The following is a 55,367-nucleotide window of genomic DNA, read 5'->3' as shown; positions in this document are numbered from 1 at the left end:
CCCCGACCCCCACGCCGACCCCCACGCCTTCCCGGACGCCGACCGTCTCGCCGAGCGCCACCCCGACGCCGTCGAAGACCCCGACACCGACACCGACCCCGACTCCCACGCCGTCGGCCAGCTCGGCGCCGGTGCTGGGGCTGCTCACCAGGCAGCTGTACGTCGTCACCCACCCCACCCAGGGCCACTCGCTGCTGACCCTGAGCAGAGGCGAGGCCGACAAGGCGGTGGCCCGTTACGGCTACGTCGACCAGGGCGTGTCCGTGTTCGTCTCCGGCCGCATGGCCGCCGGGCTCGCTCCCGTTCACCGGCTGGTCCACCCGACCTCGGGTGACCGCCTGTTCGCCCGCAGCGCCGTCGAACGCGACAACGCGGTGAACCGGTCCGGCTACGTCTACGAGGGCGTCACCTTCTACGCCGTCAACCAGAACACCCCGGGCACGATCGCCGTCTACCGCCTCAGGAAGGGCGCCTACCACAACTATGTCGTCGGCCCGCAGGCCCGCGACGCCGCCGTCGCCGACGGCTGGACCTACGAGCACATCGCGTTCTACGCCCGCCCGGCCTGACGCACCCCGAACAGCGCCCGCACATAGGGGATCCGCTTGACGATCTCGTACGCCGCCAGCGTCACCGCGAACGACACCGTGACGATGGCGGCGTACTTGACGAGGATCGGCGCCTGCCACCGCACCACGTAGTAGGCGGTCACCACCACGACGGGCTGGTGGACGACGTAGACGAAAAGGGCGGCCGCCGCCAGGTAGCCGTTCCGCTCGCTCCAGGCGCGCCGGTCGAGGAAGCCGAGGATGGCCACGCAGAAGAACCAGGCGGCGGCGCCGTAGAGGGCCCGGACGGCGATGGGAAGCGGCTCCAGGTCGAGCATCGGATTCCCGTCGAGGGCCATGAACCCGGGCATCCCGACGGCGAAGATGACCGCGCCGATCCCGGCGGCCAGCGGGGCGTCCCTGCGCATGGCCGCCCTCAGCCGGTCGTCGGAGGCCATGATGTAGCCGTACAGGAAGAAGACCAGGTAGGCCCATCGGTTCCAGGCGGCGAACTCCTCCTCCAGGCCGAGGAACGCGCAGATGGCGGAGATCGGCAGGAAGGGCAGCAGGATCATGCCCCGCCGGGCGAAGAAGCCGTGGTCGGCGGGGATCCACCGCGCGATCAGCGCCAGGATGAGCGACCAGGCGATCAGCATCACCACGAAATACAGGTGGCCGGCCTCGAAGTGCTCGCCGCGCACGACGAGGGGGAACTCCCTGATGTCCAGGTACACGTCGAAGAACTTCGGCAGGAACGCCCAGTAGCTCTCCGTCGTCCCGGCCCTGATCCACTGCGGGATCGGGATGATCGTCACGAGGGCGACGACGAGCGGCAGGCCGAGCCGGAGTAATCGGTCCGCGGCGAACCCGGCCGCGCTGCGCCTGTTGAGCGAGTGCCAGGCGGCCAGGCCGGAGATGAGGAAGAGCATCGGCATCGCCCAGATGACCATGAACCCGGCGAAGATCATCGTGACACCGGTGGTGTCGGCGTTCTTCACGTAGAAGTCGTCTTCCGAGTCGAACACCAGCGCGGCGTGGAAGAAGATCAACCCGAAGACCACGATGATCCTGAGCAGATCGAGCTCCGGCCGCCGCGTCGACACCTGCGGTGCGTCGTCCATGCCGCCAGTCTCGACCGGCGGGCCGGGATCAGTCGACGGTCAGCACGATCTTTCCGGTGGTACGGCCGGATTCGCCCAGTTCCATGGCCTTGGCGAGCTCCTCCAGCGGGAAGACCGCCGCGACGGCGACCCGCAGCCGCCCGGCCTCGATGAGCGCCGCGAGGCTCTTCAGCGCCGACAGGTCGGGCTCGCAGATCATCGACTCGACCCGCACCCCGTGTTTCACACCGTGATCGCGCAGGTCGGCGGCCTCCATCGAGGCGACCAGCGAGACGATGACGCCGCCGGGCCGCAGCACGGTGATCGAGCGGGGGCCGTAGTCGCCGCCGATCGTGTCGATCACCGCGTCGATCCCGTTGACGACGGTGGTGAAGTCGGCCGACCGGTAGTCGATCACCTCGTCGACGCCGAGGCGGCGCAGGAAGTCGTGTTTGGCCGCGCTGGCGGTGCCGTAGACGTAGGCGCCCCGGGCCTTGGCGATCTGCACCGCCAGGTGGCCGACCCCGCCGGCCGCCGCGTGGACCAGCACCTCGTCGCCCTCGCGGACCCTGGCCACGTCGACCAGCGCCTGCCAGGCGGTCAGCCCGGCCAGCGGCACCCCGGCGGCTTGGACGTGGTCAAGGGCGGCCGGTTTGGGGGCGAAGGTCCGCGCCGGGGCGGTGACGTACTCGGCGAACGCGCCGTGGCCCACCGGGTAGCGCAGCATGCCGAAGACCTCGTCGCCGGGTTTGTAGATCGCCACCCCCCGGCCGACGGACTCGACGACGCCCGAGACGTCCCAGCCGAGCACGAACGGCGGCTCCCCGATCAGGTAGCCGGTCGCCCGGTGTTTCCAGTCGGTCGGGTTGAGACCGGCGGCGCGCACCCTGACCAGGACCTCCGTCGGCCCGGGAACGGGCTTGGGCAGGTCGATCTCGTGCAGGACGTCGGGTCCGCCCAGGGTGTCCTGGCTGATGGCCTTCACTCGAGCTCCTCGAACAGGGTCAGTTGCAGTCCGTCGGGGGCGGTCAGCCGGGCGTTCAGCGAGTTCCACGGGGTCCGGGTCGGCGGCGCGAGCACGTCGGCGCCGTGCTCCTCCAGCAGCGCCGTCGTCGACTCGGCGTCGGGCACCTCCAGGGCGACCCTGATGTGACCGGCGACCCGGCGGCCGACCTCGACGTCGTCGATGTGCCGCGCCTGGCGGGCGTCGATGATCTCGACGGTGGCCCGGCCCGCCGACAGCAGCCGCACCTTCCCGTCGCCGGAGGAGAAGTCGGCGATCTCGGCGAGGCCGAGCACGTCGCGGTAGAAGTGGAGGGCCTCCTCGTAGTTCTCGGCCGTCACGACCAGCCGTAGTTCACGGACCTCAGTCACGGGGCATCGCCTCGATCGTCTCCATGTGACGATGGCCCCATTCCCCGAGCGGTTCCAAGGCAGCGTTCAGCGTCAGCCCGAAATCGGTCAGGGAGTAGACCACCTTGGGGGGCACCTGCTCGTACACCTCGCGGCGGAGCACACCGTTGCGTTCGAGCTCGCGGACCTGCTGGGTGAGCATCTTCTCGCTGATCCCACCGACCCGGCGGCGCAGCTCGCCGAACCGCAGCGGCTCGACGCTCAGCTCCCAGAGGATCAGCGCCTTCCACTTGCCGCCGACGACGTCCATCGCCGCGTCGAGGCCGCAGGTGTACGACCGCTTCTTCATACTTACAAAATAGTGGGTACTTGCCGGAAAGATAGCGTCCTGACGAAGATCGAACGCATGACCCCCGTGACAGTTCTCGGGCTCGGCCCGATGGGCAGCGCCCTGGCCTCGGCCTTCGCGGCCAAGGGCCATCCGACGACCGTGTGGAACAGAACCCCGGGCAGGGCCCCGGCGGGAACGCGCGAAGCCGCTTCCGTACGGGACGCGGCCGGCCCTCTGACCCTCGTCTGCGTGATCGACTACGCGGCGGCGGCCTCGATCCTCGACCCGGTCGCCCTCAAGGGCCACACCCTGGTCAACCTGACCGCCGACGCCCCTCATCGGGCCCGTGAGATGGCCGCCTGGGCCGCCTCCCACGGCATCGCCTATCTCGACGGGTCGATCCTGACCCCCGTGCCGACGATCGGGACCGCGAGCGGCGTGGTGATCTTCTCCGGCCCGCGGGAGGTGTACGCCGAGCACGAGGCCACCCTCGCCGCGCTCGGCGTCACCACGCACCTCGGCGAGGAGATCGGCCGGGCGGCGGCCTTCGACGTGGCGCTGCTCGACTTCTTCTGGACGTCCATGACCGGCCTCGTCCACGCCTTCGCCCTGGCCGGCCGGGAGGGCGTGTCACCCGGAGAGCTGGCCCCGTTCCTGACGGGCATCGGCGCGATCCTGCCGCCGATCGTCGAGGAGTTCGCCCGCGACCTGGCGACCGGCGAGCATCCCGGGGACGAGTCGACGATCGTCTCGGCCCGCGCCGGGATGGCCCACGTCGTGGAGACGGCCGACCGGCACGGGCTGGACGCCGCCGTGCTGCGGGCCGCCCTCGACCTGGCCGACCGGGCGATCGAGGGCGGGCGCGGGCGCGACTCCTATTCGGCGCTGATCTAGCGGCGGCTGAAGTCCATGGTCCAGTTGGTCAGCCAGGTCTGGCCGCCGTCCTGGGAGAAGGCCTGCTCCCAGTGGGCGGAGTCCTCGGTGATGTCCGACCAGATGAACCGGGCGTAGATCTCCTCGCCGGCGTAGAGGTCCGCGCCGAAGAACTCGCCCACCCCGTCGGTGAAGGCGCCGACGACGGGAGGCTGGAGGACGCCGTCCTTGGAGTTGGACCAGTAGAGCGACCACTCCTTCTGCTCGACGTCGAACAGGCGCAGCGTCAGGCCGGAGAACGTCGGGCAGACCATCTCGTCGATGTTGCCGCCACCCTCGAACAGCCGGCGGCTGGTGGACAGGCCGGTGAACTCCTCCCACTCACTGGCGGGGTCGAGGTAGTTCAGGCGGCGGCGGTTGAGGACGGTCCAGCTGCCGATGAGGAAGTCGAAGTCGTTCATCCGGTCAGGCCTTCCGGGAGGGAGTCGTTGAGGTAGGCGTTCAGGTCGGGGCGATCGGGGGCGAGCACGTGCCGCACCCAGGCGTTGCGTTCGTGGGTGATCGGCGGCAGTTCCCAGACGCATCCGATGAAGTCGGGTTCCAGCCGCACGAAGTGCGCCGGGTCGTCGTCGGGGCAGCCGAGGACCCGCTGGCCGCCCGCCGCGCCGGTGAACCGCAGCGCGTTGTCCCAGGCCCACGAATAGACGTTGAGGTAGGCGCCGGTGTCGCCGCCCCGGTGCAGCACCACGAACGAGGCCGACGGGGTCCCGTCGGGCTCGGGGAGCAGGTCGGGCAGCAGGGCGTAGGCGGCCTTCGCCACATGGGGTTCCGGCGAGCCCACGTGGTAGCGCTTGATGTGACGCCCGCCGAGTTCGATCGGGGGCGGCACGGTGAGGGTCTTCTCCGCGAAAGCCATACCTGGACGATAGGGAGGCTCCACTGCCAAGGTGTGTCAGTGAAGTCGAGCCGATTGCTCGCGACGGTGCTGCTGCTCCAGACGAAGGGCCGCCTGACCGCCGCCCAGCTGGCCGAGGAGCTCGACGTCTCGGTGCGCACCGTCTACCGCGACGTCGAGGCCCTGCACGCCGCGGGCGTCCCCATCTACGGAGACGCCGGCCACCAGGGCGGATACCAGCTGGTCGCGGGCTACCGCACCCACCTGACCGGCCTCAACCCGTCCGAGGCCGAGGCGCTGTTCCTCTCCGGGCTCCCGGGCCCGGCGGGCGAACTCGGCATGGGCAACGCGCTGGCCGGCGCCCAGCTGAAACTGCGCGCGGCGCTGCCCCCCGAGCTGCGCGCCCAGGCCGACCGGATGCGGGCGCGCTTCCACCTCGACGCCCCCGGCTGGTACGCCAAGGACACCTCGGTGCCCTTCCTCCAGGAGGTCGCCGACGCGGTGTGGAGCGGACGCGTCCTGAACGTGCGTTACCGCAGGTGGAAGACGCCCACCGACGTCGACCGGGTGCTGGAGCCGTACGGCCTGGTGCTGAAGGCCGGGCGCTGGTACCTGGTGGCCGGGCCGGGCCCGCGCACCTTCCGCGTCGACCAGATCCTCACCCTGGAGACCTCGGAGACCGAGTGCGCCCCGCCGGGCGACTTCGACCTCCCCGCCTACTGGCGCGAATACCAGGAACGCTTCCACACCTCGCTCTACCAGTCCGAGGCCCTGGTGCGGATCGACGGCGTCGAGCAGACTCTGCGCATCGAGTCGATCCCGAAGGCGGCCCGCTACCTGCTGTCGCTGGGCCCCGTCGCCGAGGCGCTCGAACCACCCGAGCTCCGCGCGGAGGTGGCCCGGCTGGCGACCGAGGTGGCCGCCCTCTACGCCCGCGACACCAGCGCCACGATCAGCGACGCGACCCCGCTCTGAACGATCGACAGCACCGCGTCGGTCGCTCCCCCGCCCACCGCGGCGGCCAGCGCCCGCAACCGCGAAGGCTGCTCCTGTACGGCCGCAACGACCGCCCCCGGATCGACGACGCTGCCGTCCGCCCCGATCGCCCCCTCGCGGTCGAGCCGCGCGATCAACGCCCGGAGCTCGGCCACCGCCGCCTCGACGTCGACCCGCTCACTGGCGTTGTTCACGGACACGCGGCCGTGGCCGGCCACGTTGTAGACGTCCCGACCGGCCTTGCCCCCGATGACGTGGTCACCCATGACCCGACTCCTCGTTGCCGACTAGTTGCCGACTAGTTGCCGACGCTCGCGCGCCCGTTGTTCCCGACGTTGTAGACGTCTCGCCCGGCTTTGCCGCCGAAGACCAGGTCGCCGTGGACCTGGATGACCCGCTCCGAGTCGGGCGGATCCTCGATGGCGCCGACGACGAGCCCCTCGATGCGGTGGATCTCCTGCCGGTCGGTGCCCGACAGGGCGGTGAACTGCGTCCCCGCGGTCTCGATCATCAGGGCGTATCTGGTCCGCCGGATGATCAGCCGGTAGAGGAACAGCAGCACCAGCCAGGCCCCCCAGATCCCGGCCACCGCCAGGGCGACCGGCAGGTACTCCCGCGCCTCGGGCAGCACCTCCTCAGCCACGAACGAGGCCCCGTAGGCCAGCGCCGCCACCACGACGAGCTCTCCGAGCGGATAGAAGGTCGCGAGCCGTCCCTTGTAGACGAGCCGCAACGTCTGCACACGCGAGATGTTCGCGAGCGGATACACCTCGTGCCCGATCCGCACGATCCGCTTGCTGATGCGAATCTCGCCGACACGTTTCCTGGCCATGGCCTCATGGTCGGCGCGTGTCCCACGGCGCGCTTGAGTAGCCCCCTACTCATCTCGCTCTAGCGTGAGACTGGTGCAGACCTTTCTGCCCTATCCCGACTTCACCGCGACCGCCCGCGTCCTGGACGCCCGCCGCCTGGGCAAACAGCGCGTCGAGGCCATCCAGGTCCTGCGGGCGACCTGCGTCGACGACTACGGCTGGCGGCACCACCCCGCCGCGAAGATGTGGCGCGGTTACGAGGAGGCGCTCGTCCGGTACGGCCTGGAGATCTGCGACGAATGGTGCTCCACCGGCCGGGCGGACACCTGCGCCGTGACGCTGCGCACCGATTTGGCCCGCTTCAGGGGCATCGAGGAGATCCGCCCGCAGGCCGCCCTGGGCGAGGCCGGCGAGCTGCCTCCATGGCTGGGCGACCCCGCCTTCCACCTGAGCCACCGGTCGGCGCTGCTGCGGAAGGACCCGGAGTTCTACCGTCCGCTGTTCGGCGACGAGCCAGACGATCTGCCCTATGTGTGGCCCTAGCCTGGTGCCATGACCGAGATCGAAGAGGTGGCCGCCCGGCTGCGGGCCTTCGCCGCCGCCCGCGACTGGGAGGTCTTCCACACGCCGAAGAACCTCGCGATGGCGCTGGCCGGGGAGGCGGGCGAGCTCCTCGCCGAGTTCCAGTGGCTGACCCCGGAGGAGGCGGCGTCGCTGGACGAGGAGTCGCTGGCCAGGGTGAGGTCGGAGATGTCCGACGTGGCCACCTATCTGATCCGGCTGGCCGACGTCCTGGGCGTCGACCTGATCGAGGCGATCCACGCCAAGATCGACGAGGTCGACAAACGCTACCCTCCGCTAACCTCGTAATGACCATGTGATGCGGCCCGACGGGCTTCCGGCGACGGATACGCCCCCACCCGCACGAGTGACTTCGTGCTGCCTGGGGGACGTCTGTGTCGGCGATTCGGCTGTCGGTGGAGAACCTGCTGTCCCCCGTCGAAACGGCGTTCACCGAGGCGCTGGCCGACCATCTGAGAGCCACCACCGGTCAGGGACCGTCCCCCGCCGAAGTGCGTTCGTGGCGCAACAGTCTCCCCGTGCTCGCTCACGACCTCGCCGAGGCCGGGCTGGGTGAGATCACGCTGCTGGCCGAGTACAAGCTGCCGCTCACCAGCCGCCGCGCCGACGTCGTGCTTGCGGGGGTGCATCCCGAGACCGGCGCCGACTCCTATGTCGTCGTCGAACTCAAGCAGTGGACCCAGGCCGAACTCTCAGAACTCGGCGACCATCTGGTGCTGACCGGCGGCCGGGAGGTCCTGCACCCGGCCGAGCAGGTCCGTCGCTACGGCGAATACCTCGTCGACTTCCTCGACGTGCTCACCCCTGAATCGGTCGCCACAGCCGCCTATCTGCACAACGCCATGGACTTCGACGTCGCCGACCTGGCCGGTGAGGTCTTCACCGGCAGCCGCCGCGAGGAGTTCCGCGCATTCTTACGCACGAGACTGGCTCCCGCGCCCGGCGAGACCGCCGCCGATCGGCTGCTGGGCAGTCACGTCGCGCCGAGCCGCCAGCTCATGGCGCACGCCGCCAAGGAGATCCGGGAGCGCGAGCAGTTCACCCTCCTCGACGAACAGCAGATCGCCTTCGAACTGGTCGTCCGGGCCGTCGACACCGACGAGAAGCGAGCCGTCGTCGTCACCGGCGGCCCCGGCAGCGGAAAGAGCGTCATCGCCCTGTCGCTGCTGGGCGAGCTGTTCCGTCAGGGCCGCACCACCCTGCACGCGACCGGGTCGCAGTCCTTCACTGAGACCATGCGGCGCTACCCCGCGAAGGGCAGCAGCCGTATCAAGAACCTCTTCGTCTACTTCAACAGCCTCACCGACGCCAAGCCCGACGCGCTCGACGTACTGATCTGCGACGAGGCTCACCGCATCAGGGAGACCTCGTCCCACCGCTTCACCCCGGCCGCCAAACGGACCGGCCGCCCGCAACTCGACGAACTGCTGAGCGCCGCACGGGTGCCGGTGTTCCTCCTTGACGAACATCAGGTCGTGCGGCCGGGCGAGCTCGGCACCGTCCAGGCGATCGAGGCCTTCGCGAAGTCCAAGGGGTACGCCGTCAGCCACGTCAGCCTCGACGAGCAGTTCCGCTGCGGCGGCAGCAGACACTACGAGCGCTGGGTGCTCGACCTCATGGGTCTGTCGGGTGACGGCCCCTCGCCGTGGGCGGGCGACCCCGACTTCGAGGTGCGTCTCGCCGGCAGCCCGGAGGAGCTCGAAGCGATCCTCCAGGCCAAACCGGGCACGGCCCGGATGACCGCCGGATACTGCTGGCCCTGGAGCGACCCCCGGGCCGACCTGACCCTGGTCGACGACGTGGTGATCGGCGACTGGGCCCGCCCGTGGAACGTCAAGAAGGACCGCGCGGTCGGCGACGCCCCGCCGAGCATGCTGTGGGCGACCGAACCCGCGGGCTTCGGCCAGGTCGGCTGCGTCTACACGGCCCAGGGCTTCGAGTACGACTGGGCCGGTGTCATCCTCGGGCCCGACCTGACCGTCGAGAACGACGTCCTGACCACCAGACGCGCCGCGAACCGCGACCCGGCCTTCAAGAGCACCAAGACCGTCCCGGACGCCGAGTTCGACCAGCTCGTTCGCAATGTCTACAAGGTTCTGCTGACCAGAGGCATGCGCGGCACCGTCATCTTCGCGACCGACCCGGCCGTCAGGGAGTTACTGGAGGGACTAATGCCCTGAGATGCTTCCGGGTCTGCTCGTCACAGGCGTAGATGACGACGCCCTTGAGTCCCCGTGTCAGCAGAACCTTGTACGTATTGCGGACCAGCCGGTCGAACTGCTCGTCGGAGACCGTCCGTTTTGCCAGGTCCTTATCCCGACTCGCCTCACGGACGGTGCGCAGACCGTCGCCTCGGGCGATGAGATCGGGCCCGATGATGACACCGGCCCAGTCGAACTCCAGGCCCTGAGCAGTGTAGATGCAGCCGACCTGGTCGAATCCGCCGGGCAGGGTGGCCCAGAACTGACTGGTGGGCGCCTTACCCACCCGGACGCTCTCGCCGTTGGCGTTCCACGGCCGGGCCCAGTCGCCGATCACCACGTCGTCGACCAGGCTCTTGTCCGGGAGCGGGTCGCTCCACGGCCAGCAGTATCCGGCGGTGATCCGGGCGGAGCCACCCTCGGCCATCCGGGCGCGGAGAAACTCCTCCATCTGCGCGGGTGAGTCGGCTGACCGCACGTCGAAATGCTCGTCGCCCGGCCACGGCTCCGCGCCCGGGTCGCCGTCCCACTGACCGTCGGCGGCGCCGAGGTTGAGCAGGCGGCGAACCCATCCGTCGTAGACGGCGCTGCCACCGCTGCGCCACTGCCCGTCGAGGCTGACCCGGTGATATTTGATGTTCAAGATCTGGGCCTGCGCCTCGATAGCCGCTACGGTCCCGACCTCACCAGGCTTGACTACCTGGTGTTCGTCGACGAGGAAGACCGGAACACGAGCCGCCTCCATGAGGCTCTCGATCTGCGGGCGGTCGCTGCGGCGGGCCGCGTTGTAGCGATCGTGCGACTTCGCCCGCACTCGATGCGCCTCGTCCACGATGATCATGTCGAGTCTGTTCTTGGGCGCGTTGGCATAGTCGTTGTAGTACTGGAAAAGCCCGGCGATGTCCTTGTCCCGGCCGCCGATCACCCGGCGGAACGTCTTGGTGAGCGTGCGGGAGCCGGTCACGTAGGCCACCCGATCCCGGGCGTCGGCGTATTCGCGCAGCAGCGACAGCGCGATCGCGGTCTTTCCGCTGCCGGGTCCTCCGGTGATGATGACGACCCGCTTGGTGTTGGCCTCATAGGCCGCCCGGATGTCGTGGCGGATCAGTTGGAGCGCCTCCTGCTGTTCGTCGAGCAGGACGAACTGGTCGCGACCCCGCAGCACGTCGGCGGCCCGGTCGAGCAGCTCACCGGTCGGCACCATCGCCCCCTGGGCCAGGATGTCACCGGCGACCTGACCGGGCTCGTCGGAGAATCGGCTGCGGAGGTAGGTGATGAACGCGCCGCGTTCGCTCCGGCAGAACAGCGGCACCTCCTCGGTCACCGACTTCTGGTAGAGGTCGCGGATGTCCTCGTGCTGCGCGTTCTGCAGGTAGACGACGGCGCTCACCGCCTCAGGGCGGCCGTCGAGCGCGGAGCACGTCTCTCGGAGCTGGTCGCGATATCCCCTTGCCTGGACGGCGGGGTGGCTCTGGTGCGGGCGCATCCCCGGCACGTCGACCAGCCGGTCGTTCTCCTCGAAGAGCGCGGCCTCGCTCCATTGCTTGAGTTCCACGACGACGTAGGAGACCTTGCCCCTGGAATCGAATCCGGCCAGCACGACGTCGGCCGAGCTGCGTTTATTACCCGGCATGGGGAATTCGACGAAGACTTCGAGTCTTCCCCGTTCGGCGTCCATCAGGGTCCGGGAGAGGTCGGAGAGGCTGTTGATCCAGGCGCGCTTCTCGGATTCACCCGGGGTCCGGCCGGTCACGGCTTTGACCTTGGCCGCGAGGGCCGCGATGAAGGTTCGCTCCACAATGGATTTCGGCTGAAGAAGCGAATCATAGAGACTTTTGGCAGACAACCGCTCGGCGGGAGCCGGAACGCTCGCCACGGATTCCCCCAGGCAGCACGAAAGGACTTCGTGCGGTATGGGGGCATGTCCTCAGAGGGAAGCCCGTCGGGCCGCAGCTTCGACCGGAAGAAGATATCTCACGAATTCGCGCCGAACACTAGGAATGTGCAGTCTGCGCGGCCAGCATGTCGACGACCGCCAGTGGCCCGCCCTCGGTCGCCGCCCGTCGTTGCCGGTCGGCCCCCGTGCCGGCCCGTTTGACCCAGTCGACCAGCCGCCGGGCCTCGTCATAGTCCCCCGACTCCTCCAGCGCGCCGCGCACGTGTGACAGCAGCCCGTCGAGGAGGGAGACCGCCGGGACCTCGCGGCCCTCGGCCGGGGAGACGCCCGCTCCGGCCAGGCCGTTGCGGGCCGCGTTGAACAGGGCCGCCGTGGTGACGGAGTCGGGGACGTCATGACCTTCGCGGCCCGCCGCCAGTTCGGTCAGGGAGGTCTCCACCAGCGCCCTGGTCAGCAGCGCCTGGAGCAGGGCGTCGTCGACCGAGCCGGCGGCGTCGGCGGCGCGGACCTCGATGGTCGGCTTGCCGACGCCCAGTCTGGCCAGCCAGAACGTCATGGCCGTGTCGACCAGGACGCCGCAGTCGACGAGCTGGCCGACCGTGCGGTCGTAGTCCTCCGGGGAGGCGAACCAGGGGGTGACGCCCGCGCCGGGGAACCTCATCTGCTCGGCGATCCGCCAGCTCGCGAAGCCGGAGTCGCGGCCCCTGTCGTACGGGGAGTTGGCCCCCAGAGCCACCAGTGTGGGCAGCCACGGACGCACGTGGTTCAGCACCGCCACAGCCGTCGACCGGTCGGGCACGCCCACGTGGACGTGGCAGCCGCAGCACTGGTAGTCGCTGATCGTGCCGCGGTGGGTGCTGACGATGTCCGCGAAGCGATCACCCGGGGAGATCGGCGGGATCGAGCCCGTCAGCACGGGGGTGCCCACCGAGACCAGGCGCAGACCGTGGGAGCGGGCCGCCTCGGCCAGGATCCGCCGCGCGCGGGTCAGCTGGTCGCGCAGGCCGGAGAGGTCGTGGCAGACGGCGGACGCCCCCTCGACCTGGGTCTGGAACAGCTCGGCGCTGAAGACCCCGCCACGGACCGGATAGGGACCGGCGTCGGCCAGCACCTTGTCGACCTCGGGGGCGGGTTCTCCCGTCACCCCGTCGACCAGCAGGAACTCTTCTTCGACGCCGAAAGTGCGACCCATGCGGGTCCCCTACCCCCTCTGCGCGGGTTATGTAAACGCGTAACCCATGGGTTACACTTCCTATCATGGACCAGGCCGCGGAGGCGATCGCCGACCCGATCAGACGGGCGATTCTGCGCATGGTCCGCGACGAGCGGCTCACCGCCGGAGAGATCGCCGCCCGGTTCCCCGTCAGCCGGCCCGCGATCAGCCGCCACCTGCGGGTGCTCCGCGAGAGCGGCCTGGTCACCGACGATCCCGACGGGCGGCACCGCTACTACTCGCTCAACCCCGAGGGCCTCACCGAGCTGCACCGATGGCTGTCGGCCCTCATGACCCCCGCGGGCTGGGAGCAGCGCCTCGACGCGCTGGAGACCGAGGTCCACCGGGCCCGCCGCGACCACCGCCGCGACAACAGGGAGACCGCATGACACCGACCGGACGGCTGTTCGGCGCCGACCTCCACCTGACCCGCACCTTCAAGGCGTCCGCCGCCGACGTCTGGGCCAGCGTCACCGAGTCAGACCGGACCGCCCGCTGGTTCGGGCCCTGGCGGGGCGACGCCGATCCGATGATCCAGGTCCAGCTCACCTCAGAAGAGGGCGCGCCCTGGACGGACATGCGCGTCGAGGCCTGCGAGCCGCCCCGGCGGCTGGCGATCTCCTCGGTCGACGACCACGGCACCTGGCACCTGGAGCTCTTCCTCACCGAGGCCGACGGGGTGACCGAGCTGCTGTTCGTGCAGCACCTGACCGACGTGACGGGGGTCGCGGACATCGGGCCGGGCTGGGAGTTCTACCTCGACGCGCTGGTGGCCTCGCGCGAGGGCGCGCCGAAGCCGGAGTGGGACGACTACTACCCGGCGATGAAGGCCTACTACGAGAGCCTGTGAGACGCGGCGGGGAGCCGCCCTTCGAAGGCGGCTCCCCGGTGCTACGGCAGTTCCTCCGCCAGGCCGCCCGCCGGAGGCCTGGGGTGACGTGGTTCGCGGACGCCCGCCGAGCCGCCCCCGCGGTCGCTCGTCCACACCTTGACGGTGCCCCAGCGGACCACCCGGGCGCCGGGGAGCGGCTCCTGCTGGGTCACGATGCCGTGCATGACCGATTCGGGGCCGTCGGGAGACGGGCCGATCAGCAGGACGCCCGCGTCGTGGCCCGCCAGCCATGCGTTGAGTGCCTGCATGCCCCGGAAATCCGGGACTTCCACTTCGATCAGGTTCATGCGACCTCCCGAACCCGATCGTAAGTGTCATTTATTACATGCACCCTTTTTGAGGAGTGGCCCTCCGGTCACCTTGTTGTCACACGCGATGGTGTTTCCGCCGACGGTGTCGTTGATTCCGACACCCCTCGCGCCGGAAAGGTTGATGACGTTCTTCCGGAAGACATTCCCGGTTCCCCAGCCGTCGACGATCTCGTGGGTCTGAAAACCGTCGAGCGGGGTCCGGCGGCCGCGATTGCCCTCGATGACGTAGTCGTTGCCCTTCACGTCGACCCAGGAGTCGTTGGTACCGTCGTCGACCAGATCGGAGCCGTCGAAGACGTTGCCCACGATCCAGCCGCCGCGGGTGCCCTCTTTGACGTCGATGGCCTCGGCGGTCGATCTGATCTCGTTGCCGCGCACCCAGTTGCCGTCGCTGCGGTCCATTCTGCCGCCGGTGTAGGTCTTCCAGTTCGACTCGGCGGTGCCGATGTAGACGCCCTCACCGAATTGCGGTTTGCGCAGCCCGGTGTTGTAGACGCGGTTGTACTGCACGATGTTGGACCTGCTGAAATTGCGCAGATGAATGGCCTCGTCGCCGATCGAATGGACCGTCAGCGACTGGATGACCGACCCGGTGGTGCGGTCGGCCATCACGCCTTTCTGGCTGTTCTTCACGGTGAATCCGACCAGACGCCAGTAGTTCGCCCGGTCGATGTGGAAACCGTAGCCGCCTTTCGGGCCGCCGCCCTGGATCACGGAGGCGGCGGTGCCGCAGAGGAAAACCGGGCGGTTCTTCAGGCCTGATTTCCTGGCGACGAAATTGCCCCGGTAGACGCCGGGGCGCATCTTGATCACATCTCCCGGGCGGGCCGAGGCAAGCGCGCTTTTCAACTGGCCCGCGCTTCCCACGGTCTTGGTCGGGCGCGGGCATTTCACCATTCCCGGCCCGGACGGCGCGGCCTGGGCGGGGCCGGCGACCAACACTCCACTGCCGGCGATGATCAGCGCACCGGTCCAATATTTGATCCTCACCGTGAGCATCCTGTCAGCGGAGTCACACGGGTCACAAGTTTCGCCGACCCGTTCTAATGATCAGAATCCTGGGAAAACCTTGCGAAGTTCGTCCAAAGTGACCGAACCGGTCAGCTCGACGACCGGCGGGGTGTGCTCGGGCGCGTGCCGCCCGGTCACCAGCCGCAGCCACCACTCGGCGGGGGCGGTCAGGACGCCGTCGGGCTCGGCCGGGACGTCGACGATCTCCGCCTGCTCCCCGATCGCCAGCCCGAACGACCGCTCCGGCGAGGTCACGTGGACGGCCAGCGTGACGGAGCGGCCCAGCCGGTCGGCCTTCGCGGTCCAGCCGAGCATCCCGCCGATCCGCTCCAGCAGGATGTCGACGGCGTCCTCGCGCAGCGACGCGGCGGGGTCGAAGGCGACCTGGACGTCCCAGGTGTGCAGGGCCAGCTCGCTCAGCCGGAACTTGGCGAAGGTCTCCACGTCGAGCGGGTCGGTCGGGAACCACAGCGCGATCCGCAGGCTCTCCCGGGTCGCCGGGTCGAGCCCCTCCAGGCGGCCGATGTGGTTCTCGTTGGCGTCCAGGAACGCGTTGGCGCGCTCCGCCGGGGACATCGCGTCCCAGCGCGCCCAGATGGCGCGGATCGCGTCGCCCTCGGGGGCGCCCGTGCCGTTCAGCGCGCCTTCGAGGGCGGCGAGGTTGATCTCCGCGCCGCTGCCGAGGTGGCTCAGGACCTGGGAGACGTCCCAGTCGGAGGCGCCCGACTGGCGGACGAGGTCCTCCGGGGCGAAGGCGCGGACCTGCGCGGCGAGCTCGTCGTAGGTGGAACGCAGGGTTTTCGTCGCCTGGTCGGTCATGAGTGGGGTTCTCCGTGTACGGGGGAAGGGGTCCCCAACGCGAACGCCGCGGACCCCGCAGATCATCCCTAAAGCTTCACCGAGGGGACCTCGGCGACCAGCCGCGAGGTCCACGGGCACCAGAAGCAGCCCGGCAGGAACGCGCCGCAGGCCTCGTCGAGGTGGTCTTCGACGTACTGGGTCGTGGAGTCGCAGACCTCGATCGCCATCTCGAAGAAGTCGATGGTGGAAGGGTCGAGGTGGAAGCTCCACTGCGGGTTGTACGCAGCCGGGCGCTTCGCGATGCGGCCGAAGACGTGGATCCGGTTCTTCTCCTCACCCTTGAGGATCTTCCGGGCGTGGTCGATCTTCGCCTGGTCGGTCAGCTCGATCGTGAACCTCCGCCGTTCGACCGTCTCCATCTGGAAGCGGACCGGCGCGACGGCCTTCCCGGTGATCGGCGTGGCCGACGCCGCGGCCCTCTGGGCGGACGTGCACGTACCGGCGGAGACCGCGGCGGCGGGAGCCGCCGTGACGAGGCCCGCGGCGAGGACGGTGAGGGCGACGAACGAGGCCTTCAGCATGAATGCTCCACAAGGTCAGGGGTCCCGTGGGGGGACCCACCGACCCCTGTCTCCCTCCGTCGCGTCAGCCCCACACGTCACTTGACCGAATCATGATCAACAACCCAGGGCCGCGCCGATCCGGGCCCGGGGGTCGGTCGCGCCCGCCAGCATCCCCGACGGCAGCACGTCGATCAGATGGGCATGGCCGAAGCCGTCGCCGTAGTTCTCCTGGACGACCCGGTGACCCCGCTCCGCCAGCTCCCAGGGAGCGCCCTTCTCGACCTCGACGACCTGCTCGCCGGTCCGCCAGGTGTCGAAGCCGGTCTCCGAGCCCAGGACCCACCGGGACGCGCCGATCACCTCGCCCGGGGTCTGGCCGTGGACGAGGAGCCGGGTCACCAGCTGGAGGAGGATCTGCGGCTGGGCGTCGCCGCCCATCGTGCCGATGACGGTGCGGAGGGAGCCGTCGTCGTTCGTGATGAGGGCGGGCGACAGGGTGTGCGGCGGGCGGCGGCCGGGGCCGTACTCGGCCGGGTGGTCCTTCTCCAGCGAGAAGCCGATGCCCCGGTTGTGCAGGTTGATGCCGGTCGACGGCTCGAACAGGAGGCTGCCGAAACCGGCGGCGTTCGACTGGATCAGCGAGACGCCCATGCCGTCGGAGTCCACGGCGCACAGGTAGGTGGTGTCGCCCTTGGCCGCGGGGGCCCGCAGGCCCGTGCCGACCAGGGACCGGCGGGCCCCGGCCGAGTCGAGGGGGGCGGTCGCGTCCTCGTGCAGGACGTCGAGACGGTCGTGGCCGGCCGCGCGGGCCGACTCGATCAGGAGGTGGGCCCAGGCCGGGTCGGCGGGGTCGGCGGGGAGGTCCAGGCCCTCCAGGATCTCGAGGGCGAGCAGCAGCAGGTAGCCCTGGGAGTTGGGCGGGATGGTGTGGACGTCGTGGCCGAACACCCGGGCCGACAGCGGGGTCACCCAGTCGGCCTGGTCCCTGGCCAGGTCGTCGTCGGTGTACTCACCCGCGCCCAGCTCCAGCAGGCCCTGGCCGAACTCGCCCTGGTAGAAGGCGGCGCGGCCGTCCTTGGCGACGGCCTCCAGGGTCCTGGCCGCGCCCGGCCGCCTGATCGGGTCGCCGACCGCCCTCACCGACGCGTAGTCGCTCTGCAGCGAGCCGATGAACGCCGCGCCCGGGGCCAGCAGCGGGGAGGCCGGGAAGCCGTCCGCCGCCAGGCGGATCGCCGGGGCCAGCACCTCGGCGAGCGGCAACCGGCCGAACCTGCCGTGCAGGGCCAGCCAGCCGTCGACGCAGCCGGGGACGGGGACGGATCTGATGTCGTACAGATGCGGCATCACGGTCTTGCCCTCGGCCCGCAGCCGCTCGGGGTCGGCGCCGCTGCCGGCGCGGCCCGAGGCGTTCAGGGCGTGGACGCCCGATCCGTCGTGGACCAGCGCGAACAGGTCGCCCCCGAGGCCGCACATGTGCGGCGCGGTGACCGCCAGCACCGCGTTGGCCGCGATCGCCGCGTCGGCGGCGCTCCCACCCTTGCCGAGCGCACCGACCCCCGCAGCGGACGCCAGGTGGTCAACGGTGCAAACCATGCCGTTCGGTGCATACCGGGTGGAAGTCATAGCAGGACTTTACGTGGCGGCTGATTGAACCTTTCATCCGCCACCACCGCACCTTTCATCAGGAAAGTCCCTATCAATCCGAAATAGTTGAAACATCTAATAATGACGGCACCGCACCACAAGCATCCTGGAGGTGTCAGTGAAATCGCTCAACCGTGCCCTGACCGCAGGTCTGCTCATGGCGACGTTCGCCGCCGCCGCTGCCCCCGCGTCGGCCTCGACGTGGACCCTGCGTGATCTCGGGCAACGCATCTGCGTCGACTCGGTCTACGGCCGCTCGACGTACTTCCTGGTCTCCGTGGACGGGACGTGGTCGTCGACCATCGGCGCGACCATCCACGACCTCCCGCCCGGCTCGACGACGTCGGGCACGTCCCCCATCCCGCCCGGCTCGAACAGCTCGGGAACCGTGCAGACCGCCGTCGGGGTCAGCATCCCGCCGACACCGGTCGGCGTCTACACGGCCCGGCTCCAGGCCACTGACGGGACGGACACCCAGAACGTCCCCCTGACGGTCGACGTCCGGGCGAGGTGCTGATGTGTGACAGGAAAACGGGCCCGGCGGAGAACCGCCGGGCCCGTTCACCGTCGGGTGACTACTGGACGGTGATCTTGTCCACTTCCTGGGTGACGCCGTTGACCTGGTCGGTGACCACCGAGGTGGTGACCGAGCCGACGCCGGTGATGGCGCCCTTGACCTTCATCGTGTAGGTCAGGGTCTCGCCGGGCGCCCCCGGCGTGCTGGCGATGGTGTAGTCGGACGACGGGCCGGTGCCGGCCGGGATCTGGCTGCCCGCCGTGCCGTCGGCGTTCTCCGCGCCCACGGTCAGGCCGTACGCGTCGCCCGGGTAGGGGTAGGCGCTCGGGTAGGCGAAGCTGACGTCCTCGGTGCCGTTGACGCCGATCCACGTCTGGAACGTCCGCAGGGTGTTGGTCCCGTAGAGGTTCAGACGCCACTCGACGACGATCCAGTCGCTCACGCCGTCGGTCAGCGTGGTCGCGTAGACGCCGGGGGCGGCGGTGCCGTCGAGGTCGGTCCAGAACGGCGCGAGGACGCCGTTCGGGCGGGTGACGTCGGGCAGCGTCTGCGGGGTGAACTGGATGTCCGCCGAGCCGTTGCTGCCGCCGGCCACGAGGTAGCCGTTGGACGTGATGCCGATCCGGTTGAACGTCTGCCCGGCGAACTTGAACGACGGGACGTTGAAGTTCACCGCCTGCTCGTCGCCGACCGGGGTCGGCGGGGTGCCGAACGCGTCGAGCGGGATGTAGCCGAACAGCCCGCCCGGCGTGATCACCGGCGCGTCCGGCTGGCGGCCGTCGAGCGTGGTGGTGACGGTGGCCTCCTGGCTGCTCACCTGGGTCGCGCCGGTGACGCTGTTCAGCCGCAGACGGCCGTCGAGCACGCTGGTGGCGGTGACCTCGGTGTCGTCCAGGGTGCCGTTGCTGACGGTGACGGTGCAGGTCGACTCGCCGGTGTTCTTGGCGATGGTCGACGGGGCGCACGTCTGGTCGACCGGGATCGCGCCTTCCTGGCGGTAGAACGCGACCGGGATGTGGTGGTCCTTGTTGCCGTCCTCCTGGCGGAGGTCGATCTCACCGAAGTACTGGCCGTCCGGGACGTCGGTGGCGCTGATCGTGATGGTCAGCTCCTTGGTCCCGCCGGCCGGCACGGTGAAGCGGGCCGGGGTGACGGTGATGGAGGTGCCCGGCGAGGTGTTCTTGCCGCGCGCGGTGTACTCGACCTGCTGGCCCGTGACGTTCTTGACGGTACGGGTGGTGGTGATCTGGCCCGGCATCGTCGGCGCGTTCACCGACGGGATGTTCAGGTCGATGCGGTTCAGCGGGTCGGCGGCGGAGGCCGCGAAGTCGGCCGCGGTCTCGTCGATGGTCAGCACCGAGTTGTACGCCTGGCTCAGGTCGATCCGGCCGCCGCCCATGTCGAACGGGTCGGCCGGGGTGACCCGGTCCTGCTTGGTGACGTTGGTCCGGGCGGTGGTCTCCAGGGCCGACTTGACCTGGCCGGGGGTGAAGCCGGGGTTGGCCGCGAAGACCAGCGCCGCCGCGCCCGCGACGTGCGGGGACGACATCGAGGTGCCGGCGATCACCTGGTAGAGGTTCCCGGGCGGGCCCTCCAGCGGGGACTCCGGCGTCGGGGTGTGACCGGCCAGGATGTGCAGACCGGGGGCGGTGACGTCGGGCTTGAGGAAGTCGCCGCCGGGGCCGCGCGAGGAGAACGTGGTGATCACGTCGCGCTGCCAGTTGGTCTTGGTGCCCTGGGTGAAGCTCGCCGTCGCGCCGGGGGTGGCGGCGAGGTGGGCGAGCAGGACGTCGGTCGCCGGCTTGTCGATGTGGACGGTCGGCAGCCAGTGGTTGTCGGTCATGATGTCGAGCGGCGTGCTGTTGTACAGGATCATGCCGACCGCGCCGCCCTGCTTCACGTTGAAGCCCTTGAGCACGCGGTTCGGGCCACGCTCACACGCCACGATCTTCCCGCTGAACAGGCCGGCGGGCGCGGGGGTGGTGCACAGCGCGTTGCTGTACGGCGGAGCCGAGGCCAGCACGACGGGGGTCGCCGCGGCGACGCCCGCGGTGATCGAGGCGCCCTTGATGACCGGGCCGCCACCGCTGAAGGTGATGGTCGACTCGAAGGTCCGCTTCTGGGTGTTGGCCGCGACCGTGGTCACCCACGGCGAGCGGTGGTCGGTCGTGGACGCGCCGGGACCGGAGTTGCCGGCCGAGGCCGCCACGAACACACCGGCCGCGTAGGCGTCGAGGAAGGCGAGCTCGACCGGGTCGGTGTACGGGTTCGCCCCGCCGGAGATGGAGAAGTTGATCACGTCGACGCCGTCGAGGATCGCCTGGGCGACCGCGGCGGCCGAGTCGGTCTGGTAGCAGCCCTCGGCGCCGCAGACCTTGTAGACCGAGACCATCGCGGCCGGTGCGATGCCGTGGGTCGCGCCGCGCGAGATGCCCAGCGGGTTGGCGTCCGTGACCGGGCCGCCGGCGGCGGTGGTGGCGGTGTGGGTGCCGTGGCCGTTCGAGTCACGCGCCGAGTCGGGGTAGACGTCGCCGCCGACCACGAGGTTGTAGGTGTCCAGGAACGGCTGGCCGCCGATCAGCTTGTTGTTGCAGACGAAGACGTCGGTCGCCGGGGTCAGCGGGTTGTCGCCGAAGTCACAGGTCCGCGGGGTGCCGTCGGCCTTGGCCGGGGGCGTCGGCAGGCCGGGCTTGTCGGCCATCATGGGGTGCTCCGGCCAGAGACCGGAGTCGAGGATGCCGACGATGACACCCTTGCCCGAGTTGGGCGCGCCGCCGAGCGAGTTGTAGACGGGCGTGGCGTCGATGGCCTCGCTCTCGTCGGTCGACAGCGGCTTCTCCAGGCCGTCCCGCTGCACGGCCGCCACACCGGGCAGCTTCAGCAGGTCCTTGGCCTCGTTGGCCGGGACGGTGAGCGCGACGCCGCCGTACACCGTCCGGAGCTTCTGGCCGACCTTGGCGCCGGCGACCTCACCGGGCAGCGCGGCCAGGAACTTGTTCTCGATGCTCTCGATGTGCTTCACGTACTTCTCGGCCGCGGCACTGTCGGGGTCGAGATTCTTGCCGGTGACGCTCGGGCTCGTGGCCGCGAACCCGCTGATCCCGCCCTTGTAGGCGGCGAGCGAGTCGTAGTCGAGCTTCACGGCGACGTTGACCGGCGCGGACGAGGTCTCCTTGAGCAGCGCCTCGTCGCTCTCGGCAAGCTGGCCGGTGAGCGACTTGGCCCCGACCACCACATCGGTGGGGGTCAGCGGCGTCGCGGTGAACGACGGGGTCGCAGACGGCGTCGGGTCGGCGATGGCCGATCCGGCCGGGACCAACGCAGCCACCAGGCCGACCGCTGCGGCCGTGGCGACGGTCAGTCTTAACCTTGACACGAAACCTCCATGGGTGCTGAGGGACTCGTCACCACACGCAGAGGAATCGCGCCACCCCCGGGGACGTCCGGAAAAAGGACGTGCGAAAGGGCCGCAACCCTCCCCGGTGGTTGACGATAACCAGACCGTTCGGCTTAGAACGTTCCGATCTGTCACGGAGTTTAGTTAGATCACATATGTCCCGCTAGATGAGATATTGCCAAGTGGTGTGTCCACATTGGGACGGTCCGCGTTTCCCTTAAGGGATAGCGCTCCACCTGCTGTTTCGGGTACGGACGGGGCGGTGTGTCGGCCACTGGGGGGACATGTCGACCGGCAGCATTGACTCGTGAGCAAGCGTGCGAGTGAGCAGAATCTGCCGAGGCGCGAAGGCGCGGCCACGGTCCTGGGCGGCCCCACGACCGTCATCGACATGGGCGGCCTGCGCATCGTCGTGGACCCCACTTTCGACGACCCGGGACCGCACGGCTACCTGACCAAAACCCTTCCTCCCGTGGCGGACGAGGCGGCGCTGGGCCCCGTCGACGTCGTCCTGGTCAGCCACGACGCCCACCCCGACAACCTCGACGACCGAGGCCGCGCGTTCGCCCAGGCGGCCCCGCTCACCCTGACCGTCCCCGGCACCGCCGCCCGCCTGAACGGCCGGGGCCTGGAACCCTGGACGACGTTCACCGTGCTCCGCCCCGACGGCGGCGGCGACCTTTTCTTCCTGGCCGTCCCGGCCGTCCACGGACCGGAAGACGGAGAACGCGACGCGGACGGCTTCGTGAACTGCGAGGTGACCGGCTTCGTATTGTCCGGCCGTGGCCTGCCGACCGTTTATGTGAGCGGCGACAACGCGTCAATGCGCGTTGTGGGCGAAATCGCCCGCGGTGTCCCGGAAATCGACGCGGCAGTGCTGAACGCGGGCGCGGCACGCGTCCAGGGCAAATTCCGGCAGCGCCCGGTGTCGATGGACGGGCGACTGGTGGCCGCGGCGGCGGCGGTTCTGGGCGCGGACGTGGTGATTCCCGCCCATTACGACGGCTGGACGCATTTCACCGAAGGGCGCGCGGAGGTGGAGAAGGCTTTCGACGAGGCGGGCCTGTCGTCACGCCTCCGCGCGGCCGACCACGGGACCTGGTCGGACCTACGCGCCTGAGAGCCGGGCCAGCTGCGCGGCGTCCCGGCCAGGAGAGACACCGAACGCCTTGCGATATTCGCGGCTGAACTGCGACGCGCTCTCGTAGCCGACGAAATAGCCGACCTCCGCCACGTTGCCCGACCGGGTCATGAGCAGGGTCCGGGCCGCCTGGAGACGGATCTGCTTCTGGAACTGGACCGGTGTCATCGACGTCGCCGCGCGGAAGTGCCGGTGCAGGGACGACGCGCTCATGCCGCAGAGATCCGCCAGATCGGCGATGGACAGCTGCTCCCGGTAGTGGTCGCGGATCCAGCGGATCCCCCGGGAGACGCGGGCGAGGTTGCCGTCGACGAGGCCGATCTGCCGCACCAGCGCACCCTGGTCGCCGTTGATCAGCCACCAGAGGATCTCCCGCTGGTATCCGGGCGCGAGCACGCGCAGGTCGTCCGGCCGGTCGGCGACGCGCAGCAGGCGTACGACGGGATCCAGCAACTCCGGCGTGGCGTCGCTCACCGCCATCCCGGTGAACGCCCCGGGTTCGCCGCCCGCGCCGTGCTCCAGCAGCAGTGGCGCGATGGCGGCCGGGCTCAGCGACATGCTGAAGACGGTGAACGGCCGGTCGGGGCTGGCCTCCAGGGCCTGGCCGACCACCGGCAGGTCGACCGACACGACGAGGTACTGACCGGCGCGGTAGTCGTAGGGGACGCCGTTGAGCACCGTGCGCTTGACCCCCTGCGCGACGATCGCGAGCGACGGCTCGGAGATCGCGCCGACCGGCGGGGTCGGCCGGTCCACGGACGCGAGGGTCACCCCGCCCGGGATCTTCCGCTGGCCGCCGTCCGGGGTGAGGCGCACGACCAGCCGCCGCATCTCGTCCAGGAGGTCCATGCGCGCCAGTCAACCATGACAGGATCGGGCAACGCCGCGGCAGGATCGGGCTCACGGCAGGGCGGGCCGGCTTGGTGAGATGGCCAGGTCAGCAGCCCTGCGATCCAGAAGGCCCATCCGAGATGAAACGCAGAACCCTCGGCGCGACCGGGATGTCCGTCAGTGAACTCTCCCTCGGCGCGATGATGTTCGGCAGCATGGGGAACCCCGACCACGACGACGCGGTCCGCATCATCCACCGCGCGCTCGACGCCGGGATCAACGTCGTCGACACCGCCGACGTCTACTCCCACGGCGAGAGCGAGGAGATCGTCGGCAGGGCCGTGAAGGGCCACCGGGACGACGTCGTCATCGCCACCAAGTTCGGCCTGCCGATGGGTGAGGACCCCAACCAGCGGGGCGGCTCCCGGCGCCGGATCGTCCGCGCGGTCGAGGACAGCCTGCGCCGTCTGGACGTCGACCACATCGACCTCTACCAGATGCACCGCCCCGACCATGAGACGGACGTCGCCGAGACGCTGTCGGCCCTGACCGACCTCGTCCGCGCCGGGAAGATCCGGGCGTTCGGCTCCTCCATGTTCCCAGCGGAGCTGATCACCGAGGCGCAGTGGGCGGCCCAGCGCACCGGCGCCCACCGGTTCCTGGCCGAGCAGTCGATGTACTCGATCTTCACCCGCGGGCCCGAGCGCGCCGTGTTCCCCACCGCCCAGCGCCACGGGCTCGGCGTCCTGACCTTCAGCCCGCTCAACGGCGGCTGGCTCTCGGGCCGCCCCGACCTCACGTCCGGCCACCGGGCCTCGTCCCAGCCGTCCCGGTACGACCCGGCGACGCCGACCGGCAGTCTGAAGGCCGCCGCGCTCACCCGCCTGGCCGCCCTCGCCGAGGAGGCCGGGATGACGCTGCCGCAACTGGCGATCGCCTTCGCCCGCGCCCATCCGGCCGTCACGTCGGTCCTGATCGGGCCGCGCACCGCCGCCCAGCTCGACGGGGTCCTGCCCGGGGCCGAGGTCGACCTGACCGACGACCTCCTGGACCGCATCGACGCCATCGTGCCGCCGGGAACCGACCTCAACCCCGAGGACAACTACGCCACCACACCGCCCGCGCTGCTGGACGCCCGGCTCCGCCGCCGCAGGCCGTAGGCGCAGGCGGCGACGCCGAGGGCGACGCCCCACACGACCCACAGCATGCCCGGCGCGTTCATCCCCCACGTGTCGCGGTCGGCCCCCATCCGGACGTTCATCAGTCCCGCCGGTATCAGCACGACCGCCACCAGGGCGGCGGGCACCACCGCGAGCGCCGGCGGAACCCGTTCGCCCGCCTTGAACCAGACCCAGCGCGGATAGACCTCACCCCACCGGCTCACGAGGCCGTGGGTGAGGATCGATCCGCAGATCGACGCGACGGCGCAGCCGAGCCCGATCTCCAGCATCCCGGGCGTCTCCCGCATCATCTGGGCGAAGTCCTCCGGGATGCCGAGCGGGACGCCGAAATACCAGGCGACCCGCGTGATCTCGTACGGAACGGGCGCGGCGCACGCCACCCAGACGGCCCACCGGCCCCAGCGCCGCAGCTGGTCAGGCGTGGCCTGCTTCCATTGCCGCGTGGTCCGCCTCTGGTAGGCCAGCGCCCACAGCACGCCTCCGACGAACAGGATGATCAGGTTCACCCGGTGCCAGTAGAGGATGTCGCCGATGCCCTCCTGCGGTCCGGGCACGCCGGTGAACGCGAACACCAGCAGCAGCGGCGCGAACGCCACCAGCATGAGCAGGGTGTAGTCGGGGATCACCAGGGCGAGCGTGCCGGCCACCACCCAGCCGAAGACGATCAGCGCCGTGCGGGCGCCGTCGCGGCCCCGGGCCATCCTCAGCGCCACGATCGCGCCGGCCAGCCCGACGGCGGCCATGCCCGGCGCGACGATCCCGGCTGGGCTTCCTTCCAGGATCGAACCCGTCGCCCGGTCGTCCTCGACCGACGCGAACGGGAACCCCGCGCCGCCCAGCGCCCAGAACAGCCCGAGGGCCCCGTAGACCAGCGACCACACGGCCGCCGCGTATCCCGACCAGTCCCGCCAGCGGAGCATCCGCCATCACGTCCTCACCTCAGGGGATCACGTCCTGATCCAGCGTGGTGGCGGCCGGTTCGCCGGTATACGTGCCGTTCGGCACGGGACGCCGGGGTGGCCGGATACCTAGGCTCGGAGCATGCGCCCCCGGAACAGCGCGCTCGCCGCCGGCGGAGCGGGCCTGCTGTCGCTCGCCGTGACCGCCGGATTCCTTATGCTCGGCGCGGAGTCCCCCGCCCCGGGCTGGACCGTCGGCGAGTCGGCGGTCCTGCTCGGGCTCATCGTCCTGGCGGTCCGCACCGCGCCGCACCGCGCCGCGCTGGCCGCTGCGGCCCTCGCCGGGGTGGCCGCCCCGGTCTCCCTGCTGCGGTACGGTCCGGCCGCCCCCACCGTCGAGGCGCTGGCCGGTTTCGCCGTCTGGGGCTTGGCGGCGGCGCTGGCGGCCACGATCGGGCTCTACCTGCGTTCTCTGGACGATCACCGCGCCCGAGCCGTCCAGGAGGCCCGCCGGGAACAGCGTGTCCACCTCGCCCGCGACCTGCACGACTTCGTCGCCCACGACGTCAGCGGCATGCTCGCCCAGGCCCAGGCGGGCCGGATCCTCGCGGAGAGCGACCCCCGGCAGGCGGCGGCCGCCTTCGAGCGCATCGAACAGGCGGCGCTGCAGGCCCTGACGTCCATGGACCGGACCGTGCGGATGCTGCACGACACCGACGACCCGGCGGGCCGGGCCCCGCTCCCGGCGCTGGCGGACCTGCGGGAACTGGCCGACCGGTTCTCCTCCTCCGGCACTGCGGCGGTCCGCCTCGACCTCGACGCCGGCGACGTGCCCCGGGAGGTGGCCGCGACGGCCTACCGGATCGTCGTGGAGGCGCTCACCAACGTGCGCCGCCACGCGACGGCGGCGCGGCAGGTGGAGGTGGCCGTCCACCACACCGGCTCGGCCCTGGAGGTCACCGTGACCGACGACGGAACCGGCCCTGCTCAGAGACGGCCCGGCTTCGGCCTGTCCGGCCTGGCCGAACGTGTCGAGGCACTGGGCGGCGGCCTGACCGCCGGCCCGCATTCCCCACGTGGCTGGCGGCTGGCCGCGACCATCCCCCTGGGAGCGGCGTGATCCGCATCCTGATCGCCGACGACCAGGAGGACGTGCGCAGCGCGTTCCGGGTCATCCTGGACGCGCAGCCCGACATGACCGTGATCGCCGAGGCCGCCTGCGGGGCGAGCGCGGTCGAACAGGCCCGCCACCTGCGCCCCGACGTGGTGCTCGCCGACATCCGGATGCCCCGCCTCGACGGGCTGGAGGTGACCCGCCTGCTGGCCGGGCCCGAGGTGAGCGACCCGATCAGGGTCGTCGTCGTCACCACATTCGACCTCGATGAATACGTGCACACCGCGCTGCGGAACGGCGCGTGCGGCTTCCTGCTGAAGCGCTCCAGCCCGGCCATCCTGGTCGAGGCCGTCCGCGCCGCCATGTCCGGCGACACCCTGATCAGCCCGCAGATCACGGTACGGCTCCTGCGTGCCCTCGCCCCCCAGGCGCGGCCCGGCCCGGCGCGGCTCACCGACCGCGAACTGGAGATCACCCGCCTGGTGGCCCAGGGCCACACGAACGGCGAGATCGCGGCCGCCCTGTTCATCTCGCCCGGCACGGTCAAGAACCACATCGCCGCTGTCCAGCGCAAGCTCGACGCCCGCAACCGCGTCGGCATCGCCGCCTGGGCCTGGGCCACCGGCAACGCTCAGCCGAAGTAACACCCGGAGGCCAGATCGTCGAGCAGGCCGGGACCGGTCGGCTCCCAGGAGAGCAGCGCCCGGGTCAGGTCGCTCGACGCGGCGCTGTCGGTGGCGATGATCGGCCCCAGCCAGGTGTACGCGGCGTCGGCCTCCTCCTGCGAGAGCTCCGCGACCGGAAGGTCCAGGCCCTTCCCCACGGCTTCCGCGATCTCCCGGAACGGCACGCCCTCGTCCTGGACGGCGTGCAGCACCGACCCGGCGGGCGCGTTCTCCAGGGCCAGCACGAACAGCCTGGCCGCGTCCGACCGGTGGACGGCGGGCCAGCGCGCGTCGCCGACGAAGCCCGCCCGTCCCGCCGCGCGCGACGCCGCGACATAGGCGGCGATGAAGCCGTAGTCGCCCGCGCCGTGGACGGTCGGCGGCAGCCGCAGGACCGACGTGCGGACGCCGGTCTCCGCGAGGTCCACGACCCGGCGGGCGGTCTCCACCCGTCCGTGCATCGGCGACCCGGAGCGCTCGGGGAAGTCGCGCTCGGTCCCGACGCGTCCACGGGTCAGCCCGAGCAGGCCCGAGGCCAGCACGAACGGGCGTCCGGTCCCGGCCAGCGCCCCGGCCATGGCCTCGACGGCGGCCCGGTCGGCCCCGGCCGCCTCGGCGAAGCCGCCCGAGAAGGCGACGTCGTGCTTGAACGCCAGGTGCAGGACCCCTTCCGAGGCCGCCGCCGCGTCGCGGAGCGTGCCGAGATCGTCGAGGGTGCCACGCACCACCTCCGCCCCCGCCTTGGCCAGCGCCTCAGCCGACGCGTCGGAGCGGGCGAGCCCGACGACGCCGTGCCCCGCCGCCAGCAGCTCCGGCACCACGGCCGACCCGATCCACCCGGACGCCCCCGTCACGAACACACGCATGATGACCACCTCTTCCATGTCATGAACTGTCATCACACTATGCGATGTCAGTCCATGACATCAAGACGACAGTGACTGACATCACCTACACTCGACCCATGGCGAGATGGGAGCCGAACGCGCGCGGCAGACTCGAAGACGCCGCCCTCGACCTCTTCGTCGAGCGCGGCTTCGACCGGACGACCATCGCGGAGATCGCCCAGCGCGCCGGTCTCACCGAGCGCACCTTCTTCCGTCACTTCGCCGACAAGCGTGAGGTCCTCTTCGGCGGGTCGGCCCTGCTCCGCGACCTCCTCACCGGCGCCGTCGCGGAGTGTTCCCCCGGCACCGCGCCCCTGGAGGCGGTGGCGACCGCTCTCGAGAGGGCCGGGGCGCTCCTCCAGGAACGCCGCTCCTACTCCTGCCGCCGCCAGGCCGCCATCGAGGCCAACGAGGAGCTGCGCGAGCGCGAACTGGTCAAGCTCGCCAGCTTGGCCGACGCGCTGGCCACGGCCCTGCGCGCCCGGGGCGTCGGTCCCGCCGAGGCGTCCGTCGCCGCCGAGACCGGCATCGCCATGTTCCGCACGGCCTACGTCGCGTGGATCGCCGCCGACGACACCGCCGACCTGCCGGCCTGCATCCGCGACTCCTTCGCCACTCTCCGGGTCCTCGCCGTCCCGGCTCACAAGACCCCCTGACCGGCGGCGCTCAGCGGTAGACCAGGCCCGACAGTCGCCAGGCCAGCTGACGACGGAAGGCGGGCAGGGCGGCGAGCAGGCGCAGCGCCAGGTTGCGGGCCGGGCGGAAGCGCCGGTCGACGGTGGCGAGCCGGGTGATCCGGTCGGCGAGCGACACGATCTGCTGGGCCACCGGCCGGCGGACCGCGCCGTAGGCGTCGAGCAGACCGGGAGAGCCGCCGCCGAGAACGGCGTCGAGAGCCGTCGCGAGGGCCACCCCGTCGGTGATGCCGGCGTTCATGCCCTGCCCGCCCGCCGGGCTGTGGACGTGTGCCGCGTCTCCGGCGAGCAGGATCCGCCCCGCCCGGTAGGCGTCGGCGACCCGGTGGTGGACCTGGAACCGCGACCCCCACACCACCTCGCGCACGACCGCCCGGCCCGCCTCAGGACCACGGTCGTCGAGCAGCCGCTGGACGAACGCGACGTCGGGCACTCTGGGCGCCTCGGGCACCGTCGCCACGATCCGGTAGGAGCCGCCGGGCAGCGGCGCGACCACGAGCACCCCGGCGGGCGAGAAGTAGAGCACCACCTCGTCCTGCGGCACTCCCCCCGAGAGCCGCACGTCGGCGAGGCTGAACGACTCGGCGTAGGCCTCGCCGGTGAACGCGATGCCGGCCTGCTCGCGCACCGTGCTGTGCATGCCGTCGGCCCCGACCACGTAGGCCGCGCGGACGCTCTCCCCGCCCGCGAACGTCACGGTCGCCCCCGCCTCGTCCTGCTCGACCCCGGTCACGGTGTACGGGCGGAGCACCCGCCCGCCCAGTTCGGTCAGCCGCGCCAGCAGCACCGCCTCGGTGACCTCCTGCGAGATCATCAGCGTATACGGATAGGCCGTCGGCAGCCCCCCGAAGGGCACCGGGACCAGCACCCGGTCGCGGTCCCGGATGCTGAACCCGGTCGCGCGCAGGCCCCGGGAGACGAGGGCGTCGACCACGCCGTACGGCTCCAGCACCTCCAGGGTGCGGGCGTGCACGACGGCGGCCCGGGTGGTGTTGGCCCCCTCGGCCTGACCGTCGACGACGGTGACGTGGCGGCCCAGCCGCGCGAGCCCGACCGCCACGGTGAGTCCCGTGGGCCCGGCTCCGACGACCAGGACGTCGGTAGTGGCAGGAAGCATGACGACCTCCGAGGTCAACGCTTGTTGGTCAACACCTGTTGGCATCACTATGCGCCGACCGCGCTGTCGAAGTCAACAGGCGTTGGCCTACACTTGTTGGCATGAGGAGATCGTCCGAGGACACCAAGGCGTCGATCCTGGGCGCGGCCCGCGAGCGCTTCGCCGCCGACGGCTACGACCGCACCACCATCCGGGCCATCGCCGCCGACGCCGCGATCGACCCGTCGATGGTGATGCGCTACTTCGGCAACAAGGAGAAGCTGTTCGCCGCCGCGGCCGACTTCGACCTCCACCTCCCCGACCTGTCGGGCGTCCCCGAAGACCGGATCGGCGCGACCCTGGCCGCCCATTTCGTCGAACGCTGGGAGGCCGACGAGGCCCTGATGGTGCTCCTGCGCACCGCCGTCACCAACGAGGACGTCGCCGGGCGGATGCGGGAGATCTTCGCGAGCCAGCTGGGACCCCTGGCCGTGAAACTGTCGGGCGACCCGGCGACCGCCGCCCGCCGCGCCGGCCTGGTCGCCACCCAGATGCTCGGCCTGGCCCTGTGCCGCTACGTCCTGCGCCTGCCGCCCGTCGTCGAGATGACCCACCAGGACGTCGTGGGCTGGCTGGGCCCCACCCTCCAGCGCTACCTGGTCGGGCGAGATGGGTGAACCTTGGCCGGAGGGAGCCGTGCCCCACAAGGACGAGCGGGCACCATCCGGGTATGCGGGCGATCACCGTACAAGACCGGGACGCCGGTGTCGGCGGGCTGTCCCTGACCGAGATGCCCTATCCGCACGCCGCGGAGAACGACGTCGTCGTGCGGGTCCACGCCGCGGGCTTCACCCCGGGTGAGCTCGACTGGCCGGCCACCTGGACCGACCGGGCCGGCCACGACCGGACCCCTGCCGTCCTCGGGAACGAGCTGTCCGGGGTCGTGGTCGAACTCGGCTACGGCACCACCGGCCTCACCGTGGGCCAGCGGGTTTTCGGGCTGACCGACTGGGCCCGCAACGGATCACTGGCCGAATACGCCGCGGTCGAGGCGCGCAACCTCGCCCCGCTGCCGGCCGACATCGAGCACACCGTGGCCGCCGCGCTGCCCATCTCCGGCCTGACCGCCTGGCAGGGCCTGTTCGACCACGGCCACCTCGCGACCGGCCAGACCGTCCTGATCCACGGCTCTGCGGGCGGGGTCGGCTCGATCGCCGTCCAACTGGCGTGCGAGGCGGGGGCCCAGGTGATCGCCACCGGCCGGGCCGACGACCGCGAGCTCGTGCTCGGCCTCGGCGCGCGGACCTTCCTTGACCTGGACGCGGACGACCTGCGGAACGCCGGCGAGGTGGACGTGGTGTTCGACGTCATCGGCGGCGACGTCCTCAACCGGTCGACCGAACTGCTGCGTCCGGGCGGCACCGTCGTCAGCGTCGCGATGCCGCCCACCGTGCAGCCCGGGAACGGCCGGGCCGTCTTCTTCGTCGTCGAGCCCGACCGCGCCCAGCTCGCCGACCTGGCCCAGCGTGTCAGGTCGGGCCGGCTCAAGCCGATCGTGGGCGGCGTGCGCCCGCTGACGGAGGCGGCCGACGCTTTCGCCGGCCGCCACCGCCGTACCCCGGGCAAGACGGTCATCCAGATCGTGGACGCGTCCTGACCTCGGATGAATCAGGTGGCGGTGCAGGTGACCGTGGCGCCCGCGCCGGTTCCGGTGCCCTGGAACCCGAGGGTGGTGCTCTGCCCGGCCGACAGCCGCCCGTTGTAGCTCTGGTTGACGATGGTCACCGCGCCGCTGGTGCCGGTGTTGACGCCGTTCCACAGCGAGGTGATCGCAGCCCCGCTCGGCAGGGTGAGCGAGAGCCTCCAGCCGCTGATCGCGGCGCCGCCCGCGGTGACGTTCAGGGAGGCGACGAACCCGCCGGGCCACTGGTCCTGCACCGTGTAGGTCGCCGAGCAGCCCTGCGTCCCGGAGGGTGACGGACTGGGCGAAGGCGACGGGCTGGGCGAAGGGCTGGGCGACGGACTCGGTGACGGGCTGGGCGAGGGGCTCGGCGAGGGCGACGGGGAGGGGTCGAGCGTCAGGTTCTTCCGCTGGATCTGCCACTGGGTGTTGCACAGGCCGCAGTTGGCGCCGACGAAATTCGCGCCGGCCGTGTTGTCGCCCTTCAGCCGCCACTTGAGGTAGAGCACCGCCACGCGGCCGAACTCGCCGCCGTTGGTCTGGCCGTAGGTGCCGCCGTGCCCGACGTTCAGGTTGCCCATGAACGCGGGCAGCGTCGAGGGCAGCTTGCCCCAGTCGTCGATGGCGTTCGGGTAGGCGATGTCGCTGGTGCCGCCGATGAAGTAGGCGATCGGCTTCGTCAGCCGCCTGAGCTGGTAGTCGTCGGCGTCGTTCAGCAGGCCGCTGCTGAAGATGGTGGTCGTGGTGATCCGCGGGTCGTTGGAGACGGCGTAGGCCTCCAGCCCGCCGCAGGAGAAGCCGCCGACGGCGATCTTGCTGGTGTCGAGCCGGTTGTAGAAGACGCTCCCCTGGCGGCTGTTCTCCGAGACCGCCCAGTCGATCGACTGGGTGAGCATCTGCGAGGTCGTCGAGCCGGAGCCGTTCGGGCTGCCGTTGGCGATGGCCAGGAACCCGTGCGAGGCGATCTCACGCAGGAAGTTGGCCTGCGACAGCCCGTTGGCGGAGCAGGCTCCGTTGCCCCACACGTAGATGGGCAGCCGCTGGGACGGGATGTTCACGGGCCGGTAGACGGTGTGGTTCTGCAGGCTGCCGTCCCAGTCGGCCGGGTAGGGACCCGAGCCGCCGACCGCCGCCGAGGCCGGCGTCGTGGTGAGCGCCGCGATCCCGGCGAATAAGGGGACGACCGCGGCCGCCAGGACCGCGCTGATGATCGAGCGTCTTCTCATCTCACCCTCCGAAGGTGTCACGATCGGCGCTCCCTGTCGGATGTGGCATCGGGGCCGATGAGAGCAGCATGCAGTTACTATCACCGCAGTCAGAGAAAGTGTCAGCGCGGCGTTGACGGGCGAGCGTCCGCGACCGCTCCACCGCCCCTCCGGCCCGCACCGGGAAACGGACGACTCCGGCCCAGGTCAACGCCTGACGCCCCGGCACGCGGCGGGCGGCGGGAAAGCCGCCGCACCGGGGCGCTCAACCGCCGGGTGGCTGAAAGTTTCTTCAGCGCTCCCCACGGCCCGGAACCGAGACGGAATCCTCCGACGCCCGGAAGTGGGTGATCCAGGACGCGGCGTCCGGCCAGTGGGGGGTCGCGATCTCGACGAGCCGCTCCTCCGCGAGCGCGCCCAGCGCGGAGTGGATCTCCAGCAGAAGCTCTCTGGCCGCCTGCCTGGGCCAGGGCGACGGCAGCAGGTGCTCGGGAAGATCCGGGTCGATGTCGGGAAACTTCCGCCAGGAATCCATGACGGAGGTCCGGGCCACCAGCGCCCGGGTCGCGTCGACCTCCCCCTCGCGGACGGCCACCAGCAGTTCGGAGTAGCGCTCGATGAAACCCTCGTAAGCGGCGGCGAGCCCCGCCAGGTCGTAGGCGGCGGCCGGACCGTGCGGCCCGGCCTCCTCCTCGAACCGGGCGCGCATCACCGACCACCGGCCGCCGTCGACGTCGTCCAGGATGTCGTGGAGCACCTGGGTCACCACGCCGGCGTCGGACCCGGGCCTGATCCACACGCTGTCGTACAGCCGGGCGAACCCCAGCGACCCCAGCGCCTTGCGGACCGCGTGCCGTGGAGCAGGACCGGACTGCGGGATCGAGAACGAGACCGTCACCCAGTCGCCGGTCCAGCGCGGCGGGCGGGCGCCGAACCCGAGGAAGTGGTCCATCCGGGAGCGATGCCGGGCGATCGCCTCAGGCGTCAGGTGGTAGACGGGCGGCCGCCCCGATCCCCGCACCGCGATGAGGCCGCGCCTGGTCAGCCGGGACAGCGCGGCCCGCGCACTGGACTCGCTGATGCCGAACTCCCCGAGTATCGCCACCACCGCCGCCGACGGCAGGTCGGCGTCCGAGGAGTCGAGGTACTCACCGAGCAGGGTCGCCAGCAGATGCTGCGGGTTGGGGCCGGCCTGCGTCCTCGGGTCTCTGACCGCGCCCGGAGACACGTGGACATTCACGCCACCAGCTTGCCCCACGCCACCCCCCGGAGAGAGCCGCTAGGCTCCCACTCGCGGCATAAAGCCCTTATGTCCACATTCCCGGGGTCACCTCACTCCTTCATGTCGGCCTAAGAGGCTCCACCATTCCGGATCAGGTGAGGTGAGAGGTGGGAGCAGCGCCGGCGGAGGATCTGGCCGAGTTACTGTCGGACCTGAAGCAGCGCAGCGGTCGCAGTTACGAGGCATTGGGACGCCGCGTCGGCATGAGCCGGTCCACTGTGCACCGTTACTGCCGGGGCGTGATCGTGCCGGACAGCTACGGAACCGTGGAGCGCATCGCCAAGGCGTGTGGCGCGAGCCAGGCCGAGCTCGCCGAACTGTACCGGCGCTGGACACACGCGACCACCTCCCCGGACCGCGGAGCGGCGGAGCCCGGCGAGACCGCGCCGGCCCCCCAGACGGCCGGGAGCGCGCCGGAGCCGGCGGCGAGCACCGTGATCTCATGGCGGTCCAAGTACCTGGATGTCCGGCACGGATTCACGTTCGTCGGCCTGGGACTGGTGATCCTGTGCGTGTTCGTCCTGACGGCGAGCACCTCGCCCGTGCGGCAACCTTCCCGGCAGACCCCGCAATGGGTGAACGGCCCCTCGTGGACCCTGCCCGAGGCATCGGTGCCGCGCACACTCTTCGGCGTCACCCTCAACACCGCGACCGGCGCCATGCCGACGTTCCGGGTCGGCGCGGTCCGCTTGTGGGACGGCGGGACCCGCTGGGCCGAGATCCAGCCGGAGCGGGGCGCCTTCGACTGGTCGGTGCTCGACCGGCACGTCGACGGCGCCGGCAAGGCCGGGCTCCCCGTGCTGTTCGTCGTGGGCGGCACTCCCGCGTGGGCCAGCCCCACCGGCGCCGTGGGCCCCTACCCCGACGGCACCCGAGCGGCGCCGCCGGACGACCTGAACGACTGGGACACCTTCGTCCGCGCCGTGGTGAAGCGCTACCGGGGACGCATCCAGGCCTACGAGCTGTGGGTGCTGGGCAACGACCCACGGTTCTACGCGGGCAGCATGGAGACACTGGTGGAGATGACCCGCCGCGCGGGCCGGATCATCCGGGCGGCCGACCCCGAAGCGACCCTGGTCTGCCCCGGCATGGGACAGTTGTGGACCGCCGAAGGCCGTCGGAAACTTCATCGGTTCGCCACACTCGGCGGCTACGACCACTGCGACGTCGCCGGGATCAAGCTCTACCAGCGCACCCCTTCCGACCCGCCGGAAAGCATGCTGGAACTCGTCACCACCGTCGACCGCGCCTTCCACGAGGCCGGCATCCATCCCCGGCTGTGGAACACCGGCACCACCTACTCGATCCCCCTGCAGGGTTCGCTGGACGAGACCAGAGCCCGGAACTACGCGGTCCGCTTCTTCCTGACGGGTCTGTACGCGCGGAACTTCAATCTCGAACGCATGTACTTCTACAACTGGGGCGGCACCAAGATCCCGATCGTCCTGCAAGCGGTGGGAGGTGTTCCCACCCGCGCCGCCCTGGCGGTGGAGCAACTGCAGCGCTGGCTGATCCACGCCGGCAGCCGGTCGTGCGGCCACGGAACGGCCATCGGCCTGCCGGAGAACGTCTGGCAGTGCGAGATCACCGTCACCAAGCCCGGCGACCGGCACGACGCGACGATCCGCTGGACGATCGGCGGCACCGCCGAGACCACGGCCGGCCCCGGTGTCCGCGCCGTCCGCCGGCTCGACGGCACCGCGGAGACCGTCCGGCCAGGAGACTCCATCACCGTCACCGAAGAGCCGATCCTCATCGAATCCCGGCCCTGAGGCCCTTCGCAGGCGTCCCACTTCGCTGTGTTCGTGCAGGTGGGAGGCGGTTTTCCGTCTCACCTTCCCAGGAGGGCGTCCGGACATTGTCGGTGACGAGGCCCACTGTCACTCTGACTCACGTCACGGGGGACGGGCGCCGTACATCGGCGCCCGACCTGATCGTCACCTCGATTAAGGACCACACGTGAGACCAGGAAAGCGCGGCTTAGTCCGCTACCTCGCCATGTCGTTCGCGCTGGCCGCCTCGGCCATCGGCTTCCAGGCCCCGACGGCGGCGAACGCCTCCGCCGCCGTCGAGTGCTGCGGCCTCGTCATCCGCTACGACAGCATCCAGAACTTGGTCGTCGCGGCGAACATCAACGCCAGCAACGTCGGCAAAGGCTCGAACTGCAACATCTGGAACTGGGGCGGGGGCAACGTCTGGAACCCGGTCAACCCCGGGGGCAACTGCGACACCCGCAGCATGAACGGCCACACCTACAGCTACAACATCTGGGCCGACACCGACGCTTTCACGGTCCAGTACGAGGGCTACTGGCTCAGCTTCCACGGCTCGTGGCGCTACGTGAACGCCAACGTCTACACCAAGATCAGCAGCATCGAGACGGCGAAGTGCTACCGCGAGTCGGACGGCGTCAACTGCTACGTCGTCTACTAGAAGAACGGATCAGGTGGCTGAGGCGGGACGCCTCAGCCACCTGATCCATGGGGTCGATGCTCCGCCTGGAGGGCCCCGTCCGACAGGTGCCGGCGCACCGCCTCGGCCGCCCGGCCGGCATGGACCGCCTCGCTGTGCTGGGGCGCGTGGCGGGGCGACGATAGAGCCAGGCGTGAAAGTGCGGCACGCGATCCCGGGTCGAGACCACGTGGACGCGCTCGGCGTCGGTGCAGGCACGCATGGCGGTGTCGAGCGCGCGCAGCAGTACCCCGAAGGACGCCGCTTCCCGTTCCGTCATGTCGGCGAAGTCGGTGTAGTGCCGCCTGGAGAGGATCTTCATGGTGCCCGCCCGGGAGGATTCGACGGGACCGTGGTGGACGAGCCAGTGTTCGTCCCAGTAGACCCAGCCGCCAGGCGGTTCGTCGGGCGTCGTGCTCTGCCGGCAGTAGGCGCAGGACGGTGCCGCGTCAGTCATGGGGGTGCTGTTCACCTGCACCGGCAACAGCGCCCGCTCGCCGATCGCCGAAGCCCTGCTCCGCCGCCACGCCGGCCACGTCGAGGTCACCAGCGCGGGAAGCCACCCCCGGCCACGGCTTCACCCTCATGCGGTACAGGCCTTGAACGAGGGCTACGGCATCGACCTGACAGGACAGCGTCCTCGATCCCTGGCGACCATGACCGACGTCATGTCGACTACGTGATCAGCCTGTGCGACAAGGTCCGCGAGGTCTGCCCCGACTTCGGCGACCGCACCCGGCGCATCCACTGGAGCATCGCCGACCCCGCAGCGTCCAAGGACGCCCCCTCGGCATTCCTGGACACGGCCGCAGAGATCGATGTCCGGGTCCGCCACCTACTGCCGGTCCTGACCACCCAGGAGGCCATGCCATGACGACACCCGATCACCTCGCCGGGGTCCGATACCTCGTCGACGACGTGCGCTCCTCGATCGACTTCTACACCACTCACCTGGGCTTCACCCTGCGCCTGGACGCCGCACCCGCCTTCGCGGACGTGGTCCGCGGCCCGTTGCGACTCCTGCTTTCCGGCCCTACCAGCTCCGGCGCCCGCGCCACACCCCCGGACACCCCTGCCGGCCGCAACCGTATCCACCTCATCGTGGACGACCTCGACACCACGGTCGACCGGCTCAGAAAAGCCGGCCTGCCGTTCCTCGGCGATGTGGTGGCGGGCCCCGGAGGACGCCAGATTCTGCTCACCGACCCCGCCGGCAACCTCGTCGAGCTCTTCGAGCCAGGCCCCGCACCGACCGGCCGAACGTCCGCCTGAACACTGTGTGCCACGCGTTCGATGATCATGGGGCGGTCTTTCCGCATTACGCGGCGGGCCCCAGATCCCAGGTCCACAGCGCTTCGCGGCCGCCGCCGACGAGCACGGCGCGGCCGTCGAGGTAGCTCATCGAGAGAGAGCCGAGGTAGCGGGAAGGACGCTGGAGCGTCGCGATCTGCCGGCTGGTCGTGAGGTCCCAGACCCGGATGCTCCTGTCCTGTGGCGAGTAGGTGACCGCGATCGGGACACCGGCGACCCGTCCGGAGGCGATGCTGTTCACCTGCTTGGAGTGGCCGAGCAACGGACGCTCGACCTGTTTGCCCGTGGCGAGGTCGTAGAGTTCCACGGTCCTGCCTGTGGCCACGATCGCGACCGCCGTACAGTCGAACGAGGCGATCTCCACCGGGGCCGAGTGTTCGGTCTTCGCGATGCGGAACGACGCCATCCGCTTTCCCGCGCCGACGTCCCAGAGCCGGGCGCGGGTGGCGCTGAAGGTCACCGCGACCGGCCGGTCGGCGAGGCTGATGAGGGCCAGCTGCCCGGCTCGGCCGTTTCGGACGGCGAGATCGTGCAGCAGCGCTCCCGAAGGAAAGTCCCAGACGCGTACCGCGCCCCGAGAGGAAGCGTCACCGGTGTCGTCCTCGTCGACCGCTCCGACCACCAGCGTCCGGCGATCGGCTTCGGTCAGCGCGACCCCGTTGACGTAGCCGTCGGAGCCGGTGAGGGGCTCGCCGATCGGCATGCGACTGGCAAGATCGAATAGCCGGATCGAGAAGTCTCCGAAACCGATCCCCGCGGCCAGAACCGCTCGTCCGCCGTAGTCGCCGGTCGCGAACGAGGTGATGCCCCCGGGCAGCCTGACCGGCGCGTCCAGCGGCCTGCCGCTGCCGAGATCCCACACGCCGGGGAATCTGTCGTCACCGTTCCCCTGGGCCACCACGATCGGTCGGCCGCGCAGTTCCCCGTTCACGCCGTGGATGTCACCGTTGGGCCCCCCGGTGGCGGGAGGAGCGGATTCCCGGCCGGTGGCGAGATCGTGGGCGCGGACGACGTTGTCGCGCCCGCCGGTCACGATCACGGGACGACCGCCGAGATCACCGACCGCCAGCGACGTGACGTGCCCCGGAATCTCGAAGGACGACACCCTCTCACCGATGGCCGGATCGATGACCGCGATCGAGCTTCGGAGCCTCGATCCGTAAGGGTCGGTGGGGATTCCCCCGACGGTCTCGACCGAGACGAACACGGTCCGGCCATTCAGCACGGCGAGCGACGAAGGGCCGAACCTCCCCCTCAGCGAGTGGGAGGTCGCCTCACGCGTGACCAGATCCCAGCGGATCACCCCGAGATCGGCCGTGGGGATCAGGGCCACCGGACGGCCGCCGATCGTGGTCGTCCTGATCGTGTTGATGTTCTGGATGAACTCGTCCTGAAGAGCGAGCGGTTTCCCGACGGGTTTTCCGGACACCGGATCCCAGGCGATCACGGCGTCGGTCTCTCCGGTCAGCACGAGCGGGACGCCGTGGACGCTGGTCAGCGCGACGGCGCTGAAGTTCCCGGCGCCGAGGGGCGGCCCGATCCGGCGCCCGGTCGCCAGATCGAACACGTGGGCGCCGTCGGCGCCCGCCGCGGCGGCGATCGCCCTGCCGTCGAGCTCGCCGAACGCGACGGCACGGAACCGCCCGGCGGGAAGCGGTCCGCCGACGGGCAGCCGAGTGGTCGCGTCCCACCTCTGGAGCGCCCCGTGACTCCGGCCGAGGATGACGGGTCTGCCGTCGACGGTGCCGTACGCCACCGGGCCGTCGCCGGGGATCGGATCGCCGATCGGTCGCAGAGTGGCCCCGTCCCAGATCCGGATGGTGTGCTCGACACCCGCGCTGATCACGACGGGCCGGCCGTCCAGCTCACCCACTGCCACCGAGGTCACGTCGGAGTGACCGCCCATGTCCATCGCGACGGGCGCCCCGAACGAGGCGGGAACGCCACCGGGTGACGTCTCCTGGCAGGTGGTGGCCCCCCGGGGCCAACTCACGACCGTCGACCCGGCCGAGGCCAGCGGCACGAACCCGGCCAGAATCAGCGCGGCGAGGATGGGTGGCAGCCGTCGAAAGGACATCCGAACCCCTGTCGCCGAATCACTCCCGAGCATAAAGCGCATCCCCCGCCGGCATGTCGCTGAGATCGGCGCGATCGTCAGGCGACGGCGGTCGCCCCGGTCGGCGAACGGCCCGTGAAGAGAGCCTCACCTCTCTTACCGCGGGATCCATGCATCCTTTGCCCGCACATGAGACCTGCGCATTCAGTCGGGGGTGATGCCCAGCAGCCCCTGCGATGAGAACCAGTCGCGGTCGAGAAACCGCCCACTGACTCTCCCCAAGACGCATAGATACTCTTCTAGCTGCCCTTCCAGTGAAGTAAGGTCATATCTCAAATCCTCCCAGTGAATGCGATATTCTTCCTCATCATAGATGGTTCCATCCCACACACCATTGTGGATGTAAGAGAGTTCATCGATCTCTCCTATACCGTAGATGCATGAGACATCGAAAACGCGCTGGCCGCCCAGGCTGAGGGCCTCCGGAGACGACCTGAATCCATTGAGATAAAGAACCAGGGACCAACCGGGAGCAAGGCGGGTGATCCAAGCCCGCTGCGACGCCCCGGACGTGGAACCGTAATATTCCATGGCAGCCCGGAAGTCGCACACGACTGTCGTCTCCGCTTCGATGCGCAACCGCCGCGCCACCTCGCCGATGTCTTCGATGCTGACCCATTGGGCCATGAAGAAGTCATGGAGTCCATGTTCAACTAAGAGACTCTGCTGATTTTCGGCAGGAAAGGCATTCACAGAAGACATCCAGACTCTGCACGACGACGGCGAGAGGAAAGCGGGCGAGAAGTTTAGCAATACCACTCCTCGCCTCCCAGGACGGGCCCATCTGGCAAATCTTAAGATTCGATGAGCACCCGCAGGCGGGCGGCTTGACCTTGTAGAAACTCGTCGCCCAGAACACGTCTGGCCCAAGACCAGCTCCACTTACGGAGCCGACCAAGGGCCAGCGATTCAGGCCGAAGCCGCAGCTCTACGCCGCACCAGAAGGCCGACAGGACGGGAGACCCCAATCCCTACAAGCGTTTACTTATGTGAACCATGAACTGCCGGGTCAGTCAGGACCGGAGCATGCGCGGATCTCGGCATGGCTCGCCGCAAGCCGATTACCGCCCGGCCAGACCTCCATTGCACTGGAGCACCGGGCGAGCTGGCCATGCGGGTCACAGTGGCTCCCGCCCGGTTCCGGCGCCCTGGAACCGGGGGCTGGTGCTCTGCCCCGCAGCCAGCCGTCCGTCGTGGCTCAGATTGGTGACCGCCACAGTGCCACTGGTGCCGGAGGTGATCCTCCAGCCGGTGATCGCACGCTTGCCTCACGACTCAGGCACGGCCATCTCGCCGAGAAGCGACCAGTCGTCCTGCGGAAGCGTCGCGTTGACGATCCGGGGGGTCTCGGCGAGATGGCGGGGCAACGTCTGCTGCGCCTTTTTGAAGTGATCGGACTGGACGTGCGCACCTCCCGCATCGCCATCCCGAAATGCCTCGACGAGGACGTACTCCGTCGGGTCCTCGACACTGCGCGACCAGTCGAACCACAAGCAGCCGGGCTCACCGCGAGTGGCCTCGGTGAACTCGCGTGTGATCTCCGGCCACTGGTCGGCATACTCGGGCAGCACCTGGAATTTCGCCGTGATGAAGATCATGGAATGTCTCGCAAGTCAGTGAGATGGCATGGTGCGACCGGCATGACCGGCGCATGATCCGTCGAGTCTAACCAGACGGCCTCCGCCCGATGGAGACCGCGACCCCCCACCCGCCGACGCCGAGGGGTGAGCACTACGGCTCGACTGGAGCTCGTGAGGAAACTCGTCGCCGAACACACATCTGGCCCGAGATCAGCTCCCCGCGGGGACCCGACCAAGGGCCAGTGGTTCAGGCCGAAGCCGCGGCTCTACTCCTCACCAGAAGCAAGGCCGACAGGACAGGAGATCCCGGTCCCCCGATCCCGCAGTATCCGCCCGGATTCTCGAACAAATACTGCCGGTGGTAGCGCTTGGCTTCGCACAGTAATAGTCGCTATTCGGTCTCTTTGGGGTGCCGAGGCGACGCATAGATCACCCAGACACTGCGAGTGACATCGTCGATGACATAGCGGACACGCCCGCCGCTAGTGACCTCGAACTCCCACTGCTCCAAATCCTTGCCGTTGTGACGATGAGTCGCGAGATCGCCGCGTAGGCGATGCTGACGGTCGTGGCTGGAGCCGGAACGGGGGTCAACCCGCAACAACTCAAAGCATCGGCGCGTATTGGCCAGGGCATGACGGCACAGCTCTTCCCAGCCCCTGACAGCTTCGCTGGTACCGAACCTGACATCCCACTCGCCATCCGGTGGCGGCACCGTGACCCGATCTCCACGCTTCGGGCTCATGCCGAAACCTGCACCGGCCCGAAGTCACCGCTCGTGGGCTTTCGAGCCTCGGCGAAGTGCGCAGGGTCGGCCTTGATCCTGGCAGTGGCTCGCCAGCCGGCGATGACCTCCTGCGTGGTGGTATCGACTTCCAGTTCGGCCGCGTCGGAGAGCGCTTCGACCAGTTCCAGAGTGAAGGCACGCAGTTCGTCCGAAGACAGGTGGCGAACCCAAGGGAAGACCTCCGGCATGGCTATGACCAGCGCACGCGCAGTGGGATCATGCTTGATCAAAGCGAGAAACAGCCGGGACGCAGTGGTGAGCGTCTGTTCGCGCTCCTCCTCACGGTCCGCTGCCGTCAAGTAGAAGTCTGGAGCATCGCGATGGGTGACACGCACGCGTCCCAGGCGTGCCGCGCGCTCGGCGACCGCTCGGGGATTTCTCGACAGGTCAGAAAAGGTCACTGCGTCGGCATGGCTAGTGCTCACACCATCAAGGTACATCAGAACACGTTCTGACAGGAGCGATCAAAAGGGATCCAGGCCATCGATCGAGAGCGCTACCCATCCAGCCCGCGCCAGGGGCGCCTCGAGTGGCGGATCAACGGTGACCGGACAACAGGACGGCTCACGCCCTGGAGTTGAGCGCGAGCCGTACAGCGAGATCTATAAAGCTACTCGTCGGTCGGGACCAGGCCCGTCTGGCAGGCGGCCCACCCGGACAGGTCGCCGAGCTTGACGTTGGTACCCACCGGTGCGCGATGGCTCGGCGGCACCAGCTCCCGAAGCGGGTCAAGCGGCCGGGGCTCGCGGACTGATCCGCACCTCAAGGTCGGCGTTCAATGCCCTCGCCAACCGCTCGAGTACCGGAAGGGTAGGAACCGTGCCGCCGGCTTCGAAGCGTGCCACAGCGGATTGCGTCATATCCGCAGCGGCGGCCAATTCCGCCTGACTCCACCCGTATCCTTCTCGCAACCGCCGTACGGCTTTCCCGAGCTCGAACGCCAGACGTGCCGCCTCATGAGCTTCACTCGCGCCAGGCTCGGCCAGCCGCCGCCGGAGCTCCTCCCACGTCGCGTCCTCACTCATGCCGGCTCCTCATCCACATCCACCGTGGGCGCCTGATCGACACAGCGCAGCAATGCCCGCCGAGCTCGATCCACTTCTCGATCTTCCCGCATCCGCGTCTTGTGGAAGACCGTCAGCAGGACGATCCGTCTGTGCGGGGCGATCCAATAGCTCACCCGCATTGATAGATCATCCAAGTGGAACCGCAGCTCGCGAAGCTTGCCGTCGAGTTGCCGCGTATACGGCTCTCCCAGTAGTGGGCCTTCAGCCGCCAGAAGGTCGATAGAAGGCCGCTTTCGCGAATGAGGCCACCGGCAACTTTTCGAGCCACTCGCGAACCTCAGGCTCCAGCTCAACCGTACCCCAGGTCATAGCGATGATGCTATATGGGTGGCTTGTTGGCCGTCTGGAGGTTGAAGACATGTCTGCACAGCGATCCTCGAACGAAAGAGACCCCCGAGCAGCCACTGCCGCCGGAGGTCTCACCCGAACCGCGAACTACTCCTCAGAAAAGGAACTGGTCAGCCCTGTGGGGCACCAGTTGGACGGGTCACCTGCGTTGACACCGGTCCCGCCGATCCCGCAGTACCCGCCCGGATTCTTGAACAAGTACTGCTGGTGGTAGTACTAGCCTCTCCGCAATAGTTCATGCGAGGGGGTTCCATGGATCAGATTCCGGTCGTCTCCTACGCTCGCATCTCCGCCGACGTCAGGCGGGATGAACACGGTGTTCAGGACCAGCACAAGCTCAACCGCGAGACTGCGGCCCGCCTCGGATGGACGGTCGTCCACGAGTTCACCGACAACGACAAGTCGGCAGCCAAGGCCGATGTGGTCCGCGACGACTTCGAGGCCATGCTGAAGGCCCTTCGTGTCGGTGAACTTCCCAACGGCACTGCGGTGCAGGGTGTCGTGATCGTTGCGGAAGACCGACTCGCCCGCCGACCGGGAGACTACGAACGCTTCGCCGAGGCGATCACCTACCAGGACGGCCGGGTGTTCGCTGACGCTCGCGGAGCGAAGGACCTCTACAACGAAGACGCCGAGAGCATGGGCCTCTTCGGTGCGGTGATCTCCAAGATGGAGGTCCGCAAGATGCAGCGGCGTATGCGCCGTTCCCATCGAACCCGTGCAGAGCAGGGATTGCCCGTCGGCGGTACGCGCCCCTTCGGATGGATGCCTGACCGGCTTGCCCTCGACCCCGACGAAGCTCCCCTCGTCCGGCAAGCGATCCTCGATCTGATCGCTGGACGGTCACTGCACTCGATCGCCATGCAGTGGCAGCGGGACGGAGTCATAACCTCGTTGGGCAACCCGTGGACATCGAGCTCTCTCAAGGTCACGGTTCTCAACCCCAGGGTCTGCGGCTGGCGGCAGATCAACAACGAGTTGGTTCGCGGGCCGGACGGTAACCCTGTCGTCGGCTCCTGGGAACCGATCGTGACGCCGGAACAGTGGATGGCGGTGAAGAGCCACTTCGACGCCAGGAAAGGGCACTACGTCTACCCTGACGGCCGCGTTGGACAAATCCTCCCGCAGGACTTCCGCGAACCGAACTACTTGCTCACCGGCACACTCCGCTGCGGCAGACCCAAGGCGGACGGTTCGCTGTGCAACACCTCGCTCCGTGTCTCTCACTCCAAGGACTGTGTGCAGCACATCTACTTGTGTCCCGCCAAGAGCGCCGGCGGCTGCGGCGGCCTGGGGCGTCGCGGCGACATGGTGGACCTCTACATCTCAGAGGCGGTGTTAGCCAAGCTCGAAGAGGTGCAGCTTTCCGCGTCGTCCGAACAGGCCACCTGGGCCAAGCAGGCCGAGTACGACGGCGCGAAGGAGCGCTTGGAAACGCTGCGTACCCAATGGGCCTTGGGCAACGTCAGCAACGAACTCTTCTTCCCGACCGCAGCCGACCTGGAGAAGCAGATCGCGCGACTGCGGACGGAGGCCCAAGGCTTCGCCGCGTCCGTGCAGCGGCAACGGAGCCGCTCCAACGCTGACGTGAGCGAGATCCGGCGACGCTGGTTCCTTGCTGAAGAGGACGGCGGGCTCCCACTGACGGTGAAACGGACCTACATCCGCGAGGCCCTCCACGCGGTGATCATTCACCCGTGCGGCGGCGGGCGAAAGAAGTTCAACCCCGATCTTCTTGAGCCCATCTGGCGAGAGGACTGATCCGCAGGACGTCCGAGGACGTCTTCGGGGAGCTACGGCCTTACTAACCGGCCACAGCTCCCTTTCTTTTCTCATAGGCAGCGGGACGTCTAGGAGCATCAGGGGACGCAGGGGGACGCCACGGAACGTCAGGGGAGATCCCCGCCTCACATCTCGTGACCTGCATCAACGCTCGCCGGAGTGGTACAAACGAAGCAACGCAAGAAGCCATCGTCTTCCCCACGGCACGGCACAGCGAGCATCTCGGCGAATCACTCAGGCGCATAAACGAGACCGGGCACAACACCACGAACTGATCACCGATGATCCGCCGGAGAGACCCGGCCCGGCGGTAGGTGTCCACCCAGAGAGCGCCATCCCCACTCTCGCCGCACTCCATTTCTGTTCTCGCTGCCGCTCATCATCGCCAAGAGCTGTCTTCGGGCTGCCTCGGCGTCGGTGATGCATGTCGCGACCCGCCCGGTACAGCGGTGGCTCCGCCCACGAGGAAAGGAGCCCACCTGAACTCTGATCCCGGTCCTGTGTCTGCTCGGGAGTGGGGCAGACGACAAGCCGCCCGTTCTCCACGCTGGTCCGAGAAGAAATGGCGACGGGTCGCCACCGTCCTGAGCGTCCGCATCACGAACGGCGTCGAGCGCGACGCCTCCTCGGGCGGGGATGCCACATGAACGACATGCCCTCTCTGCCCTTCGACGTACTGGCAGCCGTACGACGTGCAGCGATGCCCGACTTCTCCCGCTGGCGGCAGATGATCCATGCCACCGGCGGGTGCGCCCAGCCGATCCGCCTACACGGTGAGCGCTACACGGTCGACGTGCCCACCGGTGAGGTGATCCAGTCCTACCGGACGACTGACGAGCCGACCGGCTACCTGCTGACGGCGTGCGGCAACCGGCGTGCCTCCCGGTGCCGGGCCTGCTCGGAGGTGTATCGGGACGACACCTTCCATCTGATCATCTCTGGGTTGCAGGGCGGAAAGGGCGTGCCGGAAGAGGTCAGCGTGCATCCTCGGATGTTCGCTACCTTCACCGCGCCGTCATTCGGCTCGGTGCACGCTCGACGCGTACGCGACGGCAAGACCTTGCCGTGCCGTCCTCGACGGGATGATCCGCTCTGCGCTCACGGTCGGCCGGAAGGATGCCGGGTGCGTCATGGCGACGACGACTCCCGGCTCGGGCAGCCCATCTGCGTCGACTGCTACGACTACTCGGGCGCGGTGTTGTGGAACGCCCATGCCGGTGAGCTGTGGCGGCGCTTCACTCGTGACCTGCTCGCGGTGCTGGCTCGGCAACGCGGGGTGTCCCGGGCGGACCTGCGACGGCAGCTCCGGGTGTCCTACGCCAAGGTTGCCGAATACCAGGCGCGGGGCCTGGTCCACTTCCATGCCGTGATCCGTCTCGACGGCTCGAAAGGTCCCGGCGATCCTCCGCCTTCATGGGCGACCGTCCCCCTGCTGGAAGAGGCCATCCGGCGCACTGCCGAACAGGTGACCGTCACAGCCTCGACCGGAGTACCCCGTGACAACGGGCCGGATGTCGCGCTGAGGTGGGGCAAGCAACTCGACGTGCAACCGGTCTACCTCGGCGCGGAACTGGGTGGGATGTCTGACGGCCGGGTGGCGGCCTACATCGCCAAGTACGCCACCAAGGGCGCGGAGTCAGCCGGGACAGTAGACCGGCCGGTCAAAGAGCCCATCCAGATCGAAGATCTGAGGGTGAGCGAGCATGCCCGGAGGATGATCTACACCTGCTGGGCGCTCTCGATGATGCCGGGCTTTGATCATCTGCGACTCAAAGAGTGGTCACACATGCTCGGCTACCGGGGACACTTCTCGACCAAGTCACGCCACTTCTCCGTCACCCTCGGCGCGCTCCGCCAGGCCCGCGCCGACTACCGAGCCGAGTTCGCCCGCGCTGCTTCGGGGCTACTGCTGGATGACCGAGAAACAGTGACGGTGTCGCAGTGGCGGTATGCCGGGAGCGGGCTCAGCGAGGGCGAGCGCTTCTGGGCGGAGATCGCCCGACAACAGATCTCCACTGCTCGGCGCATCAAACGGGAGAACGAACGACAGAAGGGCTGAACAACTGCGGAGCGGAGCGGCCGGCGCCAATGCGAAGCACCCCGAAGGGCCGCAAAGCGGTTGGGGCCGGCGGCTGCGCGTCCCACCAGGCGGCGGCGTGTCGCTGAGGTCGGCGCGATCGTTCGGCAACGGCGGCCCGGCCGGTCGGTGGACGGCCCGCGCCGCGTCGTCCGGGACCGGCCCCCAGGCCGCAGCCCGGACGGCAGGCCGCGAAGGGCCGAGTACGGCGGTGCGGCACGCCGCCGCCCAGCCACCGGAAAGATCGAGAACTGATCTGTTAGACAGACTCGGATGCGCGAGTGACAAAGCGTGTGAAGCATGACTCTTGGAGGCACTTCTCAGGCAGGAAGGTCGCGGACAAGCTGCACAATGACCGTCCACACCCTCTCGGTTTGGATGTAAGCCGCGCGGGCGGAGTAGCGCCCGGCTGGAAGCTCTACACGGATATGCTCCTCGGTGGCGAGGTCCTCATAACCGAGTACAGAGTCGAAGAGAATCACCGGCCCTTGAATGTCCCAGGTCAGTTCCTCCTCCCATCGAGCTGAGCCGGCCATCTCAGTAGCGACGTGCAAAATTTGGGCTGGAGAGTCCGCGGCGATCCAACGGACGAAGAGGTTCAATCCGGCCAGAAATGTGGTGTCGGCGGGACCGTCACCGAGGACGAGGGCTTTGGCTGGTCCCACGTCGATGAGTCCTATGTAGCCGTTCACGTCGCAGGCCCGGCGGTAGTCTCCTTCATCGTCGGGGTGCTTCATCAGTTGTCCGCCATTCCAATGGCGGCAGGCTGATTCTGGAATGACGATGAGTGGCCCGCCCAGTGTCGATACCCATGGCGGACCTTCGCTGTCGGAATGCTCCACCATGATGAGCAGCCTATCGGTGAGGCCGAAACGTCCGTCTCGGACCGACAGCAGCGCGGGTTCGGCGCAGCACATATTGGTTCGCCGGTCTCCCGTCTGCCGTCGCCCACCCCTCCGGGGAGCGGGCCGGACGTGCGGGGTCAAGGCTCACGGCGTCTGTCGTGATCGTCGAGCTTGCCTTGACCTCGTGCGGCTGGTCTGCTGGCTTGCCCTGGGCGACGGCAGGCAGGGAGACCGGCCCCACCTCAGCCATCACTAGGGCTCGCGCTGATGAACCTCGATGCTCCCGGAGCCGGAGCCCCCTGCGGAGCGAATCAGAAGTCGAGCAGGCGGACGACGATGTCCTTGCTTGCCCATGGCTCAGGAGTTCCGTCCTCGGCAGCGAGCCGCTCCAACCAACGGATCTGGTCGACGAAGTAGTTGTACGCGGAGGTCTCCCCGCTGAACGTGATGACAGGCCCTTGAGTGCCGCGCTTTCCGTGCCCGTAGAGCATGACGCGGCAGACGTCATCGATCTCCTCGATGGCAAACGAGCAGGGGAAGTTGTACGTGAAGACCTTGAGGTTCGGGTGGACGAGCATCGACTGATGCAGTGGCCGGAGAATCTCCCGGATGTACCTCTCGGGGTCCTCCATCGCAGCCTCAGACGGCTCGATCCGGTAGCGGTCGCGGCGAGAGTCGCAGTAGGGATCCATCACGAAGATCTGGACCGGGACGAGTGCCGACTTCTCCTCGAAGATCGGGAGGATGCCATCTCGGCGGTAGAAGTTCCGGGTCAGACCGAACATGTTGATCCGCTGCCGGGCAGCCTGCACCCGAGAGATCAGATCCCCCTCGGAAGCCTGGCTCGTGTAGGAGTAGGCGTCGATGATGCCCACCCGCTCGATGTGGCCGACGTCCGCTGGGCTGTGATCGATCCCGAAACCGAGCTTGTCGGGACGGGTCCGGTAGAGACGGCAGAGGTATTCGATCCTCTCGTCGCTGGGCCGTCGTTCTCCGTGCTCCCATCGGCAGATGGACGCCTGGTCGATTCCAGGTGGCGCGAGGCCGGCGGACTGGTAGAGCTGATCGAGTCGCGCGCTGACTTCTCCGCGAGTCCATCCATTCGCGAATCGCCACGCTTCGAGGGGTAGCAGGTCAGGAACGGCGCGCACTATGCGATCCACCGTTTCTTCTGTCGCCAGGCCACGCCGGAGGGAGTCGTGCATGATCTCCCTCGCTTCACGCTCAATGGCGCGTCGGCGCCCCGCTGAGATCTTCGTCATTTCCGCCTCACGTCATAATGCTTGACGACTAACGGCAATCCCGGTTCCGGCCAATCACATTGAGCCAGTGTGACGCCTCAAGGCAATCTCAGAGGGAAGGCGCGAGCCCGTCAACCCCGGAGCAGATCATGCCTGATCAGGTGCACCACTTACGCGATGCAACTGCTTCCCAGAGGACGCTTGTCCCAGTTGAAAGGTGCTCACACGCAGCAGATGCGCCGATGGACGGGCAGTACATGGCGTTGCGGGCGATCCGTGAGCTGCTGACTCGCGCGGGCGTGTGCTGCTACCAGACGAGAACTGTGCGTTTGGTCTTGTTCCCGGGCTCGTCATCGCTGACAGCTCCGCTGGCCTGGGAGGCTCCCGAACTGGTGGCCTTCGACTCCAGGGGCGCAACATCGGCGACCGTCCACCTAGCCGAAGTGAGCGGACACTACATCGTCAGGGTCTGGGGAGGCGATGAAGGTTGTCAGGAAGTGACTGTCCCTTCGGTCGAGTTGGCCGCATCGCATGTACCGGGGTACCTGGATGCAGCGGGAGCCGGTGACCAACCGACTTCCAGGGGTCAACTGGAATCAGAAGGCACCGACCAGTGATCGTGCCGTATTCCGATCACGGGAGGGTCCCGGTGGGCGATGTGCACCAGCGACCCGATCTTGAGACCGTGCAACGGGTCTTGCAGGTCACGGGAAGTCTGGTGGCGTGGATGGTGCGCTCTCGTCTTGCAGTCGAATGCATGCGGCGGTCAGGCTCTCTGAGCCGAGCATGGGTAGACGAGGTGGCGGCAAGTGAGGGGCTAGCGGCAATGACCGATGCGGAGTGGACGGAGCTATCTGGACCTGGCCCTACGTGAGGGTCGTGTGGTCTGGAACTAAGGAAGTCGACCCAGCATCGACTGGTGCTTAACGATTTCAAGACCGGACAAGCGATCGCCAAGGTTATGGCCCGGTTTTGTAGAACTCCAGTGCAGCTTTGCTACGGGTCGATCCATACCCCATTGAGGGCATATCCCCATATCGCTCATATTTTCGACCAATCACGCCCGGACTCAACTAAAAACCGACTCCTGTAACGAAAAGGGCTTCCCGACTGAAGTCTTCTCGGGAGGGAGCTGGGTTGACAGAGGCGGCCAGTTGGCAGAAAGAGCAGCTGAGTAAAGCGTATATGCTCGCCGTTGCTACACAGGGTGGCTACACCATAGCGGAATGGAATGTAGACAAGGACGGCGTAGACGTTACATTGCGGTCGAATGGCCTAATGGTAGACATACAGCTCAAGTGCACCCATGGACCCCGCAAGTCTCGGGGTGATTTCACATTCGATCTCGACGTGAAGACCTACGACAAGCTCCGCGATCCCGACAGAAGCGCACCAGGCTACATGGCCCTGATGGTCGTTCCCCCAAAGCTAGACGCATGGATCCTGCATGAACCCGAACGGCTCCTAATTGCCTGCCATGCATATTGGGCGAAACTACAGGATGAACCATCACCAACTGGGACAACGACGACATCAGTGCGACTACCTCGCACACAGACCTTGACGACAGTCTCTCTCAAACATATGTTCGAGGTTGCGTTGCACCGGATTCGCTACGGAGTCGAAGAAGGTGAGGCGGTCACGTGATCACGGACATCGAGCCGCGCGTCGGCGTCAAAGAGATCACTACCTACCTAGGCCTTGAGGGCTGGACGCCTTCTATGGGCGGCAGCATCGCCGAGATATGGACGCACGAAGAACATTCGAGCGAAAATATTCTTATCCCCAAGATAGAAGCAGCATCCGATTTCCCAAAAAGAGTTCGCCTTCTATTGCGAGATCTGTCAAGGATAGAGCAGAGAGATCCGGACGAGATTAGCCGCGAGATCTCACTAGTCCACTATGACGTTACAAACCTGCGCGCACAGCATCCGCAACTAATAGATAACTCAATCCCCCTCACAGCGGGATACGATCTTTTTCAAGCGGCACGCAAGCTCGTCATCTCCTCGGCTGCTGCCACAATTCGCAGACAAGGTCACTTTGGCAAGTCCGTTCCACATCAGGCACGGGATCATGCTAGACATGTCCGCCTCGGCCATACACAACGAGGTTCTTACATTCTTCCGGTCATCAGCAGAGCCCTGCCGGCAGCAGCTGAAACACCAGCAGAGGACAACAGAATACATTTAGATATCAATGTCGAGGAGTCTCTATTCGACCGTCGAGTGATAAGCACCATGGCCAGCGCTTTGAAGACTTTGGAAGATATGGCGGTCACCGCCGATCGGATGCCTTCCGCCAGGACAGTTACCGAAGCTGTCGCAGAAGGAGTTTCACGAGAGATGTGTCAAGCGCTAGATGCAGTTATCTCTTCCGAGGCCGTGGCAGAGCTAGACGTAACCTTCGACTGGTCTCGATCGATGCGCCCTCCGGGCGCAAATATCAGGAACATCTCTTTTCCGAAGGAATCTGCGGTAATTGTAGAACGAATTGCCGAACAACTTAAAAGCGTACGGCAAGAGCGAGAGCACGTACTGTATGGCCTTATCACAGATTTGCATCACGAAGCAGAAGAAGGAGCACTAGGCGGCAGAGTAGGCATGGAGACCATACTCGATCACCGCCGTAGAGTCGTCTGGTTCGATTTAGATGAAGACACGTATCAACTTGCCGTACGATGCCATGGAAGCCGTAAACGGGTTATCGCCCGAGGTATTCTTCGGCTGGGAAATCCTCCAGTAATGACCGTGAGCTACTTTGCGCCCGATACCACGCTTATGGACTCAAACGTAACTGCCGAATGAGCTTCTTAGCTGGTTGCGCATAGAATCACGTCATATCCGCTGTTGCGGAGAGCAGTGCGTCGGGCGGCGCGAACCGCGACTGCCGGGAGAGCCAAAGCGCGGCCCGCGACCGCCCAGCGCGCGGCACGCCGCAGGCGGGCCGCCTTGACCTTGTAGAGAAACTCGTCGCCGAAAACACGTCTGGCCCAAGATCAGCTCCACTCACGGAGCCGACCAAGGGCCAGCCATTCAGCCTAAAGCCGCAGCTCTACGCCTCACCAGAAGTAAGACCGACAGGACAAGCGACACCCGTCCCGCCAATCCCACAGTACCCGTTAACGTTGCGGTGAAGGTACTGCTGGTGATAGTCCTCGGCGTAGTAGAACTCCGGCGCCGCCTTGACCTCGGTAGTGATCTCCCCGTACCCCGCCGAGGACAGCACCTCCTGGTAAGCAGCCCGCGAAGCCTCCGCCGACTTCTCCTGCGCCTCGGAGTGCGTGTAGATCGCCGACCGGTACTGCGTCCCGACGTCGTTCCCCTGCCGCATCCCCTGCGTCGGGTCGTGCGACTCCCAGAACACCTTCAGGAGTTCCTCGTAGGAGACCCGGGAAGGGTCGAAGACCACGCGCACGACCTCGGCGTGCCCCGTCAGCCCGGAACACGCCTCCTCGTACGTCGGGTTGGGCGTGTACCCGCCCTGGTAGCCCACAGCGGTCGACACGACCCCCGGGGTCTCCCAGAACTTGCGCTCCGCGCCCCAGAAGCATCCGAGCCCGAAGTCGGCGACCTCGGTCCCCTCTGGCCACGGCGGCGTCAGGGACGTCCCGAGGACGAGATGCTCCGAGGCCACCGGCATAGTGGTGGACCGCCCGGGCAGCGCGTCGGCCGCGCTCACCATGGAAGCCTTGTTCGTACCGAAGATCCAGCCCATGTCTACCTCCTGACCTCCTCAACCACGTCACCCGAGGCTTTGTTCCGTTAGAACCACTTAACCATCAAGCCAACATCACTTATTTGTAATAAACAAGGTCAGCAGTCAAACTAGGGTTCATGCCTGATTTGCGCCGTGGCGTCTGGTACGGCATCGCCGCCTACGCCCTCTGGGGTCTGTTTCCCCTCTACTGGCCCCTCCTGAAGCCCAGCGGCGCCGTCGAGATCCTCGCCCACCGCATGCTCTGGTCGCTCGCAGTGGTGGTCGTCATCCTGGTGATCACCAGGAACTGGTCGTGGATCAGGCGGATCTCCAAGCGGCAGCTGCTCCTGCTCTCCGCCGCCGGCGTGCTGGTGTCGACCAACTGGGGCGTCTACATCTACGCCGTCAACAGCGGCCACGTCGTGGAGAGCGCCCTCGGCTACTTCATCAACCCGCTGGTCAGCATCCTGTTCGGCGTCGTCATCCTGGGCGAGCGGCTGCGCAGGTGGCAGTGGGTCGCGGTGGGCCTGGGCACCACGGCGGTGGTCATCCTGACCCTCGGCTACGGGCAGCTGCCCTGGATCGCCCTGGTGCTGGCCTTCAGTTTCGGACTGTACGGCCTGGTCAAGAAGAAGGCCCAGGTCGGAGCGGCCGAGAGCCTCACGATCGAGACGCTGGTCATGCTCATCCCGGCCGGGATCTACCTGACCACCCTGGGCGGCGCCAACACCTTCGGCAACCACGGCGCGGGGCACGCCCTGCTGCTGATCAGCTCGGGCGTGGTGACGGCCGTGCCGCTGCTGTTCTTCGCCGCCTCCGTCGTCAGGGTGCCGCTGACGATCGTCGGGCCGCTCCAGTACATCGCGCCGGTCCTGCAGTTCCTGCTCGGCGTGCTGATCATCAAGGAGACCATGCCGCTGGAGCGCTGGCTCGGGTTCGGGGTGGTCTGGCTGGCCCTGGCCGTCTTCACGTGGGACAGCCTCCGGCACGGACTGGCCAGGAAGCCCGTACCGGAGCGGGAGCTGGCGAAGGTCTAGGTGTACTTGGTCATGAACTTGGTGACAGTCGGCTGATGGGCGGCTTGCCGCCGAGGGCTGAGTGGGGGCGGCTGGTGTTGTAGTACTCCAGCCAGGGGCCGAGGGCTTGGGTGCGGTGCTGGTTGCTGGCGTAAGGCTGGCGGTAGGCCCATTCGGTGGCCATGGTGCGGTTGAGGCGTTCGGCTTTGCCGTTGGTCCATGGGCAGTGCGGGCGGGTGAACTTCTGCCGTGCGCCCAGTGCGGTGCAGGCCTGCTGGAAGGCGTGGCTGATCCGGTAGTTCTTGGCGTTGTCGGTCATCACCCGCTGAATGCGGGTGATGCCCTGGCTGGCGAAGAAGGCCGCGGCCCGGGTGAGGAAGGCGGCGCAGGTGGTGCCTTTCTCGTCGGTCAGGACTTCGAGGTAGGCCAGGCG

General features: G+C 68.5%; 60 protein-coding genes. 26 read left to right on the top strand and 34 right to left on the bottom strand.

Going from position 1 to position 55,367, the window contains the following annotated elements:
• The first annotated feature begins 131 nt into the window (after nt 1-131).
• Nucleotides 132-569, top strand: coding sequence for a hypothetical protein (locus tag AW270_RS14740; RefSeq protein ID WP_061294896.1), 438 nt, complete (start codon nt 132-134; stop codon nt 567-569).
• Here the strand turns inward: AW270_RS14740 and AW270_RS14735 are convergent.
• Genes AW270_RS14735 through AW270_RS14720 form a run of 4 tightly spaced genes read right to left on the bottom strand, consistent with a single transcriptional unit; the run spans nt 551 to nt 3,350 of the window.
• Nucleotides 551-1,669: an acyltransferase family protein gene (locus AW270_RS14735; protein ID WP_061294895.1), complete on the bottom strand. Its 1,119-nt coding sequence runs from the start codon at nt 1,667-1,669 to the stop codon at nt 551-553. The genes AW270_RS14740 and AW270_RS14735 overlap by 19 nt on opposite strands.
• 28 nt (nt 1,670-1,697) lie before the next feature.
• Nucleotides 1,698-2,633, bottom strand: coding sequence for an NADP-dependent oxidoreductase (locus tag AW270_RS14730; RefSeq protein WP_061294894.1), 936 nt, complete (start codon nt 2,631-2,633; stop codon nt 1,698-1,700).
• Entirely contained in the window at nt 2,630-3,022 is a 393-nt protein-coding gene (locus AW270_RS14725; RefSeq protein ID WP_061294893.1) for a VOC family protein, read from the bottom strand. Before AW270_RS14725 ends, AW270_RS14730 begins: the two co-directional genes overlap by 4 nt.
• The gene (locus AW270_RS14720; protein WP_061294892.1) at nt 3,015-3,350 is read right to left on the bottom strand and encodes a winged helix-turn-helix transcriptional regulator; all 336 of its coding nucleotides are present in this window, start codon (nt 3,348-3,350) and stop codon (nt 3,015-3,017) included. The genes AW270_RS14725 and AW270_RS14720 overlap by 8 nt, the downstream gene beginning before the upstream one ends.
• Nucleotides 3,351-3,407: 57 nt before the next feature.
• Between AW270_RS14720 and AW270_RS14715 the strand changes: the two genes are divergently transcribed.
• Entirely contained in the window at nt 3,408-4,226 is an 819-nt protein-coding gene (locus AW270_RS14715; RefSeq protein WP_061294891.1) for an NAD(P)-dependent oxidoreductase, read from the top strand.
• Here the strand turns inward: AW270_RS14715 and AW270_RS14710 are convergent.
• Nucleotides 4,223-4,666, bottom strand: a complete 444-nt coding sequence (locus AW270_RS14710) for a hypothetical protein (protein WP_061294890.1) — start codon at nt 4,664-4,666, stop codon at nt 4,223-4,225. The two genes, AW270_RS14715 and AW270_RS14710, sit on opposite strands and share 4 nt — an antisense overlap.
• On the bottom strand, nt 4,663-5,121 hold the full coding sequence (locus AW270_RS14705) for a hypothetical protein (protein WP_061294889.1): 459 nt from the start codon (nt 5,119-5,121) through the stop codon (nt 4,663-4,665). Before AW270_RS14705 ends, AW270_RS14710 begins: the two co-directional genes overlap by 4 nt.
• A gap of 39 nt (nt 5,122-5,160) precedes the next feature.
• Between AW270_RS14705 and AW270_RS14700 the strand changes: the two genes are divergently transcribed.
• Nucleotides 5,161-6,075, top strand: coding sequence for a helix-turn-helix transcriptional regulator (locus AW270_RS14700; protein WP_061294888.1), 915 nt, complete (start codon nt 5,161-5,163; stop codon nt 6,073-6,075).
• Here the strand turns inward: AW270_RS14700 and AW270_RS14695 are convergent.
• Together AW270_RS14695 and AW270_RS14690 are read right to left on the bottom strand one after the other, a co-directional pair.
• Nucleotides 6,027-6,362, bottom strand: coding sequence for a hypothetical protein (locus AW270_RS14695; protein WP_061294887.1), 336 nt, complete (start codon nt 6,360-6,362; stop codon nt 6,027-6,029). The two genes, AW270_RS14700 and AW270_RS14695, sit on opposite strands and share 49 nt — an antisense overlap.
• A 32-nt stretch (nt 6,363-6,394) precedes the next feature.
• Nucleotides 6,395-6,928, bottom strand: coding sequence for a DUF6232 family protein (locus AW270_RS14690; protein ID WP_061294886.1), 534 nt, complete (start codon nt 6,926-6,928; stop codon nt 6,395-6,397).
• Nucleotides 6,929-7,001: 73 nt separating this feature from the next.
• Here AW270_RS14690 and AW270_RS14685 point away from each other — a divergent pair, with 73 nt between their 5' ends.
• From AW270_RS14685 to AW270_RS14675, 3 genes are all read left to right on the top strand, one after another.
• A complete protein-coding gene (locus AW270_RS14685) occupies nt 7,002-7,451 on the top strand; it encodes an MSMEG_6728 family protein (RefSeq protein ID WP_061294885.1) in 450 nt (149 codons plus the stop codon).
• A gap of 9 nt (nt 7,452-7,460) precedes the next feature.
• Nucleotides 7,461-7,778 (top strand): nucleotide pyrophosphohydrolase, encoded by a 318-nt coding sequence (locus AW270_RS14680; protein ID WP_061294884.1) that lies wholly within the window; start codon nt 7,461-7,463, stop codon nt 7,776-7,778.
• 86 nt (nt 7,779-7,864) lie between these two features.
• Nucleotides 7,865-9,670, top strand: a complete 1,806-nt coding sequence (locus AW270_RS14675) for a DUF2075 domain-containing protein (protein WP_061294883.1) — start codon at nt 7,865-7,867, stop codon at nt 9,668-9,670.
• Here AW270_RS14675 and AW270_RS14670 read toward each other — a convergent pair.
• A complete protein-coding gene (locus AW270_RS14670; protein WP_061294882.1) occupies nt 9,639-11,489 on the bottom strand; it encodes a DUF2075 domain-containing protein in 1,851 nt (616 codons plus the stop codon). The genes AW270_RS14675 and AW270_RS14670 overlap by 32 nt on opposite strands.
• A gap of 196 nt (nt 11,490-11,685) precedes the next feature.
• Nucleotides 11,686-12,780, bottom strand: coding sequence for a carboxylate-amine ligase (locus tag AW270_RS14665; protein ID WP_061294881.1), 1,095 nt, complete (start codon nt 12,778-12,780; stop codon nt 11,686-11,688).
• Nucleotides 12,781-12,845: 65 nt separating this feature from the next.
• Between AW270_RS14665 and AW270_RS14660 the strand changes: the two genes are divergently transcribed.
• Both AW270_RS14660 and AW270_RS14655 read left to right on the top strand, forming a co-directional pair.
• On the top strand, nt 12,846-13,190 hold the full coding sequence (locus AW270_RS14660; protein ID WP_061294880.1) for a metalloregulator ArsR/SmtB family transcription factor: 345 nt from the start codon (nt 12,846-12,848) through the stop codon (nt 13,188-13,190).
• The gene (locus AW270_RS14655) at nt 13,187-13,651 is read left to right on the top strand and encodes an SRPBCC family protein (RefSeq protein ID WP_061294879.1); all 465 of its coding nucleotides are present in this window, start codon (nt 13,187-13,189) and stop codon (nt 13,649-13,651) included. The genes AW270_RS14660 and AW270_RS14655 overlap by 4 nt, the downstream gene beginning before the upstream one ends.
• A 41-nt stretch (nt 13,652-13,692) precedes the next feature.
• Here the strand turns inward: AW270_RS14655 and AW270_RS14650 are convergent, their stop codons facing one another.
• From AW270_RS14650 to AW270_RS14630, 5 genes are all read right to left on the bottom strand, one after another.
• A complete protein-coding gene (locus AW270_RS14650; RefSeq protein ID WP_082801559.1) occupies nt 13,693-13,980 on the bottom strand; it encodes a PASTA domain-containing protein in 288 nt (95 codons plus the stop codon).
• A gap of 27 nt (nt 13,981-14,007) precedes the next feature.
• A complete protein-coding gene (locus tag AW270_RS14645) occupies nt 14,008-14,994 on the bottom strand; it encodes a right-handed parallel beta-helix repeat-containing protein (protein ID WP_169807317.1) in 987 nt (328 codons plus the stop codon).
• A 60-nt stretch (nt 14,995-15,054) separates the two neighbouring features.
• Nucleotides 15,055-15,834 (bottom strand): maleylpyruvate isomerase family mycothiol-dependent enzyme, encoded by a 780-nt coding sequence (locus AW270_RS14640; RefSeq protein ID WP_061294878.1) that lies wholly within the window; start codon nt 15,832-15,834, stop codon nt 15,055-15,057.
• Between the two features lie 68 nt (nt 15,835-15,902).
• Nucleotides 15,903-16,397, bottom strand: coding sequence for a BP74-related protein (locus AW270_RS14635; protein ID WP_245674717.1), 495 nt, complete (start codon nt 16,395-16,397; stop codon nt 15,903-15,905).
• Between the two features lie 96 nt (nt 16,398-16,493).
• Complete coding sequence (locus tag AW270_RS14630) at nt 16,494-17,972, bottom strand: gamma-glutamyltransferase family protein (RefSeq protein WP_245674716.1); 1,479 nt, start codon at nt 17,970-17,972, stop codon at nt 16,494-16,496.
• A 163-nt stretch (nt 17,973-18,135) separates the two neighbouring features.
• On the opposite strand from AW270_RS14630, the gene AW270_RS14625 reads away from it, so the two are divergent.
• On the top strand, nt 18,136-18,540 hold the full coding sequence (locus AW270_RS14625) for a DUF5980 family protein (RefSeq protein ID WP_157521969.1): 405 nt from the start codon (nt 18,136-18,138) through the stop codon (nt 18,538-18,540).
• Between the two features lie 58 nt (nt 18,541-18,598).
• Here the strand turns inward: AW270_RS14625 and AW270_RS14620 are convergent, their stop codons facing one another.
• Nucleotides 18,599-21,916 carry a S8 family serine peptidase gene (locus tag AW270_RS14620; RefSeq protein WP_218009227.1) on the bottom strand — a complete coding sequence of 1,106 codons (3,318 nt, stop codon included), beginning with the start codon at nt 21,914-21,916 and terminating at the stop codon, nt 18,599-18,601.
• Nucleotides 21,917-22,244: 328 nt separating this feature from the next.
• On the opposite strand from AW270_RS14620, the gene AW270_RS14615 reads away from it, so the two are divergent.
• A complete protein-coding gene (locus AW270_RS14615; protein WP_061294875.1) occupies nt 22,245-23,057 on the top strand; it encodes an MBL fold metallo-hydrolase in 813 nt (270 codons plus the stop codon).
• On the opposite strand, the gene AW270_RS14610 is transcribed toward AW270_RS14615, so the two are convergent.
• Nucleotides 23,046-23,927: an AraC family transcriptional regulator gene (locus AW270_RS14610; protein ID WP_061294874.1), complete on the bottom strand. Its 882-nt coding sequence runs from the start codon at nt 23,925-23,927 to the stop codon at nt 23,046-23,048. The genes AW270_RS14615 and AW270_RS14610 overlap by 12 nt on opposite strands.
• A gap of 122 nt (nt 23,928-24,049) precedes the next feature.
• Here AW270_RS14610 and AW270_RS14605 point away from each other — a divergent pair, with 122 nt between their 5' ends.
• A complete protein-coding gene (locus AW270_RS14605; RefSeq protein ID WP_061294873.1) occupies nt 24,050-25,069 on the top strand; it encodes an aldo/keto reductase in 1,020 nt (339 codons plus the stop codon).
• On the opposite strand, the gene AW270_RS14600 is transcribed toward AW270_RS14605, so the two are convergent.
• Entirely contained in the window at nt 25,012-26,010 is a 999-nt protein-coding gene (locus AW270_RS14600) for a hypothetical protein (RefSeq protein ID WP_061294872.1), read from the bottom strand. The genes AW270_RS14605 and AW270_RS14600 overlap by 58 nt on opposite strands.
• Nucleotides 26,011-26,131: 121 nt before the next feature.
• Between AW270_RS14600 and AW270_RS14595 the strand changes: the two genes are divergently transcribed.
• Entirely contained in the window at nt 26,132-27,109 is a 978-nt protein-coding gene (locus tag AW270_RS14595; RefSeq protein WP_061294871.1) for a sensor histidine kinase, read from the top strand.
• 5 nt (nt 27,110-27,114) lie between these two features.
• Nucleotides 27,115-27,747 (top strand): response regulator, encoded by a 633-nt coding sequence (locus AW270_RS14590; protein WP_218009236.1) that lies wholly within the window; start codon nt 27,115-27,117, stop codon nt 27,745-27,747.
• On the opposite strand, the gene AW270_RS14585 is transcribed toward AW270_RS14590, so the two are convergent.
• On the bottom strand, nt 27,735-28,634 hold the full coding sequence (locus AW270_RS14585) for an SDR family oxidoreductase (protein WP_061295288.1): 900 nt from the start codon (nt 28,632-28,634) through the stop codon (nt 27,735-27,737). The two genes, AW270_RS14590 and AW270_RS14585, sit on opposite strands and share 13 nt — an antisense overlap.
• 98 nt (nt 28,635-28,732) lie before the next feature.
• On the opposite strand from AW270_RS14585, the gene AW270_RS14580 reads away from it, so the two are divergent.
• Nucleotides 28,733-29,311 (top strand): TetR family transcriptional regulator, encoded by a 579-nt coding sequence (locus AW270_RS14580; RefSeq protein ID WP_061294869.1) that lies wholly within the window; start codon nt 28,733-28,735, stop codon nt 29,309-29,311.
• A gap of 10 nt (nt 29,312-29,321) precedes the next feature.
• On the opposite strand, the gene AW270_RS14575 is transcribed toward AW270_RS14580, so the two are convergent.
• Complete coding sequence (locus AW270_RS14575; RefSeq protein ID WP_061295287.1) at nt 29,322-30,467, bottom strand: FAD-dependent monooxygenase; 1,146 nt, start codon at nt 30,465-30,467, stop codon at nt 29,322-29,324.
• A 101-nt stretch (nt 30,468-30,568) separates the two neighbouring features.
• On the opposite strand from AW270_RS14575, the gene AW270_RS14570 reads away from it, so the two are divergent.
• Nucleotides 30,569-31,123 (top strand): TetR/AcrR family transcriptional regulator, encoded by a 555-nt coding sequence (locus AW270_RS14570; RefSeq protein ID WP_061294868.1) that lies wholly within the window; start codon nt 30,569-30,571, stop codon nt 31,121-31,123.
• Between the two features lie 53 nt (nt 31,124-31,176).
• Nucleotides 31,177-32,103: an NADP-dependent oxidoreductase gene (locus AW270_RS14565; RefSeq protein ID WP_061294867.1), complete on the top strand. Its 927-nt coding sequence runs from the start codon at nt 31,177-31,179 to the stop codon at nt 32,101-32,103.
• A gap of 11 nt (nt 32,104-32,114) precedes the next feature.
• Here the strand turns inward: AW270_RS14565 and AW270_RS14560 are convergent, their stop codons facing one another.
• Nucleotides 32,115-33,353, bottom strand: coding sequence for a cellulose binding domain-containing protein (locus AW270_RS14560; RefSeq protein ID WP_061294866.1), 1,239 nt, complete (start codon nt 33,351-33,353; stop codon nt 32,115-32,117).
• A 271-nt stretch (nt 33,354-33,624) separates the two neighbouring features.
• Nucleotides 33,625-34,572 carry a PaaX family transcriptional regulator gene (locus tag AW270_RS14555; RefSeq protein WP_061294865.1) on the bottom strand — a complete coding sequence of 316 codons (948 nt, stop codon included), beginning with the start codon at nt 34,570-34,572 and terminating at the stop codon, nt 33,625-33,627.
• A 149-nt stretch (nt 34,573-34,721) separates the two neighbouring features.
• Between AW270_RS14555 and AW270_RS14550 the strand changes: the two genes are divergently transcribed.
• Both AW270_RS14550 and AW270_RS14545 read left to right on the top strand, forming a co-directional pair.
• Nucleotides 34,722-36,386, top strand: a complete 1,665-nt coding sequence (locus tag AW270_RS14550) for a helix-turn-helix domain-containing protein (protein ID WP_063819217.1) — start codon at nt 34,722-34,724, stop codon at nt 36,384-36,386.
• Nucleotides 36,387-36,573: 187 nt separating this feature from the next.
• The gene (locus AW270_RS14545) at nt 36,574-37,047 is read left to right on the top strand and encodes a hypothetical protein (protein WP_157521967.1); all 474 of its coding nucleotides are present in this window, start codon (nt 36,574-36,576) and stop codon (nt 37,045-37,047) included.
• Here AW270_RS14545 and AW270_RS14540 read toward each other — a convergent pair.
• On the bottom strand, nt 37,025-37,522 hold the full coding sequence (locus tag AW270_RS14540) for an HIT family protein (protein WP_082801558.1): 498 nt from the start codon (nt 37,520-37,522) through the stop codon (nt 37,025-37,027). The two genes, AW270_RS14545 and AW270_RS14540, sit on opposite strands and share 23 nt — an antisense overlap.
• Between AW270_RS14540 and AW270_RS41175 the strand changes: the two genes are divergently transcribed.
• Genes AW270_RS41175 through AW270_RS14530 form a run of 3 tightly spaced genes read left to right on the top strand, consistent with a single transcriptional unit; the run spans nt 37,521 to nt 38,337 of the window.
• Nucleotides 37,521-37,748, top strand: a complete 228-nt coding sequence (locus AW270_RS41175; protein WP_245674715.1) for an arsenate reductase/protein-tyrosine-phosphatase family protein — start codon at nt 37,521-37,523, stop codon at nt 37,746-37,748. The genes AW270_RS14540 and AW270_RS41175 overlap by 2 nt on opposite strands.
• The gene (locus tag AW270_RS41170; RefSeq protein WP_061294861.1) at nt 37,745-37,939 is read left to right on the top strand and encodes a low molecular weight phosphatase family protein; all 195 of its coding nucleotides are present in this window, start codon (nt 37,745-37,747) and stop codon (nt 37,937-37,939) included. The genes AW270_RS41175 and AW270_RS41170 overlap by 4 nt, the downstream gene beginning before the upstream one ends.
• On the top strand, nt 37,936-38,337 hold the full coding sequence (locus tag AW270_RS14530; RefSeq protein WP_061294860.1) for a VOC family protein: 402 nt from the start codon (nt 37,936-37,938) through the stop codon (nt 38,335-38,337). The genes AW270_RS41170 and AW270_RS14530 overlap by 4 nt, the downstream gene beginning before the upstream one ends.
• Nucleotides 38,338-38,383: 46 nt before the next feature.
• Here AW270_RS14530 and AW270_RS14525 read toward each other — a convergent pair whose 3' ends face one another.
• From AW270_RS14525 to AW270_RS37705, 7 genes are all read right to left on the bottom strand, one after another.
• Nucleotides 38,384-40,453, bottom strand: coding sequence for a WD40 repeat domain-containing protein (locus tag AW270_RS14525; RefSeq protein ID WP_061294859.1), 2,070 nt, complete (start codon nt 40,451-40,453; stop codon nt 38,384-38,386).
• 183 nt (nt 40,454-40,636) lie between these two features.
• Nucleotides 40,637-41,194 (bottom strand): hypothetical protein, encoded by a 558-nt coding sequence (locus tag AW270_RS14520; RefSeq protein WP_157521963.1) that lies wholly within the window; start codon nt 41,192-41,194, stop codon nt 40,637-40,639.
• A 566-nt stretch (nt 41,195-41,760) separates the two neighbouring features.
• Nucleotides 41,761-42,090 carry a putative quinol monooxygenase gene (locus tag AW270_RS14515; protein ID WP_061294857.1) on the bottom strand — a complete coding sequence of 110 codons (330 nt, stop codon included), beginning with the start codon at nt 42,088-42,090 and terminating at the stop codon, nt 41,761-41,763.
• A 373-nt stretch (nt 42,091-42,463) separates the two neighbouring features.
• Nucleotides 42,464-42,817, bottom strand: a complete 354-nt coding sequence (locus tag AW270_RS37715; RefSeq protein ID WP_082801557.1) for a hypothetical protein — start codon at nt 42,815-42,817, stop codon at nt 42,464-42,466.
• Nucleotides 42,814-43,284 (bottom strand): hypothetical protein, encoded by a 471-nt coding sequence (locus tag AW270_RS14510; RefSeq protein ID WP_061295286.1) that lies wholly within the window; start codon nt 43,282-43,284, stop codon nt 42,814-42,816. Before AW270_RS14510 ends, AW270_RS37715 begins: the two co-directional genes overlap by 4 nt.
• 303 nt (nt 43,285-43,587) lie before the next feature.
• Nucleotides 43,588-43,884, bottom strand: a complete 297-nt coding sequence (locus AW270_RS37710) for a helix-turn-helix transcriptional regulator (protein ID WP_082801556.1) — start codon at nt 43,882-43,884, stop codon at nt 43,588-43,590.
• Entirely contained in the window at nt 43,881-44,219 is a 339-nt protein-coding gene (locus AW270_RS37705; RefSeq protein WP_245674714.1) for a type II toxin-antitoxin system RelE/ParE family toxin, read from the bottom strand. Before AW270_RS37705 ends, AW270_RS37710 begins: the two co-directional genes overlap by 4 nt.
• A 307-nt stretch (nt 44,220-44,526) precedes the next feature.
• On the opposite strand from AW270_RS37705, the gene AW270_RS14505 reads away from it, so the two are divergent.
• On the top strand, nt 44,527-46,035 hold the full coding sequence (locus AW270_RS14505) for a recombinase family protein (RefSeq protein ID WP_061294856.1): 1,509 nt from the start codon (nt 44,527-44,529) through the stop codon (nt 46,033-46,035).
• A gap of 664 nt (nt 46,036-46,699) precedes the next feature.
• Nucleotides 46,700-48,115: a replication initiator gene (locus AW270_RS14500; protein ID WP_218009226.1), complete on the top strand. Its 1,416-nt coding sequence runs from the start codon at nt 46,700-46,702 to the stop codon at nt 48,113-48,115.
• 338 nt (nt 48,116-48,453) lie between these two features.
• Here AW270_RS14500 and AW270_RS14495 read toward each other — a convergent pair whose 3' ends face one another.
• Nucleotides 48,454-48,978 carry an Imm21 family immunity protein gene (locus AW270_RS14495; RefSeq protein ID WP_063819226.1) on the bottom strand — a complete coding sequence of 175 codons (525 nt, stop codon included), beginning with the start codon at nt 48,976-48,978 and terminating at the stop codon, nt 48,454-48,456.
• Between the two features lie 311 nt (nt 48,979-49,289).
• Nucleotides 49,290-50,240: a helix-turn-helix domain-containing protein gene (locus tag AW270_RS14490; protein ID WP_061294854.1), complete on the bottom strand. Its 951-nt coding sequence runs from the start codon at nt 50,238-50,240 to the stop codon at nt 49,290-49,292.
• A 1,116-nt stretch (nt 50,241-51,356) separates the two neighbouring features.
• On the opposite strand from AW270_RS14490, the gene AW270_RS42115 reads away from it, so the two are divergent.
• Both AW270_RS42115 and AW270_RS38695 read left to right on the top strand, forming a co-directional pair.
• Nucleotides 51,357-51,866 carry a DUF4365 domain-containing protein gene (locus AW270_RS42115; RefSeq protein ID WP_218009225.1) on the top strand — a complete coding sequence of 170 codons (510 nt, stop codon included), beginning with the start codon at nt 51,357-51,359 and terminating at the stop codon, nt 51,864-51,866.
• Nucleotides 51,863-53,026, top strand: a complete 1,164-nt coding sequence (locus AW270_RS38695; protein WP_157521961.1) for a hypothetical protein — start codon at nt 51,863-51,865, stop codon at nt 53,024-53,026. The genes AW270_RS42115 and AW270_RS38695 overlap by 4 nt, the downstream gene beginning before the upstream one ends.
• Nucleotides 53,027-53,273: 247 nt before the next feature.
• On the opposite strand, the gene msrA is transcribed toward AW270_RS38695, so the two are convergent.
• A complete protein-coding gene (gene msrA / locus AW270_RS14485; RefSeq protein WP_061294853.1) occupies nt 53,274-53,936 on the bottom strand; it encodes a peptide-methionine (S)-S-oxide reductase MsrA in 663 nt (220 codons plus the stop codon).
• Between the two features lie 119 nt (nt 53,937-54,055).
• Here msrA and rarD point away from each other — a divergent pair, with 119 nt between their 5' ends.
• A complete protein-coding gene (rarD, locus tag AW270_RS14480) occupies nt 54,056-54,955 on the top strand; it encodes an EamA family transporter RarD (RefSeq protein WP_061294852.1) in 900 nt (299 codons plus the stop codon).
• 10 nt (nt 54,956-54,965) lie between these two features.
• On the opposite strand, the gene AW270_RS14475 is transcribed toward rarD, so the two are convergent.
• Nucleotides 54,966-55,367: integrase core domain-containing protein (locus tag AW270_RS14475; protein WP_157521959.1), on the bottom strand; the 402-nt coding region annotated here is incomplete at its 5' end.

Source organism: Herbidospora cretacea (assembly GCF_001570605.1).
GTDB classification, from domain to species: Bacteria; Actinomycetota; Actinomycetes; order Streptosporangiales; family Streptosporangiaceae; genus Herbidospora; species Herbidospora cretacea.
This window is presented reverse-complemented; position numbering and strand designations above follow the sequence as displayed.

Bases quoted from the DNA above. Each gene is read 5' to 3' on its own strand.
- AW270_RS14575 (WP_061295287.1), bottom strand. From the start codon at position 30,467: ATGCTTCCTGCCACTACCGACGTCCTGGTCGTCGGAGCCGGGCCCACG.
- AW270_RS14540 (WP_082801558.1), bottom strand. From the start codon at position 37,522: ATGACTGACGCGGCACCGTCCTGCGCCTACTGCCGGCAGAGCACGACG.
- AW270_RS41175 (WP_245674715.1), top strand. From the start codon at position 37,521: ATGGGGGTGCTGTTCACCTGCACCGGCAACAGCGCCCGCTCGCCGATC.
- AW270_RS14580 (WP_061294869.1), top strand. From the start codon at position 28,733: ATGGCGAGATGGGAGCCGAACGCGCGCGGCAGACTCGAAGACGCCGCC.
- AW270_RS14520 (WP_157521963.1), bottom strand. From the start codon at position 41,194: ATGTCTTCTGTGAATGCCTTTCCTGCCGAAAATCAGCAGAGTCTCTTA.
- AW270_RS14690 (WP_061294886.1), bottom strand. From the start codon at position 6,928: ATGGCCAGGAAACGTGTCGGCGAGATTCGCATCAGCAAGCGGATCGTG.
- AW270_RS14635 (WP_245674717.1), bottom strand. From the start codon at position 16,397: ATGCTGAAGGCCTCGTTCGTCGCCCTCACCGTCCTCGCCGCGGGCCTC.
- AW270_RS14505 (WP_061294856.1), top strand. From the start codon at position 44,527: ATGGATCAGATTCCGGTCGTCTCCTACGCTCGCATCTCCGCCGACGTC.
- AW270_RS14530 (WP_061294860.1), top strand. From the start codon at position 37,936: ATGACGACACCCGATCACCTCGCCGGGGTCCGATACCTCGTCGACGAC.
- AW270_RS37710 (WP_082801556.1), bottom strand. From the start codon at position 43,884: ATGAGTGAGGACGCGACGTGGGAGGAGCTCCGGCGGCGGCTGGCCGAG.
- AW270_RS14605 (WP_061294873.1), top strand. From the start codon at position 24,050: ATGAAACGCAGAACCCTCGGCGCGACCGGGATGTCCGTCAGTGAACTC.
- AW270_RS14640 (WP_061294878.1), bottom strand. From the start codon at position 15,834: ATGACCGACCAGGCGACGAAAACCCTGCGTTCCACCTACGACGAGCTC.
- AW270_RS14560 (WP_061294866.1), bottom strand. From the start codon at position 33,353: ATGAGAAGACGCTCGATCATCAGCGCGGTCCTGGCGGCCGCGGTCGTC.
- AW270_RS14630 (WP_245674716.1), bottom strand. From the start codon at position 17,972: ATGGTTTGCACCGTTGACCACCTGGCGTCCGCTGCGGGGGTCGGTGCG.
- AW270_RS14720 (WP_061294892.1), bottom strand. From the start codon at position 3,350: ATGAAGAAGCGGTCGTACACCTGCGGCCTCGACGCGGCGATGGACGTC.
- AW270_RS14715 (WP_061294891.1), top strand. From the start codon at position 3,408: ATGACCCCCGTGACAGTTCTCGGGCTCGGCCCGATGGGCAGCGCCCTG.
- msrA (WP_061294853.1), bottom strand. From the start codon at position 53,936: ATGGGCTGGATCTTCGGTACGAACAAGGCTTCCATGGTGAGCGCGGCC.
- AW270_RS14655 (WP_061294879.1), top strand. From the start codon at position 13,187: ATGACACCGACCGGACGGCTGTTCGGCGCCGACCTCCACCTGACCCGC.
- AW270_RS14705 (WP_061294889.1), bottom strand. From the start codon at position 5,121: ATGGCTTTCGCGGAGAAGACCCTCACCGTGCCGCCCCCGATCGAACTC.
- AW270_RS14610 (WP_061294874.1), bottom strand. From the start codon at position 23,927: ATGGACCTCCTGGACGAGATGCGGCGGCTGGTCGTGCGCCTCACCCCG.
- AW270_RS14490 (WP_061294854.1), bottom strand. From the start codon at position 50,240: ATGACGAAGATCTCAGCGGGGCGCCGACGCGCCATTGAGCGTGAAGCG.
- AW270_RS14600 (WP_061294872.1), bottom strand. From the start codon at position 26,010: ATGCTCCGCTGGCGGGACTGGTCGGGATACGCGGCGGCCGTGTGGTCG.
- AW270_RS14660 (WP_061294880.1), top strand. From the start codon at position 12,846: ATGGACCAGGCCGCGGAGGCGATCGCCGACCCGATCAGACGGGCGATT.
- AW270_RS14695 (WP_061294887.1), bottom strand. From the start codon at position 6,362: ATGGGTGACCACGTCATCGGGGGCAAGGCCGGTCGGGACGTCTACAAC.
- AW270_RS14500 (WP_218009226.1), top strand. From the start codon at position 46,700: ATGAACGACATGCCCTCTCTGCCCTTCGACGTACTGGCAGCCGTACGA.
- AW270_RS14565 (WP_061294867.1), top strand. From the start codon at position 31,177: ATGCGGGCGATCACCGTACAAGACCGGGACGCCGGTGTCGGCGGGCTG.
- AW270_RS37715 (WP_082801557.1), bottom strand. From the start codon at position 42,817: ATGAGCCCGAAGCGTGGAGATCGGGTCACGGTGCCGCCACCGGATGGC.
- AW270_RS14710 (WP_061294890.1), bottom strand. From the start codon at position 4,666: ATGAACGACTTCGACTTCCTCATCGGCAGCTGGACCGTCCTCAACCGC.
- AW270_RS14585 (WP_061295288.1), bottom strand. From the start codon at position 28,634: ATGCGTGTGTTCGTGACGGGGGCGTCCGGGTGGATCGGGTCGGCCGTG.
- AW270_RS14680 (WP_061294884.1), top strand. From the start codon at position 7,461: ATGACCGAGATCGAAGAGGTGGCCGCCCGGCTGCGGGCCTTCGCCGCC.
- AW270_RS14665 (WP_061294881.1), bottom strand. From the start codon at position 12,780: ATGGGTCGCACTTTCGGCGTCGAAGAAGAGTTCCTGCTGGTCGACGGG.
- AW270_RS14570 (WP_061294868.1), top strand. From the start codon at position 30,569: ATGAGGAGATCGTCCGAGGACACCAAGGCGTCGATCCTGGGCGCGGCC.
- AW270_RS14495 (WP_063819226.1), bottom strand. From the start codon at position 48,978: ATGGTGGAGCATTCCGACAGCGAAGGTCCGCCATGGGTATCGACACTG.
- AW270_RS14650 (WP_082801559.1), bottom strand. From the start codon at position 13,980: ATGAACCTGATCGAAGTGGAAGTCCCGGATTTCCGGGGCATGCAGGCA.
- AW270_RS14515 (WP_061294857.1), bottom strand. From the start codon at position 42,090: ATGATCTTCATCACGGCGAAATTCCAGGTGCTGCCCGAGTATGCCGAC.
- AW270_RS14525 (WP_061294859.1), bottom strand. From the start codon at position 40,453: ATGTCCTTTCGACGGCTGCCACCCATCCTCGCCGCGCTGATTCTGGCC.
- rarD (WP_061294852.1), top strand. From the start codon at position 54,056: ATGCCTGATTTGCGCCGTGGCGTCTGGTACGGCATCGCCGCCTACGCC.
- AW270_RS14735 (WP_061294895.1), bottom strand. From the start codon at position 1,669: ATGGACGACGCACCGCAGGTGTCGACGCGGCGGCCGGAGCTCGATCTG.
- AW270_RS14595 (WP_061294871.1), top strand. From the start codon at position 26,132: ATGCGCCCCCGGAACAGCGCGCTCGCCGCCGGCGGAGCGGGCCTGCTG.